This window comes from Pantoea sp. X85, assembly GCF_029623675.1.
GTDB lineage: Bacteria > Pseudomonadota > Gammaproteobacteria > Enterobacterales > Enterobacteriaceae > Pantoea > Pantoea leporis.
This window is the reverse complement of sequence record NZ_CP121108.1, coordinates 922,747-979,473: the sequence shown is the minus strand read 5'-3', so window position 1 is coordinate 979,473 and position 56,727 is coordinate 922,747. Positions and strand designations below refer to the sequence as shown.

The following is a 56,727-nucleotide window of genomic DNA, read 5'->3' as shown; positions in this document are numbered from 1 at the left end:
GCGCACAGCCGCCGGTAAATAACGGCAGTACCGAAGCGCGGCCGCTGCGTCGCGCTTCTCTTTCTGTTATCTGATTCGCCATTCAGGGTCTCAATATGCGTGCATTGCAGAGAAAGTGGCAAAGCCTGCCGCGCGGCGTTGTGGTGCTGATAACCGCGCTGGTTATCTACGTTCCGCTGTCGTTTATCGTGATACAAAGTTTCTTGTCCGCCCCGTTCTTTTCGCCGTCGAAAGCGTGGAGCCTCGAGTCGTTTGAATTTATTTTCACCGATCCCGACTTCTATAAAGCGCTGCGCAGCGGATTTATTCTCGCCTTCGGGCTGGTGATCATCGCCATTCCGCTGGGCGGTATTCTGGCGTTTCTGATGGTGCGCACCGATCTGCCCGGCCGACGCATCATTGAGCCGCTGATCCTCGTGCCAATTTTTGTCTCGCCGATGGTACTCGGCTTTGGTTACGTGGTGGCGGCGGGCCCGGTGGGATTCTTCTCGCTGTGGGCACAATCGCTGTTCGGTTTTGTGCCGTGGAATATCTACGACATGTCGAGCATCGTAGTGATCGCCGGGCTAACGCACGTCCCGCACGCCTATCTGTATATCTCTTCTGCGCTGCGCAGCGTGGGATCGGATGTGGAAGAAGCGGCGCGTATTGCGGGCGCGACACCGCTGCAGGTGATGACGGCGGTAAGCTTGCCGATGGTGCGTCCTTCAATGCTGTATGCCACCGTGCTGCTGTTCTTCCTCGGGCTGGAGGTGTTCGGCCTGATGCTGGTGCTGGGCGATCCCGAAGGCAACATGGTGTTGGCCACCTATCTCTATCAGCTGACTAACAAACTCGGCACGCCTTCTTATCATCTGATGGCTGCCGTGGCGGTGGTGCTGATCTGTATCACCATCCCGCTGGTGATGCTGCAACGCCGCCTGATGCGCACCGCCAATCGCTTTGTCACCGTAAAAGGTAAAGCCTCGCAGGCGCGTGCGCTGCCGCTGGGCAAATGGCGCTGGGTGGCGGGCGCGGTTGTCGCCTTCTGGCTGACGGTGACCATTGGCGTGCCGCTGCTGGGCGTGGTGCTGCGTGCGTTTATCTCAAACTGGGGCGTTGGCGTCTCAATCTGGGATGAGCTGTCGATCAAAACTTTCCAGACCATCTGGGCGCAGCCTAACCTGCTGCGCGCCATCGTCAACTCGATGGCGATTGGGGTAATTGGCGGCGCGCTGGCGGTGGTGTGTTATCTGTTTATCGGTATCGCCATGCACCGCAAACCCGATAACACCACGCGCTTCCTCGACTACAGCGTGCTGGTACCGCGTGCGGTGCCGGGCTTGCTGGCAGGCCTGGCGTTTCTCTGGGTGTTCCTGTTCCTGCCGATGTGGCTGGATAACTCGCTCAAATCGGGCTGGCTGTCTGATTTCGTCTGGTCGCAGTGGCTGCGCGATAACCTGATCGTCTGGCTGCGGTCACTGCGCAGCACCATCTTCAGCGTCTGGCTGGCGTATACCGTGGTGTGGATGGCGTATGGCCTGCGTCTGATCTCGTCCACGCTGCTGCAGGTCGGGCCGGAACTGGAAGAGGCGGCGCGCAGCACCGGCGCCACGCGCGGACAGATCACGCGTCACGTCACCATTCCGTTATCCCGTTACGGCCTGATTGGCTCATGGCTGCTGATGTTCCTGATTTTCGAGCGCGAATATTCCACCGGCGTGTACCTGCTTTCGCCCGGCACGGAAACCATCGGCTCCATGCTGGTTTCCCTGTGGGCGGCGGGCGCGATAGATATCGTCGCCGCACTCTCGTTTATTAACATCCTGCTGGTCGTGGTCGGTTTGGGTATTGCCTTGCGATTTGGAGTCAAATTACATGATTGAATTATCGGTCGAGAACCTGCACTTAACTTACGGCGACAATCCGGTGCTGAAAGGCGTGTCGATGAATTTGCAGCGCGGCGAAGTGGTTTCTCTGCTTGGTCCGTCCGGCAGCGGCAAAACCACGCTGCTGCGTGCGGTCGCCGGGCTGGAGAAGCCAACGCAAGGCACGATTGTGATTGGCAACAACACGGTTTACGCCGGCACGCCGCGCAGTGAGATCCCAGCGGAAGAACGTAATCTGGGGTTGGTGTTCCAGTCCTACGCCTTGTGGCCGCACAAAACCGTGTTCGAGAACGTGGCGTATCCGTTAAAGCTGCGCAAAGTGGCGGCAGCGGAGATCACCCAACGCGTGCAGGATGTGTTGGTGCAGTTGGGGTTAGGCCACCTTGGTAAACGCCATCCGCACCAGCTTTCTGGCGGTCAGCAGCAGCGCGTGGCAATTGGTCGTGCGCTGGTCTACAACCCGCCGGTGATCCTGCTGGATGAGCCGTTGTCGAATCTGGATGCCAAGCTGCGCGAAGAGGCGCGCGTGTTCCTGCGTGAGCTGATCATCAAACTGGGCTTGTCGGCGCTGATGGTGACACACGACCAGAATGAGGCGATGGCGATTTCCGACCGTATTTTGCTGCTCAATAACGGCAAAATCGAACAGCAAGGCACGCCGCAGGAGATGTACGGCTCGCCAAAAACCCTGTTCACCGCCGAGTTTATGGGCAGCAACAACCGGCTGCACGGCAAAATCACCGAGCTGCGCGACGGCAAAGCGCGCATCGAGGGCAAAGGCTGGGCGTTGTGGGGATTGGCGGGCGCAGGCGTGCAAAACGGCCAGGAAGCCACGGCGGTGATCCGCGTCGAGCGGGTGAAACTGGTCGAGGGGCCGGGCGAAAATCAGCTGGAACTGCCGCTGCTCACCAGCATGTATCTGGGCGATCGCTGGGAATATTTGTTCCGCACCCAGGGCGATGATTTTGTCATTCGCGCTTATGGCAGCGAGGTGCGCGATCCGCAGCACTGCCATCTGGCTTTGCCGGAAAACCATGTGTGGATCTTCCCGAAATCCTGATGTTAAGGGGGGCGGCCAGCCGCCTCCTTTCTTCACTGATAATCCTCATTAAAAATATTTTTTTTAAAACAGAATACACAGCGACACATCACCTCCTGCGATTAAATACGCCGCTCAATAATTAAATTCTTTCTGCACTTATCTTATTCAAGACATGTCTTACCCGGCTTTTTACCGCATCTTTCATATTCTCTCTGCCATCAAGTTATATCCATCCCTTAATCATCCCGCGCGCGAATCATTGTGTTATTGCGGCGTGAGATACTTTCACAGGCAGAGAGTCAAAATGAATAAAAACTATCGGGTTATCTGGAATCACAGCCAGGGTAATTATGTTGTCACCTCCGAACTGGCACGCGGTAAAGTAAAATCATCCCGCTCCAGCACAGCACGTCGCCTCACCGCAGGCTGCGTGGCGAAGGCCTTTATGGCGCTTGCCAGCGTCGGGATTATCCAGCCCGCGCTGGCCGCCCCCGCCTACGGTGAATATGCTTCTGGCGCGGGCAATATTATTAATATTCAGGATAAGGACGTGGCTACCAGCGATGACAGCGCACACGCCTTATTTGTTGAAAAAGGCGCCACCGCGCACAGCAATAATATGAACTTCACGACCAGCGGTAAAAAAGCGTTCGGGGTTAATGTTGATGGTGCGGGATCGAATATTGATATAACCGGCGGTACGATTACCACTACAGGTGCACAGGGATATGGTTTAGTGGCTGGCAATGGCGGCAAGTTAATGGCTAGCGATATTACCTTGAATACTTCCAGCGTGGGCATTTACGCCGATAAATCCAAAATTCTGGCCAAGAACCTGAGCGTACAGGCCAACGCCTATGGCGTTTACGGTTTGGGTAAAGGTACTGAGCTTGTCATTGCCGACAGCAACGTAAACGTGAACGGTAATAGTGCCTACGTGCTGCTGGCTGAAAATGGCGCTAAAGTCACCAGTACCAACAGCCATTACACCACGTCAGGCAGTAACGTTGATGGCGGATGGGTGAACAATGACTCAGAACTCAATATTTTTGGCGGCAGCATTACAAATACCGGTAAAGGTAGCAAAGGCATTCTTGCTAAAAGCGGCGGCATTGTGAATGTTGATGGGGTGACCGTGGTATCTACTGCCCAGGGAATCAATAGCTATAGCGCAAACACGGTAGCCAATGTGGCTAACAGTCATGTCACCGTTACAGATAATGGTGCATATGGATTACTGGCTGAAAATGGCGGAAAAACCACAAGTCATAACAGCCATTACGTCGCGACGGGTGATAATGCCTTCGGTGCGTGGGTAAATATCGGTTCGGAACTGAATATTTTTGGTGGGAGCATCACTACGACGGGAAAAAACAGCACCGGCATGCTTGCTAAAAAAGGTGGCGTCCTGAATGCTGAAAATATACAGATTGATGCAAGAGGACGTGGCGTCGTGGCACAAAGTGAGGGTACCCGCGCAAATATAAATAATAGCAAAATTTCTTCTGGGGCTTATTTTGGCGGCGCAGTTACTGCCAGTAATAAAGGGTTAGCCACCGTTCGAGATAGTAAATTAATTGCCGTGGATAGAAAGTCTGCTGGTATTTACGCCGATTTTTCAGGACAAGTCGATGCAGAAAATGTAGATATTGAGATCATCGGTGCCGGGTTTGGTGCAGCCTCAAGTTTTAATGGAAGGGCAAACATAATTAACTCAAGAATAAAAAGCCAAAGAGGTGGCACTGCTTTCCATGCTGAAAGTGGCTCCGTATTAACAGCTGACAATGTTTTTGCTGAAATAGATAATATTAGCAATCCTGAAAAGTTCGCTAATGCGATTAATGTTAAAACTGAATCCACACTTTATAATGGCCCGACCGTTAACATTAATAATTCATTTTTACACATTAAAGGAAATAACGCCGCAGGAATTTTGACTGACAGTACTGAAGGCCAGGCCAACCTTAATAACACCGTCTTGACAGTGGATAACGGGCCAGCAATCATCGCTTATAATAATGCCCTTTCAACAGTGAATCTTGATAACAGCCTGTTGTCCGGCACAACACTGCTCGAAACCGGGTTAGACCCGTACGGCGAAGATGCAGGAGCGGATGTGCGCGGTATTACGGTTAACGCCAGCAATCATTCTCAACTGCAGGGTGATGCCAACATTGATCGCAGCAAAACGCAGGCCAGCAGCGTCAGTCTGGATTCCGGTTCGCGCTGGCAGGGTGCCGCGCATGATTTACAGGATCTGAGCTTAGCGGGCAGCAGCCAGTGGAATATGACCGGCAGCTCCACCGTCGACAACCTGACGGCCAAAGACAGCACCATCACCTTCGATCACGGGGCAGGCGATTTCCACACCTTAACCGTTAAGGGTGACTACAATGCTGACAACGCCAAACTGGTGATGAACCTTGCGCTGGCGGGTGACGATACGGCTAGCGATAAACTGCATATTGCCGGCAACGCCAGCGGCACCACCAAAGTTCAGGTGCACAATGCGGGCGGTAAAGGTGCTGCCACGCTGGAGGGCATTGAGTTGATTCGCGTTGATGGCACGCAAAACGGTGAGTTCCTGCAGGATGGTCGCATTGTCGGCGGCGCGTGGGATTATGCGCTGGTGCAGGATAAAAACGGCAAGTGGCGCCTGGTTAGCGATCCGATTCCCGTTGATCCAACGCCTGTCGATCCCATTAAAGACGAGGGCGGCGATACGGGCACCGTCATTATACCGGAGGTGCCGCAACCGAAACGTACCCCGCGCGCCCGTCCGGAAGTCGGCAGCTATATTGCCAACCTTGCGGCGGCCAGCAAGCTGTTTACCCTGAGCGCAGCCGACCGTCCGGGCGTGAAAGAATACCGTGATGCGCTGACCGGCAAAGTGGAAAAAACCACGCTGTGGCTGCGCAACGAAGGCGCGCACGGGCGCTTCAGTGACAGCACCGCGCAGCTGAAAAGCACCACCAACAGCTACATGACGCAGCTGGGTGGCGACATCGCACAATGGAGTTTGAATGGCAGCGACCGTTTCAGCCTCGGCGTGATGGCGGGTTACGGCAACGCCAAAAGCAATACGCTGTCGAAAACCACCGGCTACAGCGCCAAAGGCCAGGTTAACGGCTACAGCGGCGGTATCTATGCCGGCTGGCAGCAGGACAGCCAGACGCGCAGCGGCGCCTTTGTCGACAGCTGGCTGGCCTACAACACCTTCAGTAACAGCGTGAAAGGTGAAGGTCTCGGTCAGGAAAGCTACAAGTCGAAGGGGATGACCGCGTCACTGGAAGGCGGCTACAGCTTCGCCTTCGGCGAGCAGCAGCAGTATCGCCTGCAGCCGAAAGCGCAGGCGGTGTGGATGGGCGTAAAAACCGGCGATTATACCGAGCAGAACGGCACCCGCGTCAGCGCCACCGGCAAAAATAACGTGCAAACCCGCACCGGCGTTCGGGCAACCATGCACACCGCCACCGCGCAGCCTTACGCTGAAGTGAACTGGCTGCATAATACGCAGCGCTTCGGCAGTAAACTGGATGGCGTGAAGATTGAGCAGGCGGGTGCGCGCAATATCGGCGAAGTGAAACTGGGTCTGGAAGTGAATCCGAGTCAACACGTCGGCATCTGGGGCGGCATCGCGCAACAGGTTGGCGGTAAAGGCTTCAGCGATTCCAGCGCCGCGCTGGGTATTAAGGTACATTTCTGATCAATGCGCCGGGCGCCATTCAGGCTGAGTTTCGCGCCGGATTGCAGGTTAAGCTGACGGATCACCACGCGCGCATTGTTGAGATTCAACTGAGAACCGCAATCTGCAATGTTCAGCGTATCCACCGTCCAGCCGCCGTCGGAGAGATCGCCCGGATTACGCGTGTGCTCAATGCAGACGTTGCGAATAACCCTGGCGATCGCTGGGAACATTTGTTCCGCAGCATTGCCATCTGGCGCTGCCGGAAAACCATGTGTGGATTTTCCCGAAATCCTGATGTTAAGGGGGGCGGCCAGCCGCCTCCTTTCTTCACTGATAATCCTCATTAAAAATATTTTTTTTAAAACAGAATACACAGCGACACATCACCTCCTGCTATTAAATACGCCGCTCAATAATTAAATTCTTTCTGCACTTATCTTATTCAAGACATGTCTTAGCCGGTTTTTTACCGCACCTTTCATATTCTCTCTGCCATCAAGTTATATCCATCCCTTAATCATCCCGCGCGCGAATCAACGTTTTATTTCGGCGTGAGATACTTTCACAGGCAGAGAGTCAAAATGAATAAAAACTATCGGGTTATCTGGAATCACAGCCAGGGTAATTATGTTGTCACCTCCGAACTGGCACGCGGTAAAGTAAAATCATCCCGCTCCAGCACAGCACGTCGCCTCACCGCAGGCTGCGTGGCGAAGGCCTTTATGGCGCTTGCCAGCGTCTGGATTATCCAGCCCGCGCTGGCCGCCCCCGCCTACGGTGAATATGCTTCTGGCGCGGGAAATATTATTAATATTCAGGATAAGGACGTGGCTACCAGCGATGACAGCGCACACGCCTTATTTGTTGAAAAAGGCGCCACCGCGCACAGCAATAATGTGAACTTCACGACCGACGGTAAAAAAGCGTACGGCGTTTATGTTAATGGTGCGGGCTCGAATATTGATATAACCGGCGGTAGTGTCAATACAGCGGGAGCATTCAGTCACGGAGTTATTGCTGGTAACGGTGGCCGCATTAAAGCCGCCGATGTGGTCATTAATAGCGCCGGATTTGGCTTATATGCAGATAAGGCCACTATCAACGGTAAAAATTTAACCGTCAACTCTCAGGAATATGGCGCAAATGCTATAGGCTCGGGTGCAGTTATCGACGTTTCAGATAGCCGTTTCACTGTTGCAGGGGCAAATAGTTACGCGGTACTTGCTGAAAATGGCGGTAAAACCACCAGTATTAATAGTCACTATGTCACTACGGGAAAAAATTCCTCCGGCGGCTGGGTTAACGGTAAATCCGTATTAACTATTTTTGGTGGCAGCATTACCAATACAGGCGGCGGCAGCACCGGCATTCTTGCTAAAAACGGTGGCGTGTTGAATGTCGACGGGACGACCGTAGAATCTACAGCCCAGGGCATTAACGGTTATGGTGTGAATACCGTGGCAAATATCGCCAACAGTCATGTCACCGTATCGGCTAATGGCGCATTTGGATTACTGGCTGAAAATGGTGGAAAAACTACAAGTCATAATAGTCATTATGTCGCGACCGGTGATAATGCCTTCGGAGCGTGGGTCAACACCGGTTCGGAACTGAATGTTTTTGGTGGCAGCATCAGCACTACAGGAAAAAACAGTACCGGCATGCTTGCGAAAAACGGTGGCGTTCTGAATGCTGAAAATATACAGATTGATGCAAGAGGAGATGGTGCCTTGGCCAAAGGTGAGGGTTCCCGGGTAAATATCACTGACAGCATAATTTCTTCTGGAGCTTATTATGGCGGCGCAGTTACTGCCTATGATAAGGGGTTTGCCACCGTTCGCAATAGTAAATTAATTGCCGTGGATAATAATTCTGCTGGTATTTATGCCGATTATTCAGGACAAGTTGATGCAGAAAATGTAGATATTGAGATCACAGGTGCCGGGTATGGCGTAGGTTCAAGTTTTAATGGAAGAACAAATATAACAAACTCAAAAATAATAAGCCAAAGCGGTGGCACTGCTTTCAATGTTGAAAGCGGTTCAGTGTTAACCGCTGACAATGTTTTTGCTGAAATGGATAACAATAAAAATCCTGGGGAATTAACTAATGCCATAACTGCCACAAGCGGTGAGCCAGATCTTAAAAGTTTAACTATTAATATTAGCAATTCACTTTTACATATAAAAGGAAATAACGCCGCTGGAATTGTGGCTCGAAAAACCGAAGGTCATATCAACCTTAATAATACAGTTTTAACGGTGGATAACGGGCCAGCAATCATCGCTTATAACCATGCCTTAACAACAGTGAATCTTGATAACAGCCTGTTGTCCGGCACAACACTGCTCGAAACCGGGTTAGACCCGTACGGCGAAGATGCAGGAGCGGACGTGCGCGGTATTACGGTTGACGCCAGCAATCATTCTCAGCTTCAGGGCGATGTCAATATTGATCGCAGCAAAACGCAGGCCAGCAGCGTCAGCCTGGATTCCGGTTCGCGCTGGCAGGGTGCCGCGCATGATTTACAGGATCTGAGCTTAGCGGGCAGCAGCCAGTGGAATATGACCGGCAGCTCCACCGTCGACAACCTGACGGCCAAAGACAGCACTATCACCTTCGATCACGGTGCTGGCGATTTCCACACCTTAACCGTTAAGGGCGACTATCACGCTGACAACGCCAAACTGGTGATGAACCTTGCGCTGGCGGGTGACGATACGGCTAGCGATAAACTGCATATCGCCGGCAACGCCAGCGGCACCACCAAAGTTCAGGTGCACAATGCGGGCGGTAAAGGTGCTGCCACGCTGGAAGGCATTGAGTTGATTCGCGTTGAGGGCACGCAAAACGGTGAGTTCCTGCAGGATGGTCGCATTGTCGGCGGCGCGTGGGATTATGCGCTGGTGCAGGATAAAAACGGTAAGTGGCGCCTGGTTAGCGACCCGATTCCCGTTGATCCAACGCCTGTCGATCCTATTAAAGACGAGGGCGGCGATACGGGCACCGTCATTGCACCGGAGGTGCCGCAACCGAAACGTACCCCGCGTGCCCGTCCGGAAGTCGGCAGCTATATTGCTAACCTTGCGGCGGCCAGCAACCTGTTTACCCTGAGCGCAGCCGATCGTCCGGGCGTGACAGAATACCGTGATGCGCTGACCGGCAAAGTGGAAAAAACCACGCTGTGGCTGCGCAACGAAGGCGCGCACGGGCGCTTCAGTGACAGCACCGCGCAGCTGAAAAGCACCACCAACAGCTACATGACGCAGCTGGGTGGCGACATCGCACAATGGAGTTTGAATGGCAGAGACCGTTTCAGCCTCGGCGTGATGGCGGGTTACGGCAATGCCAAAAGCAATACGCTGTCGAAAACCACCGGCTACAGCGCCAAAGGCCAGGTTAACGGCTACAGCGGCGGTATCTATGCCGGCTGGCAGCAGAATAGCCAGACGCGCAGCGGCGCCTTTGTCGACAGCTGGCTGGCCTACAACACCTTCAGTAACAGCGTGAAAGGCGAAGGTCTCGGTCAGGAAAGCTACAAGTCGAAGGGGATGACCGCGTCACTGGAAGGCGGCTACAGCTTCGCCTTCGGCGAGCAGCAGCAGTATCGCCTGCAGCCGAAAGCGCAGGCGGTGTGGATGGGCGTAAAAACCGGCGATTACACCGAGCAGAACGGCACCCGCGTCAGCGCCACCGGCAACCATAACGTGCAAACCCGCACCGGCGTTCGGGCAACCATGTACACCGCCACCGCGCAGCCTTACGCTGAAGTGAACTGGCTGCATAATACGCAGCGCTTCGGCAGTAAACTGGATGGCGTGAAGATTGAGCAGGCGGGTGCGCGTAACATCGGCGAAGTGAAACTGGGTCTGGAAGTGAATCCGAGTCAGCACGTCGGCATCTGGGGCGGTATCGCGCAACAGGTTGGCGGCAAAGGCTTCAGCGATTCCAGCGCCTCTCTGGGCGTCAAAGTCAGTTTTTGATAGCGCAATCGGCCTCTTTTGATCAGAGCATCGCTGGAAACAGCGGTGCTTTTTTTATGGCCAGTGCGCTTTCCCCACAAACAAAAAAAGGCGAGGCCGAAGCCTCGCCAAACAGGTGCTGGACCTCAATCGTAATAAGGAAGTTTACGATCGACACCGTTAATGTTGACCAGCACAAAGCCCGTAGGCGCGGTTTTGTTGGTCGGCGTACCGGCCGCCGTCGCGACGGTCAGCACCCCTTTCTCGTTCGCGCCAATACCGGCCAAACCGTTATGCAGCCCGAAACGCGCCGCCGGTTTGAAACCGCCCAGTTTGGTGGTATCGGTCACGACCGAGAAGTCCTGCTGGAACAGCGAGCAGGAACCGGTATCGAAACGCGTAGGGCCGGTGCATTTCAGGTTCATCATGGTGTCACCGCTGTTGGCGCGCAGTTTTATCCACACCGCCGCATAGGTGGTGCCGACGCGGCTGTAGCGGATATCCAGCACCGCAGGTTGTCCCATGTGATAGGCATCAGCCCACACCGTTTCCAGACGCTGCAGATTGACCCAGGTTTTGCCGGTCGCCGCCACGTTGACCGGTGAACCGGCAGTGCCCGTTGGCTGAGTGGCATCCGCTTTACCAATAAACTCCATTACCCACTGCTGGTTAGCGTTCGGGAAGAACAGCTGCCCAACGCGATACCAGTTATCGGTATCGGTGTTATTAGTAATTTTGTAGCCGCTGAAGTAGCCCGCGCGCAGCGATCCGGTCATAAAGGTGCCGTAGTTCTCGTCACGACGATAGCCATACTCAAAGGTGGATAACCAACGTCCGGCCACCGCATCCAGGCTGAGTTTTGCGCCGGATTGCAGATTGAGCTGACGAATCACCACGCGCGCATTGTTGAGATTCAACGGCGTACCGCAATCCTCAATGTTCAGCGTATCCACCGTCCAGCCGCCGTCGGAAAGATCGCCCGGATTACGCGTGTGCTCAATCCACACGTTGCGAATAATCCCCTGCGTTACGCGCGGCATGTAAAGCGTGGCGTCGCCATAACCGGTCTGAAAGTTACAGTTACACAGCTCAATCGCCGTGGAGTGATCCCACGCGCCTTTGGGCGAGTTTGACCAGCCGACATCAAACACGCGTCCGTAGGTATACAGGGTGTAAATCTGGTCGAATTTACTGTCGAGGGTATCCAGCACTTTGATCACCGTACCGCCGTTATTCTGCGCGCGGAAACAGTAGATATTGACGGTGGTGCCTTCGATACAGGTGTTTTCGAAGAACGGCTGCACGTTGCTGCACATATCGGCAGTGATGGTGCTTTTGTTGGTGGTGATATCGGCGGATGCCTGGCCGTTCCACGCAATACCGCGGATTGAGGTACGACGCGCCTTCACCTTAAACACCGTGTTGGCGCTTTTGTCGGAAATGATGGTGGTGCGCGGCAGCGAACCCAGCTCGACATCATCCCCCTGCAAGCCGAAGAAGGCGCGCTCGGTACCGCTGATGTCGATGGGGCTAATCAGGAATCGACCGCCAGGAAAACGCACCGGTAATGCGGTGATGTTGCCTGAGTAGCTTTGCGTCCACGCCAGCATACGGTTAAACGCCTCGGTATCGTTGGCGTAACCGTCGCCTTTGGCACCGAAGTGATAAACGTTGATTTCGGTGGGATCGTTAATCACGCGTTTCCAGTAAAAACCGTTACCGATCACCAGCGTACCGCCATCTTCTACCGCCGTGGTGGTGCCGATAAAACCGGTAAAATCACCGCCACCGTGGAAGGTGGAGTCCGCGTTGTAACGACGTAAGAATGCCAAATCGCCGTTTTTGGCCGGTACAGTGGTGCGCAGTTCTGCATAAGAGTTAACTTCGATCATCATAGCCTCCTCGGCTTTTCGGGTAGGGAATGCAAATGCATGAGAGCAACGTTACTGAGCCGGTTGGCCGCAGTGCTGATCCCAAAGATCGTTGTGGTTGTTGATGGCGCGCACGGTGCGAACGTCCATGCGCTCGGCGTCATTGCCGTGGGTGTAAATCGGGGAAAACAGGGTGCAGGCTGAGTCGATGACGACGGGAGATTCAGGGCTGGTGGTACTTCGATTGCTGCAACTTGTCACGAGCAGCAGCGTCATCAAGATTAAGGTTGCTGGCTTCCACACGTTTGGCCTCCTCGCGCAGCAGTTGCTGCTGTTGGTTAACCGCTACCGCTTGCGCCGCGGCTTTATCGGCGCGCTCGACGGCGGCCTGGGATGCTTGCTGCACCTTGCCGATTTTCTTGCCACCGAAGTAGCTGGCAACCAGCGCAGCGATGACGCCCGCCAGCGCGGCAACCCAGTGCCAGCTGGCGCCGAATAATGTCATGAGCAATGTCATACTTTTTCCTCCATCGCATTTTTCTGCTGGTTGAGGCCTTTCTGGCGGATGAATTGGGCAATCACGCCCATCGCCACCATAAAGGCGCCAATCAGCCCCAAATAGTTGTGCGGCAGAATCGCTTTCACGTCGGGCGGCATGCTGTTCCAGGCATCAAGCGCAGCGGTGGGAAATGATTGCACCCACGCGCTGAGCATCGAACCGAGCGACGCCAGCCATACCGACCAGGTTTTGAATAACAGCCGCGCATGTTTCACGAACTCCAGCGTGGTGAAGCGCTGCATCACCAACACCACCACAATCACTGCCAGCACCGCGGTGACAAAAATCAGCAGTTTCAAATTCATAGCAGCCCCCGATAGATGTCGTAGGTGCCGCTGCGCATCACTTCGGCATGGCGCCGTGCGCGACCCGACGTTTGTCTTGCCCACAGGCTGTCGAGCATGGCGTTGGCCGCGCTGTTGAAATCGCCCTGCGTAATGGCGGTGAGCATGCCGCGAAACATCGCCAGCCCATCCACCCCCAGCTGATATCCCATGCTGATCAGCACATCGCTGCGCGCCTCATTGCATTTGGCCAGCGCCTGCTGCACCAGCGCACGCTGATGCATCTGCTGCACCTTGCCCTCGACAATGCACTGCTTCCACACATCGCCGACGGGACGCGGCACCTGGAAGATGTAGTTGCTAAGCGATGCCCCTTTGGGGCCGATGCGAATGCCGCCAGCGACCGTGGGGAAACCCAGCGAGTCGAGGTAAGGCGCTTCGCGATAACCCTCTTCGAAATTCAGGATGGCAATAATCTGGCTCATAGAAATTCCTCTTTGACGGGGCGCAACAGCCTGTAAATGGCTGCGCAAAACGGCAAAAAACATAAATCCTGCTGATCGTTTACGACATTGAGCGCGTTTTCATATAAGCGAAACGCTCAAGAATGGTTAAACAGTGAGCAACAATGGAACGTTCCGTTTAAAACTGGGGAAAGTGATGCAGGGTTAACGCACGGCATACAAATAGACGTGGGGCAGACAGCAGTTATCAAAGCTGGGTTGTGCCTGCTGAACACGAACGGGCGCTAGCACGGCGCTGTCAACGCGCGACAGCGTCTGGCGCTGGCAGATGCGTTCAGCGGTGCGCAAGGTGACGTTTTCGTATTCGATGCCGAGTGCGCTATCGATGCTGCGCTTAAGGCTGAGGGACTGGCGTCGCCGATGGCGGCGCGTGCGTGCATTACCTGAAAATACTGACTTCCCGTACTGGATAATCGCCATAACTCCTCCTGTTAATGAGTCTTTGGCGATGGGGTGGCAGGCACGGCAATTCGGCTGAGGCCGACGCGTTCGTTATTCCTCTGGAAAATACCCGACGTCAACTCGCCCGGCTGCTTTCGCGGCCAGGGTGAAGTAGAGGAGAGTGAAAATCAGAGGGCAACTGACAACGCTGCAAAGTGCGTATCCACCCCATCCCAAAGTTCACTAACTTTGGATGGTATGTATCGCGCTTGTGCAGCGCCTCAATTGTTTAAGAGCGGGCTCATCCGTGAGCAGGTATGTTGTCCATCCATGCTCAAATTATTAACAGGTTCTAATGCATTGGCAAACACCAATGGTTAATTTTTTATTTACCGTCAGTTAAATTAATGATTTCAGCCAAAATATTTTTTTGCCGCAATCTGGCGTTTTGTGATCAGCCCAGGATTTGGTAATCCCGCGCCTGGCTCATGATCACCCGCGCCACCACTTGCAGCGTCCTGGCTTCTTCCAGCGTGAGGTACCAGGTTTCATAGCGCTTGTTATCGGAGATCACCGCGACCTTTTTGTGCTGAAGTTGCAGGCGTTTGAGATAGAGCTGATCGTCAAGCGTGAACAGGTAAATACCATCGCCATCGAAGCGATGCACGCTGATATCGACAAACAGCTGATCGCGCGGCGCAAAAGTGCCGGCCATCGAATCGCTGTTCAGCGCGATGAGGCGAATATTTTCTGCCGGGCGGCCGTTAAACAGCACCCGCGCCTCTTCCAGCCCATATTCAATGGCTTGAATGGTTTCCACCAATTCATCGCGCGAAGAGCCGCTGCGCACACCGTGCTGGCCAATATCCAGACTCTCCACGCGAAACAGATGTTTTGGGTTCACCAGACTGCGCTGCGTCAGCAAGGCGGCCGGTTTTTCCATGCCAAATTGCAGCCACTCCACGCGCACGTCGAGTAACTGGCTGAGCGCCAGTAAATTATTATCATCGGGGATCGATTGCCCGTTAAACCATTTCCACACCCCCGGCGTTGAGATCTTGCATCCCCTCTCTTGCAGAGCAAGCGCAACCTGTTTATTCCGTCCATGTCCGACAATTCCCGCACTTTCGCATGCGGCAATCAGCCTGGCAGTGAATGCTTGTCTCGTACTTTCTTTTTTAACCATCAGTTAATAATCTGCCTTCAGTAAAAGACTGAATGTTATTTTCATTTTTGCTACCAGTTCATTTTATATTACCGGCAGTTTACTACCCAACCGCTTTTATCAATGAAGCTGGACAATCATTATCCCCTTCGGTTAGGGCGAAACCAGTGTTCAGTGCCATATCGCTTGTTCTGACAGGGGTTTTCAGGATTGTTCTGTAGCAATAAGACCAGCATCTAAAGGAAAAAATGGGTGAAAAGCCGCGAGCCCGCCATAGATGACAGAAATAAATCAAAAAGCTCTTGGAATAACTGGATCGAAAACGAAAAAAATGGGCACCGTTTTCGGTGCCCATTGTCATGCAGGAGCGAACATTAGCGACGTAGCGTATCGTCGCCCCACCCTATCCATTTGTAGGTGGTCAGCGCTTCAAGTCCCATTGGACCACGCGCATGCAGCTTCTGCGTACTGACCGCCACTTCGGCACCGAGGCCAAACTGGCCGCCGTCAGTGAAGCGTGTGCTGGCATTAACGTATACCGCCGATGAGTCAACCTGGTTGACGAAGCGATTGGCATTGCCAATGCTGCGCGTCAGAATGCCATCAGAGTGCTGCGTGCCGTGCTCACGGATATGCGCGATGGCTTCATCAATATCCGACACCAGCTTGACGTTCAGATCGTTGGACAACCATTCGTCATCATAATTTTCCGCTTGCACCGCCACCACCTCGGCAGCACCGTTTTGCAGCAGCGCCAGCACATTTTCGTCGGCGTGCAGCGCAATCTTCTCTTGCGCCATACGTTGCAGGAATGCCGGAATGAAGGTGTCCGCCTGATCGCGATGGATCAGCAGCGTTTCCAGCGAGTTGCAGGCGCTTGGCCGCTGCTTCTTGGCATTGACGATCACCTCCAGCGCGGCCTCGGTCTCCATGGTTTCATCGAGATAGAGATGGCACACGCCGATGCCGCCGGTAATCACCGGAATGGTGGAGTTTTCACGGCACAGCTTGTGCAAACCTGCTCCGCCGCGTGGGATCAGCATATCGACGTAGCGATCGAGCTTCAGCAGCTGATTCACTAGTTCACGATCCGGGTTTTCAATCGCCTGCACCGCGCCTGCTGGTAAACCGTGCTGGGTCAGCGCATTTTGGATCACGCGCACGGTGGCGGCGTTGGTGCGATAAGTCTCTTTGCCACCGCGCAGAATCGCCGCGTTGCCGGTTTTCAGGCACAGCGATGCCACATCAACAGTGACATTAGGACGCGCTTCATAAATCACGCCAACCACACCCAGCGGCACGCGACGGCGTTCAATGCGCAGGCCGCTATCAAGCTGGCCGCCATCCATCAATTGCCCCACCGGATCGGCCAGGCGACACACCTGACGCACATCATCGGCAATGCCTTTCAGACGCTGCGGGTTGAGCGTCAGTCGATCGAGCAGCGCTTCGCTCATGCCATTTTGGCGTGCATCCGCCAAATCCTGCTCGTTTGCCGCCAGGATGTCCGCGCTTTCCGCTTCCAGACGATCGGCGATGGTGAGCAGCACCTGATTTTTTTGTTCGGTGGAGAGTTCTGCCAGTTTGTACGACGCAGCGCGCGCCGCTTTACCCATCTCTTCTAACATTATCTGCTCCTTAACTGACGATCATATCGTCGCGGTGCACCGCTACCGGGCCATATTCGTAACCGAGGATCTCGCCGATTTCCTGGCTGTGATGACCGGCAATCATGCGCATGGCATCGCTGTTATAGCGCGTGACGCCGTGGGCGATATCGCGCCCTTGCAGGTTGCGAATGCGGATCACTTCACCGCGCGAGAAGTTGCCCTGCACGTCACGGATGCCTTTTGGCAGCAGCGAACTGCCGCGCTCCAGCATCGCGGCCAGCGCACCATCATCGATGGTGATTTCGCCCGCCGGCGGTGCGCCGAAGATCCAGCGCTTGCGGTTTTCCAGTGGCGACTGCTGCGCGTGGAAACGCGTACCGACCGGTTTGCCATACAGCACATCGCTGATCACATCCGGACGACTGCCGGCGGCGATGATCACATCGATCCCCGCGCGACAAGCGACGTCCGCCGCCTGCAGCTTGGTCGCCATGCCGCCGGTTCCCAGGCCCGATACGCTGCCGCCCGCGAGGGTGCGTAATGCATCATCGATCTGGTGCACGTCGCTGATCAGCTCTGCTTCCGGATTGGTACGCGGATCGGCGGTGAACAACCCTTGCTGATCGGTCAGCAGCAGCAGTTTATCCGCGCCGCCCAGCATCGCCGCCAGCGCCGACAGATTGTCGTTGTCGCCCACTTTAATTTCAGCGGTGGCCACCGCATCGTTCTCGTTAATCACCGGCACGATGTGGTTGTCGAGCAGCGCGCGCAGCATGTCACGCGCATAAAGGAAACGTTCACGGTCTTCCATATCAGCGCGCGTCAGCAGCATCTGCCCGATGTGAATGCCGTAGATTGAAAACAGTTGTTCCCAAAGCTGGATCAAACGGCTCTGCCCCACCGCAGCCAACAGCTGCTTTGAGGCGATGGTAGGCGGCAGTTCGGGGTAACCAAGGTGTTCGCGTCCGGCGGCAATGGCGCCAGAGGTAACGATAACAATGCGATGGCCCGCGGCGTGCAACTGCGCACACTGACGAACCAACTCCACCATGTGCGCCCGATTCAACCGGCGTGAACCGCCGGTGAGGACGCTAGTACCCAACTTGACCACAAGGGTCTGACTGCCACTCATGTTTTTCCTGCCATGTAAGAAAAAAATCTGCGAAGGGACGTTTTATCAGGAGTGAGCAAGGAAGCCAACAACAGCAAGGGGAAAAGCACAAAAATCCCCTGACAATGCGGTAGACCAAAAGTTCGCGATTAACAAGAAAGCCGAAAAACTGTCATAAAACGTTCATCACCAACCGGTAAAAAGTCGGTGTTTTACAAAACCTTTCACGGGTACAACAAATTTTACTCATTGGGATTGATAGCAAAATGAAGAAGAGCACACTGGCATTAGTTGTATCAGCGCTGGCACTGGCTTCCACCGCAAACGCCGCAGAAGTGTATAACAAAGACGGTAATAAACTGGACTTCTACGGCCGTGTTAAAGCTGAACACTACTTCAGCGATAACGCGTCAAGCGACGGTGACAAATCTTACGTGCGTATCGGTTTCAAAGGCCAGACGCAGATTAATGACCTGATGACCGGTTACGGTCAGTGGGAATATCAGTACAACGCGAATAATTCTGAAGGTTCTGATGCCAACGCAGGCAACAAAACCCGTCTGGGCTTTGCTGGTCTGAAATTCGGCCAATACGGTTCATTCGACTACGGTCGTAACTATGGCGTGTTGTATGACGTCGAGGCCTGGACTGACGTATTCCCAGAGTTCGGCGGTGACGGTACCGCGCGTACCGATAACTTCATGACTGCGCGTGCAACTGGCGTAGCCACTTACCGCAACAGCAACTTCTTTGGCCTGGTTGATGGCCTGCGCTTCGCGCTGCAATATCAGGGCAAAAACGACGCCACCAGCGCCAACGCCCGTGGCAGCATCACCGATACGTCACGTCAGAACGGCGACGGTTACGGTGCGTCACTGGGTTACACCATTGCTGACACCGGTATCAGCCTGATGTCGGCCATCACCTCTTCAGACCGTACTAACCAGCAGCAGCTGCAGGCGCTGGGTAGCGGTGATAAAGCGGAATCATGGGGCGCCGGTATCAAGTATGATGCGAACAGCATCTACCTGGCTTCTATCTACACCGAAACCCGCAACATGACGCCAATCGGCACCCGCGGTTTTGCTAACAAAGCGCAGAACTTTGAAGTGGTAGCGCAGTATCAGTTCGACTTCGGCCTGCGTCCGTCCCTCGGCTATATCCAGACCAAAGGCAAAGACATCGAAGGGATCGGTGACGAGGATCTGGTTAAATACATCGACGTGGGCATGACTTACTACTTCAATAAAAACATGTCGACCTTTGTGGATTACAAAATCAACCAGCTGGATGACAACAACAAGCTGAACCTGAACAACGATGATGTTGTGGCCGTTGGCTTAACTTACCAATTCTGATTGAGCTGTACCCTCGTTGTGTCTATAAAAAAAGAGCCGGCTCATCACCGGCTCTTTCCTTTTTAAACCCTTAAAAGTCTATCAGGCGCTCAGTTTCACTGGCTCTTCTTTAAAGCCTTCCGCCGGGCGCAGATCGAGTTTCTGTTCCAGCAGCATCGCTTTCAGACGCTCATGGAAATTACGCAGCGTGCTTTCCACTTTGGCATTGTTCTCTTTGCCTTTGATGGTCGCAGCGCCCCAATCACCCGCTTTATCAAACAGGCCAAAATGATATTCGTATGTGAAGTGATCTTCATAGGCTTCCAGCGTCATCCACCACCCCCAAAACTCACGCAGCTCAGGTGCAGGCTTGACGTTGACACACGCTGCCAGGCAATCGAAGAAGAAGCGTGTCTCTTCACATTTGCCTTCACGGATATACGGCCCCAATTCGGTGAAGCGCTTAAGCAGGCGACTACGGGGGTGACCACTCGGTAATGTCATCTCTTTTCCCTTAACCCTTTAAATTGCACTTCCAGCTTTCCATTAACATAAAAATGGAAAATCCCGGATATAAGTAGTAGCAGAGTTCAGAGATTTCGCCAGTTAGCCTTTCAACTGTTTTTCCAGCCAGTCACAAATTTGATTGAGCGCTTTGTCAAAACTGGCAAAAACCGGCTTGGCGGGAATCGCCAGCGTCTTGCCCTGCGACGAGGAGTTGGCGATCAACTGCGCGTCTGTTTCCGGACCGAAAATATCATCCGGCCAGTAAGCCGCCAGCATCGGCGTTGGCGTGCGGCGGCCAAGTAAGCCTTGCACCTTCAACGAGTAGCGGTTGAGTTCAGTACGCAGATTGCTGTCGGAAGTTGAGGACATACCGAGACGGCTTGCCAGCATATCCATGTACATATCCGGTAGCTGTTGCTGCTGTTGCGCATCCACAAACACGCTGTGCACCATGGCTCCCAGCGTCGCTACCGCGCGTACTCGCGGCACTTCCAGATAGGCCAGACGCGTCGCCACGTTGGCACCGAAGCGGTAGCCCAGCAGCGCCACGCGTGTGTGATCGATCCACGGCACGTTGCTCAGTTCACGCAGCACCTGCTGATGCACCTGGCTGGTGTCCTGATTAAGCAGCCATTTGCTGCTGAAGCCTACCGATGGCATATCCAGCGTCAGCATGGCGATGCCGCGCGGCGCGAGATAGTCGTGGAACAGGCGATAGTGATCGCTCTGCAGCGAATCAAGGCCGCCGCACAGCAGCACGGTGGGATACGGCGCTTCAGCCTGCGCCGGCATATGCAGGAACCCCGTCACCGGACTGCCGCCGCTCATCGGGAAAGTCAGGGATTTTAGTTCGCCCGGCAGACGCTGCGTGGCCTCTTCGTAGGCGCGATTGGCCAGCACCTGCGCCTGATCGGCCAACTCATCGCCTTTGATGTAAGGATAAGCCGCGAGGCTGAACAGATTGGCGGCATGCAGCCAATGCTGACCGGCATCGTCATGGTTTTCGCTCTCTAACGCGCGCTGCTGCCAGATCGCCGCCTGCTTCGACCACTCGTAATTCCAGTTGCCGCCGCGATAACCAATCACGGTATCGAGCAAGGCTTCATTGGTGCGTTCGAACTCGCTCACCGCGATACGCGCCAGCACTTCGCTGATCTCCTGCGGCGACAGACCGCGCCACGTCCACAGCAGCTTGTTCAGCATGCGATACCAGCCGCGCTGCGTATCCCCTTCGAGGGCGTTATGCACCTGCACGGCGGCGTGATGCTGGCGGTGCACTAATGAGGAGGTTTCCGGGTGTTTAAAACGCGGTTTGAACAGTTCTTCGCTCAGGTTTTTATCAGACATCTCAGCTATTCTCCTGCCAACAACGTGGCGATGGCTAAGAGTGTACTGCACCCGCCATACGCGCGCGAGGCGCAGAAAGCACAACGCCCGGCATAACCGGGCGTTGTTTGCGATGCATCAATTAGCTTTTGACGATTGGCGGGATGTAGACCACGCCCATGTCCCAGGGCTGCTCGATCCAGGTGTTCTGCGGGATATCGACAATGTAATCGTCCACCAGCGCACGGCCAGCTGGCTTAGCGAAGATGGTGCAGAATCGCGCTTTAGGATACATGTCGCGGATCGCCTGCGCGGTGCCGCCGGTATCCACCAGGTCATCAATCACGATGAAGCCTTCACCGTCGCCTTCGGCACGCTTCAGCACTTTCATTTCGCGCTGATGATCGTGATCGTAGCTGGAGATGCACACGGTATCGACGTAGCGAATACCGAGTTCACGCGCCAGCAGCGATGCCGGAACCAGACCACCACGGCTCACCGCGATGATACCTTTCCACTGTTCCACAGGAAGCAGGCGCTGGGCCAGTTTACGGGCATGGATTTGCAACATGTCCCAGGTTACGACGTATTTTTCGCTCATATAAAGGAATCCCGGCCAAGAAACTTGGCTTAAAAAATATGCAAGGGGGAAAAGGTTGCGCGAGATTATAAGGATCTGACGCCTTAAAAACCAGCATCTGTCTTACTGGTTGCAGGTTTTTAGCGCGGCTGATTACGCACCCGGCGAGAAACAGTGATATTCTCAGGCCCATCACGTCAGATCTTCTGACGACGATTTTTACTGGAAACCCGCGTGCGTGCGGTATGTCCGCCACGCTGACACAGGAGATGCATGGTGTCTGAATTGTCGCAACTTTCACCCCAACCGCTGTGGGATATTTTTGCCAAAATCTGTTCCATTCCGCACCCTTCTTACCACGAAGAAGCACTGGCCGAACACGTTGTCGGCTGGGCAAAAGAGCAAGGTTTGTGGGTTGAGCGCGATCAGGTTGGCAACATCCTGATTCGTAAACCCGCTACCGCCGGTATGGAAAAACGCACGCCGGTGGCGCTGCAGGCGCACCTCGATATGGTGCCGCAGAAGAACAATGACACGGTGCACGACTTCACTAAAGATCCGATTCAGCCGTATGTTGATGGCGAATGGGTGAAAGCGCGCGGCACCACGCTGGGCGCGGATAACGGCATTGGTATGGCGTCTGCGCTGGCGGTGCTGGCTGACAACAGCCTGATTCACGGTCCGCTGGAAGTGCTGCTGACCATGACCGAAGAGTCCGGTATGGACGGCGCCTTTGGTTTACAGCCGAACTGGCTGCAGGCCGACATTCTGATCAACACCGACTCGGAAGAGGAAGGTGAGATCTACATGGGTTGCGCCGGTGGTATCGACTTCATCACCACCCTGCCGCTGACGCGTGAAGCGATTCCTGCGGGCTATGAAACCCTGAAGCTCACGCTGAAAGGCCTGAAAGGCGGTCACTCCGGTGCCGACATTCATCATGGTCTCGGCAACGCCAACAAACTGCTGGCACGCTTCCTGGCGCTGCACGCGCGTGAACTCGATGTCCGTCTGATTGAATTCACCGGCGGTACACTGCGTAACGCTATCCCGCGTGAAGCTTTTGCTACGCTGGCGATCGACAGCCATAAGGTTGATGCACTGAAATCTGCTGCGGCACATTTCCAGGCGACGCTGCTGAACGAGTTGGGCATTAAAGAGAAGAATATCGCCGTGGTCACCGAAGCGCTGGCGCATCAAGGCCAGGCGCTGAACGCTGACAGCCGCGATCGTTTCCTTAATCTGCTGAACGCTACACCAAACGGCGTGATCCGTAACTCTGACGTGGCGAAAGGCGTGGTGGAAACCTCGCTGAACGTCGGCGTGGTGACGATGGATCAGGACAATGCCGAAATCATCTGCCTGATTCGTTCACTGATCGATACCGGTAAAGATTGGGTGGTTGAAGTGCTGACCTCGCTGGCCGATCTGGCCGGGGCGAAAAGCGCACCTAAAGGCGGCTATCCGGGCTGGCAGCCTGATGCCGATTCACCGGTGATGGCGCTGACGCGTAAAACTTATGAAGCGCTGTTTGGCAAAACGCCGAACATTCAGGTGATTCACGCCGGTCTGGAGTGTGGTCTGTTCAAGAAGCCGTATCCAAACATGGATATGGTATCGATTGGCCCAACCATCACCGGCCCGCATTCGCCGGATGAGCAGGTTCACATCGAAAGCGTGGGTCTGTACTGGAAACTGCTGACCGCGCTGCTCAGCGTGGTGCCAGAAAAAGCGTAAGATTGCGCTTTCGCGATGAACCCGACTTCGGTCGGGTTTTTTTATGCCTGCGAAGGATTGCGCAATAAATTGCGCCGCTACAAAAGTGACGTGTGAAAGGTGTGGAAATAAAACGCTGTAAATACCGTAGCGGCGCAATTTATTGCACAAATCTACAAACAGCACATCCCGCTGAATAAATACGATTACACCTCTCGGTTAACCCAAATCTTTCCATCAAACCAGATTTAGCCGCCATAACGTCCAGATGTCTGGATGGCTAATAAGATTTCGTGCTAGCTTATGCCCTTTCGTTCGTTGCCGAGAGTGATGGTTCAGGAAAAAATGCCCCCAACTCAACTAATTAAAGGCCCGGTTCAATGAGTGCGATCAACCGCCTGGAGATGCGTAATATCTCCATTGCCTTTGGCGGTTTCGCCGCGCTCGCGCAGGTGGATTTTCTGACTGAAGGCGGCTCGGTGCATGCGTTGACGGGCGCTAACGGCGCCGGAAAATCTACGCTGATGGCGGTGCTGGCTGGCGCACACGATCATTACAGCGGTGAGATTCTGCTGGATGATGCGCCGGTCACTATTCGCTCACCGCGCGATGCCAAAAAGCTCGGCATTCATCTGGTGCAGCAGGAAGTGGATGTGGCGCTGGTGCCACAGCTCAGCGTGGCCGAAAACATACTGCTCGATCGTTTAGCCGAACCGGGCCACGCCTACAACTGGCGCGAGATTCGCCGCCAGGCGCGTACGTTACTGGCGCAGCTGGAAGTGAACATCGACGTCAACCGTTTGGTGGAGCGCTGCTCGCTGGCAGAGAAGCAGCAAATCCTGCTGGCGCGCGCCCTGTCCCATCACTGCCGCTTTCTGATCCTGGATGAACCCACCGCCCCGCTCGATCAGCATGAGAGCGAGCGCCTGTTTACCGTGGTGCGTCGCTTGCAGTCCAGCGGCATTGGCGTGGTATTTATCTCGCACCGCATTCACGAACTGAAAGCAATTTGCGACCGCTTAACGGTGCTGCGCGATGGTCGTCTGATCGAAAGCAGCCCGATGGCGGCGCTAAGCGGTGAGCAAATCGTGGAGAAAATGCTGGGACATCGGCTCGATGATGTTTTTCCGCCGCGTCGCGCCCGTGCGACTCAGCCGCTGCTGCTGTCGGTGGAAGGCTTACACGACGATCGGTTACTGCAGGATATTTCGCTGCGTCTGCATAAAGGGGAAATTCTGGGCATTGCTGGTCTGGCGGGTGCCGGTAAAACCGAGCTGTGCAAAGCGCTGTTTGGTGCCAGCAAAAGCCGTGTGACACAGGGCGAACTGCACGGCAAACCGTGGCGTCCGCGTTCACCGCATGATTCAGTAGAAAACCGCATGGCGCTGGTGCCGGAAGAGCGTCGCAAAGAGGGCATTTTCATCGATGAACCGGTGAGCATGAACCTGAGCATCAGCGCCGATAACAGCTTCTCGCGCTGGAGCCTGTTTGGTCATCGCCAGGCGTGGCGTTGGGCTGAAGAGGTGATTCAACGCCTGAATGTGCGCACCACCGGACCGGGGCAAATCCTGCGTCGTTTGTCGGGCGGCAACCAGCAGAAAGTGGCAATTGGCAAGTGGCTGCGCAACAACGCCGATGTGCTGATTTTTGATGAGCCGACCAAAGGCGTCGATATCAAAGCCAAAACCGATCTGTTCACGTTGATCGATGGCTTAGCGCGTGAGGGCAAAGGCATCATTTATGCCTCGGGCGAGTTTTCTGAATTGGTCGGTCTGTGCGACCGCATTTGTGTGCTCTGGGATGGGCGCATTGTGGCAGAGATGGAGGGCAACACCGCCACAGAAGAGGCACTTTTGCTTTATTCCACCGGAGGAACACCTGCGTGAGCAGCAAAGAACTATCCCTAAACTCGCAGCCTTCTCTGCGCCATCAGCTGTTTGATTTCCTTTATAAGTGGGGCATGTTGCTGACCGTGGTGATTTTGATTGCCGCATTTGGTCTCGCTTCGGACAGCTTCCTCGAACCGACCAACATCATTAACATTCTGCGCTCGATTGCCATCGTCACGGTGATTGCGATTGGCGTGTCGATTTCGCTGACCATTGGCGGCTTTGACCTGTCGGTGGGATCCACCGCCTCGCTGGCCAATGCGCTGGTGATTTCGCTGTTCGTCTGGCACGGATTTGGCACCACCGAAGCCATCATTATTACGCTGCTGCTGTGCACGCTGGTTGGCTTGTTCAACAGCTTCCTGATTGTGGTGCTACGTATTCCCGACATGCTCGCCACCCTCGCCACGCTGTTTGTGATTCAGGGCGTGGCGATGACCTACAGCTTTGGTGGTTCCATTACCGAGAATATGGTGCTGCCGAGCGGCGACATGGCCGAAGGGACCATTCCTGCGGCCTTTAGTCTGCTCGGCCAGGTGCCGACCATCGTGATTATCATGCTGGTGGTCACCATTGTGGCGCAGCTCGCGCTGTCGCTGACCAAGCATGGCCGTCGTATGTACGCGCTGGGCGGCAATCCTGAAGCGGCGCGTCTCTCCGGTATTCGTACCACGCGCTATCGCGTGCTGGCGTATGTGCTGGCTTCGCTGCTGGCCGGTTTGGGCGGCATTTTGCTGGCATCACGCATCGGCTCTTCGCAGGTGAATGCCGGCGGCGGTTATCTGATGGATGCCGTTGCCGCAGCGTGGATCGGCTTCTCGCTGGCCGGTTCGGGCAAACCAAATGCGCTGGGTACCTTGGTGGGCGCCATCATTCTTGGTGTGTTGCAGAACGGGCTGGTGATGTTATCGGTGCCCTATTACGCGATGGACATTATTAAAGGTCTGGTACTGGCGCTGGCGCTGGCGATGACTTACATCCAGCGCCGTTAAGGCGCGTTTAATCAGAAAGAGACCATAATGAAAAAAATTACCCTTTCGCTGCTGGCGGTTAGCCTGCTCAACGCCAGCGCCGCCTTCGCCGATGCCGCAGTGCCTGCGGTTATCGCTAACCATGAAGGCCCGGTACGCATCGCCATCATCCGCAACCTGGGTTCGGACGATAACACCACGCAGTTTGTCGCCGGTGCGATTCAGCAAGGCCGCCAGCTTGGCTTTAAGGTCAGCACTTTCCTCAGCAATGGCGACGATGCGCGCTTCCAGGATTTCGTTAACCAGGCGATTAGCCAGAAATATGACGGCATTATCCTGTCGCACGGTAAAGATCCCTACTCCACGGCGCTGGTGCAGCGTATTGCCGCAGCGGGCATCAAGCTGTCGGTGTTTGATACGCCGGTTAATACGCCGGTAGAGGGCGTCACCGTGACGGCGCAGAATGATGCTTCGCTGGCGCAGGAATCACTCGGCAGCTTAATCAAAGACTTCAACGGTAAAGCGAATATCGTCAAGCTGTGGGTGGCCGGTTTCCCGGCGATGGATCGTCGTCAGGTGGTGTATGAGAAGCTGCTGAAAGAGAATCCGGACATTCATCAGCTGGAGTCGATTGGTGCGGTTTCATCTGATGTACAGGGCGATACCGCCAACAAGATTGGCGCGATTCTGGCGAAATACCCGAAAGGCAAGATCGATGCGATCTGGGGTTCGTGGGATGCCTTCAGCCAGGGCGCGTATAAAGCCCTGCAGGAGAATGGTCGTACCGAGATCAAACTGTATAGCATCGACGTATCCAATCAGGATCTGCAGTTGATGCACGAGAAAAACAGCCCATGGATACAAACCGTGGCGGTGGATCCGAAAACCATTGGCGCAGTGAATATGCGTTTGGTGGCGAACAAGATTGCAGGCGAAACCACACCGGCGACTTACGAGTTTAAAGCGTCATCGATTTCTCAGCAGCAGTTGAATAGCCAGCAAGGCGCGGTCAACGTGGCGTCGCTGAATAAGATCATTCCAGGCTGGGGCGAAAATAACGATTTCATCGCGCCATGGTTTGCAACGCTGGAAGCGAAGTACGGTAAGAAGTAGTTTTCCCTCACCCTAACCCTCTCCCACATGTGGGAGAAAGAACCGATTAGCGCGGTTTGTTTTACTCCTTCTCCCTCTGGCGGGAGAAGGCCGGGATGAGGGGCAGCGCGCACAATCTCACAACCCCAACACCAACTGCCGCTCCAGCTGCGGATCCACCATCGTGACATGCAATCCCACCAGCCGCACGCCGCGCCCTGCTCTGCGTTCATCCCACGCCTGACGCGCCACCGCGATCATGTCGTCTTTATTCAGCACCGGCCAAACGTGCTCCTGCGTGGTTTGCTGGAAATCATTGAACTTCAGTTTCACGCCTTGTCGGGCGATCTGCCTATCCGGCTTGATGGCGGTTAAGCGGCGATCCAACTCCGCATAGAGAAAATCAATAATCTCCAGACACTGCTCCCAGCTGTGAATATCTTCCATCAGGGTACGTTCAACGCCGAGCGATTTGCGTTCGCGCTCAACCACCACATTGCGCTCATCCACGCCGTTGCTGCGTTCCCACAAGATGCGGCCAAACTTGCCAAAGCGTTTAAGCAGCAGCGCCAAATCGGCGCGCTGCACATCCGCGCAGGTGCGCAAGCCCATCTCTTCCAGCTTTTTAGTCGCCACTTTACCCACGCCAGGAATTTTACTGAGCGGCAGCGTCAGTAGAAAATCGGACATCGCGTCCGGCGTAATCACATATTGCCCGTTGGGTTTGTTGAGATCGGAAGCAATCTTGGCGAGAAACTTGATCGGCGCGATGCCGGCGGAAGCGGTCAACCCGGTTTCACGCAGGATATCGGCGCGAATCGCCTGCGCCATTAATGTCGCCGAGCCATGGCAGTGCAGGCTGTCGGTCACATCCAGATAGGCTTCATCCAGCGACAGCGGTTCAATCAGCGAGGTGTAACGTGAGAAGATGTCGCGGATCTGGCGGGAGGCTTCTTTATAGGCATCAAAGCGGCCAGGCAGCAGCCGCAGATGCGGGCAGAGTTTCAGCGCCATGCCGGTCGGCATCGCGCTGCGCACGCCATATTTACGTGCCGGATAGTTCGCGGTGCTGATCACGCCACGTTGCACGCGGCTGCCGCCAATGGCGATAGGAATATCACGTAAAGAGGGATCGTCGCGCATCTCAACCGCTGCATAAAAGCAGTCCATATCGACATGAATAATTTTGCGCATACGCCCTCCCAGATACTGGATAAGTATACAGCAGCGAAAAATATCGGCAATATTTGTTGAGAGCGAGATTAAAGTTTACAAATTAGTGGTCGTATTCCTTTTAGGAACGCGCCATTTTCTCGGACACTGGCTTGATTAAAAGCCAGACAATGTTAATGTTGCGCTGCGATAGCGGATATTTCCGATAATGCAATACCCGGACGCACAGCGTCATCGTCTCTCTCCACATCAAGGTATCTACAGAATGGGCAGAATCGCATTAACGCTTGCGATGATTCTTATGCCGCTCCTTAGCTGGGCAATGAACCCCGAGCCTACGCAACCGCTGGCTCCGGTGAGCAAAGAGTTAAAGAAACAACTAATTGGCACCCCCGTTTTTATCCAGATTTTCAAGGAAGAGCGTACGCTGGAACTGTACGGCAAAATCGGGAATGAATATCGTCTGCTGGACAGCTATCGCATCTGTAATTTCTCTGGCGGTTTAGGACCTAAACGTCGTCAGGGCGATTTCAAAAGTCCGGAAGGCTTTTACAACGTTAAGCTGAACCAGTTAAAACCGGATAGCCGTTTTTATCGCGCTATTAATACCGGTTTTCCCAATCAGTACGATCGCGCTAAAGGCTATAACGGTAACTATTTAATGATTCACGGCGATTGCGTGTCCGTGGGCTGCTACGCAATGACGGATGCATCGATGGATGAGATCTTCGCCTACACCAACGCCGCGCTGCGTAATGGTCAGCAGGAGATTCAGGTCAATATCTATCCGTTCCGCATGACAGACAGCAATATGCAGCGCCATAAATACTCGACGTACATTAACTTCTGGCGTGAACTGCAGCCGGGCTATGCGTACTTCGCTAAGTACCGTGTGCCGCCTACCGTGAACGTGACGGCCACCGGCCAATATGCGGTGAACAGCACGCCGGTGATCGCTACACCGGATGCTGCCTCGAAATCATTCCTGGCGCTCACCCAGGCAAAATAATGCCCACTCGCCTGGCACTATCCGGTGCCAGGTTTCATTGCCCGTCAGCGGTTGCGTAGCAATCACCGTTACCACATCTTGCGGCGTCGTCTGCTGCTGAAAATCAATTTCCACATCCTGATCGAGCAACGTCGCTTTGCCAAACGGCGCACGGCGCGTAATCCAGTAGAGATTGGTCGAACAGAACGCCATCAGATAGCGCCCATCCGATAACAGCATGTTGAAGACACCCTTCTCACGCATTTCTGCTGCCAGCTCGGCAATGTAGCGGAACACCGCTGGCCAGTTGCCCGGCGTGCGTGGATAGCGCTCGGTCAGTTTGTGCAGCATCCAGCAAAATGCTTTCTCGCTGTCGGTTTCACCAATCGGACGAAATGGCCCGCTATCCAGCTGACGATAACCTTTGAGCTGACCATTGTGTGCGTAGGTCCAGTTGCGGCCCCACAGCTCACGCGTGAACGGATGGGTATTTTCCAGCGACACTTCACCGCGATTCGCCTGGCGGATATGCGCCACCACCGAATGCGATTTGATCGGGTATTCCTGCACCAAACGGGCTATCGGCGAGTTAAAGCTCGGCTGCGGATCTTTGAAGGTGCGGCACCCTTTTCCTTCGTAGAACGTGATGCCCCAACCATCTTTGTGCGGCCCGGTTCCACCGCCACGCTGCACCAGACCGGTAAAACTGAAACAGATGTCCGTGGGGACATTGGCGCTCATCCCGAGCAATTCGCACATAGCAACCGCCTTAAGTTAGATCCTCTCGCGCGCGGCGAGAGGAACGCATCATGACTTAACCATCTCTTTTTCAATCAACAGCATCAGAATATGGATCACTTTGATGTGGATCTCCTGAATGCGGTCGGCATAGCCAAAGTGCGGCACACGAATTTCGATATCCGCTGAACCTGCCATCTTGCCGCCATCTTTGCCGGTCAGAGTAATCACTTTCATGCCTTTCGCGCGCGCAGCTTCCACGGCTTTGATGATGTTGGCAGAGTTACCGGACGTAGAAAGACCCAGCAGCACATCGCCTTCACGGCCTACCGCTTCGATATAGCGCGAGAACACATAGTCATAACCAAAATCGTTACTGACGCACGACAGATGGCTGACATCAGAAATGGCAATCGCCGGGTAGCCAGGACGGTTTTCACGGTAGCGTCCAGTCAGCTCTTCAGCAAAATGCATCGCATCGCAGTGCGAGCCGCCGTTACCGCAGGAGAGCACCTTGCCGCCTGCTTTAAAGCTATCGGCCAGCAGAACTGCGGCGCGCTGAATGGCGTGAATGTTGGCTTCGTCACTCAGGAACGTGTTGAGCGTATCGGCTGCTTCATTGAGTTCTGAGCGAATAATGTCCTGATACATAGAGATGTCCTTTAGAGGAAAGATTGACCCGGCAAGTTTAACGGAATGGGGCTAAGCCGCAAAGCGCCTGCCATAAGGAAAAGCGCGGCGTCTCGAGCAAGTTTGGCAGTTGTTGCGTATCCTGCAACGAATTTGTGAGATGTGTTGTAATTGCGATGTAAACAGATTGATAAATTTTGCCCCATATTCTAAACCTACATCCATAACAGGTCAGACCTCTTACTACTTATGGAGTGGTTCATTATGTTGGTTGCCTCAATCGTTGCGACGCTAATCCTGCTTAGCGTGTTGTTCTACCACCAAATTTCGCTTCAGCTGAGCAGCGTAATTCTGCTGCTGTGGACCGGCGCGCTGGCGGCCGCTGACCTATGGACGCCATGGATGCTGCTGCCGCTGGCGATTATTCTGCTGCCATTTAACCTGCCGGTGATGCGTCGCAGCCTGTTCTCGAAACCGGCGCTGCACAGCTTCCAGAAAGTGATGCCGCCGATGTCGCGCACCGAAAAAGAGGCGATCGACGCCGGCACCACATGGTGGGAAGGCGACCTGTTCCGCGGCAAACCGGACTGGCAGAAGCTGCACAACTATCCGCAGCCGCGCCTGACCGAAGAGGAGCAGGCCTTTATCGATGGTCCGGTCGAAGAAGCGTGCCGCATGGCGAACGACTTCGAAATCACCCATGAAATGGCCGATCTGCCGCCGGAGTTGTGGGCGTATCTGAAACAGCATCGCTTCTTCGCCATGATCATTAAGAAAGAGTATGGCGGCCTGGAATTCTCCGCCTATGCGCAGGCGCGCGTGCTGCAGAAACTGGCGGGCGTCTCCGGCATTCTGGCGATCACCGTTGGCGTACCGAACTCACTCGGCCCCGGCGAACTGCTGCAACATTACGGTACTGATGAGCAGAAAGATCATTACCTGCCGCGTCTGGCGCGCGGTGATGAGATCCCGTGCTTTGCACTGACCAGCCCGGAAGCGGGTTCGGATGCCGGCGCAATTCCCGATACCGGCGTGGTGTGCATGGGCGAGTGGCAAGGTCAGCAAGTGCTGGGCATGCGTCTTACCTGGAACAAGCGCTATATCACGCTGGCACCGATTGCCACCGTGTTAGGCCTGGCGTTCAAACTCTCCGATCCGGATCATCTGCTGGGCGAGACTACAGAGCTTGGCATCACTTGCGCACTGATCCCAACGCACACGCCTGGCGTAGAGATCGGCCAACGTCACTTCCCGCTCAACGTGCCGTTCCAGAACGGTCCGACGCGCGGTAAAGACATTTTCGTACCCATCGACTACATCATCGGCGGCCCATCCATGGCCGGCCAGGGCTGGCGCATGCTGGTGGAGTGTCTTTCAGTCGGTCGCGGCATCACGCTGCCTTCGAACTCTACCGGCAGCCTGAAAAGCATTGCGCTGGCGACCGGTGCCTATGCGCACATCCGCCGTCAGTTCAAAGTCTCTATCGGCAAGATGGAAGGGATCGAAGAGCCGCTAGCGCGCATTGCTGGTAACGCCTACGTGATGGATGCTGCCGCGACACTGATCACCAGCGGCATTATGCTCGGTGAAAAACCGGCGGTGCTATCGGCGATTGTGAAGTATCACTGCACCCATCGCGGTCAGCGCGCGATTATCGACGCGATGGATATCGCTGGCGGTAAAGGCATTATGCTGGGCGAAAACAACTTCCTGGCGCGGGCTTATCAGGGCGCACCGATCGCCATCACCGTGGAAGGCGCTAACATCCTGACGCGCAGCATGATTATCTTCGGCCAGGGCGCGATCCGCTGCCATCCGTGGGTGCTGGAAGAGATGAACGCCGCAGCGAAAAACGATTTGGTGACCTTTGACCGCGCGCTGTTCAGCCACATTGGCCACGTAGGCAGTAATAAAGTACGCAGCCTGTGGCTGGGCTTAACCGGCGGCCGCACTAGCGCCACACCAACCCGCGACGCCACGCGCCGCTACTATCAACACCTCAACCGTTTGAGCGCCAACCTCGCGCTGCTGTCAGATGTATCGATGGCGGTGCTGGGCGGCAGCCTGAAACGTCGTGAACGTATCTCGGCGCGTCTCGGCGATGTGCTGAGCCAGATGTATCTGGCCTCCGCCACCCTGAAGCGCTATGACGATGAAGGCCGCAACGAAGCCGATTTGCCGCTGGTACATTGGGGCGTGCAGGATGCGCTGCATCAGGCCGAAGTGGCGATGGATGATTTGCTGCGTAACTTCCCGAACCGCATGGTGGCCGGTGCGCTGCGACTGGTGATTTTCGCCGGTGGTCATCACTGCCCGGCACCGTCAGATAAACTGGACCACAAGCTGGCGAAACTGCTGCAGCTGCCTTCTGCGACCCGTACCCGTTTGGGCCGCGGCCAATATCTGGCACCAAGCGCACATAATCCTGCAGGTCAGCTGGAGCAGGCGCTGCAGGATGTGATGGCCGCCGAAGTGATTCACGATCGTTTATGCAAGCAGCAGAAAAAGCATCTGTCATTTACCCGACTGGATGCGCTGGCACAAGAGGGCCTGAAAGCGGGCTGGATTGATGAGAGCGAAGCGCAGGTCTTGATCCGTGCGGAAGCCAGCCGTTTGAAAGCGATTAACGTCGATGATTTCGCGCCGGAAGCGCTGGCGGTGCCAAAGCCGCAGACGAAATCCAACCCGCGGGCCAGTGAAGCCGCTTAAAACACAAAAGCTCCGCATGGAGTAATGCCAGTCAGTTAAGCCTGACTGGCATTTTTTCTTTTGGCTGTCGGGTACTTCCAGGGCCTCTCTTTCTCCACTCTCGGCAATGACCTCTCCCGTCGCCCCGCAGTTTGACTATCTGGTTTTTTGCTGCGCAGCGTCAGCCGGTCATTCTGCAGCCCCTGCTTGATTTCCCGATACCGGAGCTCTCTACTTCGGCGACGGCGCGCACGGCGGCTTCACTGCAGCTGAGTTTGGTGGCGGCGTTCTTAAAATCCTGATCGGTCAGCGTCTGCGACATAACGAATATCCTGTTTGTGTCGCACGTCTTGCGCGAAAGGGGGATTGTTCGTTGAGATTCTCTATCTCTCGTTGTTGTTTTAACAACGCCAATAGCAAAGCGTGATCGTAAAAGCTTTATTGATCACCAACTCTAATTATTTCTGGTCCTGACAATCTGAGGGATGTAACGTAAACATCAGTTACTACATGGATTAAAGGTTAGGGATTAACGATGCCAATTATTGGTAAGATGATTTTGAACGGCGCAGATTTCGTGCCGTTGAATCTGTATGGCGTGGGCGTCTTCATGGCGTTTTCCGGAAAAGGTGCCTACAGAAATATTCCTGCATGTATGGCCGTCCCAAACGTTGGGCCTATCCCACCGGGTAAATACTGGATTGTTGAGCGTGGGAGGGGTGGCCTGCTTTCATGGGCTAAGGCAAAGTCACAGGATTTATATAACCGCGTTTTTAACGGTGCTGAATTTGATCGCGACGAATGGTTTGCTTTATATCGTGACGATCTGAGCATTGATGATGAAACGTGGATTAATGACGTCAAACGCGGATTATTTCGCCTTCATCCCGGCCGCGTATCTGAAGGATGTATAACTCTCCACCTTAATTCAGACTATGCACTAATTCGTAATGCCCTTCTGATAACAGCGCCGATCCCGGTTCCTTGCATGAAAAATTTAATGGCGCGCGGATACATTGAGGTGGTTGCCGGTGGTTATTCAAACACTTGCCCGTAGAGCGGCCAAAGTCGCTTTTTTTCTCGCGCTGATGCTCGTTGTCGCCCGTACTCTGGGCCCGCCAGAGTTATGGTTTAACGAACAATTAGCCTTGAAAATCGGCCAAATGATCTACGGGAATGAAGAGATTGGAGCGGATCGTTTTTACGACATCTATTTCTACATGTCCGTATGCACAGTGATTCCCATCACGGTTGTTATTTACATTTTAACAATGAAGTTAATCAAAAAAATAAGGAGCAAATAAATGCCAATTCCTCCGTATATGTGGCTTAAAGACGATGGTGGCGCGGATATTAGAGGTTCTGTCGATGTTCACGAACGTGAAGGCAGCATTGAAATTATCGGCCTGAGCCACGGTATTAACCTGCCGGTAGACACCGCTAACGGCAAAATAACCGGCACGCGCCAGCATTCATCAATGATGATCGAGAAAGAGGTGGATAGCTCAACGCCTTATCTCTATAAAGCAGCGGCCACCGGCCAGACGCTGAAAAGCGCCGAAATTCGTTTCTACAACATCAGCGATGCGGGCCAAGAGGTGTGCTATTACACCGTGCTGATGGAAAACGTGAAAGTCACCGGCGTTAACTGCGGCGTGGCCAACACAAAACTGTCGGGCAATGACAAGCTGAACCACACGGAAAGCGTCAGCCTGCAGTATGAAAAAATCACCTGGCGTATTGTGGATGGTAATATCCAGTACACGGACGCATGGAACGAACGTCCTTCTGCGTAATCCGTTAGTAATTAACTTTCACTCAGCAAATAAAGCTTTTCCAAAGAACTTCGAAGAATTTTAAGCCTTGCCACAGTCTGAACGTGACAAAATGATCGCAAGCGCTGATGTTTTTAGCATCGACTTAAACGTTCACACCGATAAGATTGTGCGTGGCCGCCTGGATGACATCAACGCAGGAAAATTACTGTCATTGAATCGTCCCTTCAGCTGTTACCGAATGAGCCGGGTGTTGAACACATCGTTATGAAGCTAAAAAATCCAGCTTAAACGTGAAATAAAAAAAGCCCCGGAAACGGGGCTAATGCCAGTCAGTTAAGCCTGACTGGCATTTTTTCTTTTGGCTGTCGGGTACTTCCAGGGCCTCTCTTTCTCCACTCTCGGGAACGACCTCTCCCGTCGCCCCGCAGTTTAACTATCTGTTTTTTTGCTGCGCAGCGTCAGCCGGTTATTCTGCAGCCCTGCTTGATTTCCCGACGCCAGCATTAACCCGCCTGACGAATCCGCGCAATCAGCGCATCCACATCAGCAACATGATCGGCAGCCAGAATCAGCGTGCGTCCCAGCGTGATACAGCTGCGAATACACTCGGTGCGCATGGTCTGATCTTCAATCTGTTTGAAATCCGCAACGTGAGACATTCCCACCGTGCGGCGGATCAACTCGGTACCGCAATAACCCAAGGTATCGCGCCACACTTTGCGCAGGAAAGATTCGGCGTAACCGGGATAGGCCAGCGCCACATCGCGGGTTTTCTCTTTCGCCAATTCCAGGAAGCGGCTGGCAAACTGATTACAGATATCCTGCACGTCATTCAGACGACGTTCACGCCCTTCTGCCGCCTCACGCGGTGCCAGCAAGCCCGGCAGGCAGCAGTAGTTGATCAGCAAGTTGCCTATCGCGCTGCCGACATCAAAACCTATCGGCCCAAAGTAACCAAACTCCGCATCAATCACTTTCAGGCTGCCATCGGCGACAAAGATGGAACCGCTGTGTACATCGCCATGCAGCAAGGCTTCCGCATCGGCGAAGAAACGGTGTTTGAGACCGGCCACGGCGATTTTTAGCGCATCGTCGCTGCGCAGGCTGACCACCAGCGATTCCAGCGCCGCAGGATATTTGTTGCGCTCATGGTCAATAAACGGATCGTTGAAGAATAAGTCTTCGGTGATTTCGCACATTTCCGGATTAATGAAACGCGCCACTTCGGCTTTTTTCTTATGCGGATGCAGGAAGAAATCGGAGGTATGGAACAGCGTCTGCGCCAGATATTCGCCAACCTGACGACCGGCCTGCGGATAATACGCACCCTTCACCAATTCGCTCCGCCAGATACGATGACTGGAGAGATCCTCCATCACCATCACCGCCAATTCGGCATCGTAATGAGTGACGTTGACGGTGTGCTGCGGGCAATGTTTGTAGTGCTCAATCAACGTCTGCGCTTCGAGACGCGCACGATCCAGCGTGAGTGGCCAGGATTCACCGACACAACGTACATAGGGCAGCGCCTGTTTTACCACCACGCGGCTGCGGCCTTGATTATCGAAAATTTTAAACACCAGGTTGAGATTGCCATCCCCGATCTCCTCGGCGCTCACCAGCGCTGACGGATCGTCCACGCCGCCAAATTGTTGAGCATATTCCACAGCATCGGCAGCATTGAACGTACGGTATTGCGACATTGCCTGTTCCTCGATTATCGATAGTAATAAGCCGTTCAGACGTCTATACATCCGCTACGCATGTTGGCACAATAGCCAGCATTAACGCAACAGGGATTTCACACCATGCAAACACTTCGTACCACCAGCCTTGAGGTTCGCGATAATCAACTGTGGATCCTTGACCAGCAGGCGCTGCCACAACAACAGAACTGGCTGCCCGCGCACAGCGTCGCGCAGTTGGTCGAACACATTCATGCCTTGCGCGTGCGCGGTGCGCCGCTGATTGGCCTCTCAGCCAGCTTGCTGCTGGCGCTGCTGGGTGAGCAAGGCGCAGCGCGCGCAGAATTAGTGACGGCGCTTGAGGTGCTGCGCGCGGCGCGCCCAACGGCGGTGAACCTGATGAATAACCTTGATCGCATGAAAACTGCGTTGGCCGAAAGTGATTTCGTCACGGCGCTGAGCCGCGAAGCACTGCGTCTGGTGGCCGAAGATAAGCAACTGTGTGACAACATCGCCCGCGCCGGCAGCACGCTGGTAAAACCGGGCAGCCAGCTGCTGACGCACTGCAATACCGGTGGGCTGGCGACGGCCGGCGTCGGCACGGCGCTCGGCGTTATCGCTTATGCCCACCAGCAAGGTTTGGTGAAAAATGTCTGGGTGGATGAGACGCGGCCGCTGCTGCAAGGTGGCCGTTTAACCGCGTGGGAGCTGGGTGAGCTAAACATTCCTTATCAGCTGATTACCGACTCAATGGCCGCCAGTCTAATGGCGCGCGGCGTGGTCGATGCTATTTGGGTCGGCGCGGATCGTATCGCAGCGAATGGTGATGTCGCTAACAAGATTGGCACCTATAGCCTGGCCGTGCTGGCGCACTATCACGGTATTCCGTTCTACGTCGCCGCACCGCACACCACGCTGGATAGTCAATGTCCAAACGGCGACGCCATCCCTATCGAGCAGCGCGCCGCCAGCGAAGTGACCGGCGTTGCAGGCAGTTTTGGTAGCGTGCAGTGGGCACCGGAAAGTGCGGCAGTCTATAACCCGGCCTTTGATGTGACGCCAGCGGCGTTGATTAGCGGTTGGGTGCTGGATACCGGTGTGGTAACGCCTGCGCAGGTAGAGGAAGGGATATTTTTGCCGTAAATAGGCGCAATTTTCCCCTCACCCCGGCCCTCTCCCGCAAGCGGGCGAGGGGGAAAACCATACTTGCCTGTTTGCACGATCGGTTCCCTCTCCCACTTGTGGGAGAGGGTTAGGATGAGGGCATAAAATCACGCCAAACGCGGATACGCATCAGCAATCTTATCGCCGGTGAAATTCGCGACCCAGCCTTCCTGATTATCGAAAATGCGGATCGCGGTAAAGTGCGGCTCAGAACCCATATCAAACCAGTGCGCCGTGCCAGCGGGCACCGAGATCAGATCATTCTTCTCACACAAAATCTGATACACCTCGCCCTCCAGATGCAGACAGAACAGCCCTGAACCTTCAACAAAGAAGCGTACTTCATCTTCGCTATGCGTATGTTCGTTAAGGAACTTGGTGCGCAGCACCTCTTTCTGCGGATTATCCGCACGCATGCTCAGCACATCCCAGCTCTGATAGCCCTTCTCGGCCACCAGACGATCAATCGCATGTTGATAGGCGTTGATAACCGTCTCTGCATCAGGATCCGCACCCAAATCGCGATCGGCTTCCCAGCGTTCAAAGCGCACGTTTTTCGCGTTAAGACGCTCGCGAATCGCCTCGGCATCGGTGCTGTGCCACACCGGTTGCTGGGCTTCGGTATCGGTAAAAATGGTCAATGCACTCATGTTAAATCGACTCCGGTTTAATCTGGGAAAAATCGTTGACCTGGTAATGACGACTGGCGTTATCCGCCGCGCCACGAATTAACTGCACGGTATGCCAGCCCGCATCCGCTGCCGCATCCAGCTCCTGATGAATATCCGACAGGAACAGCAATGACGCAGGCGCAAGGCCGATTTTTTCGGCGATATTGCGATACGATTGCGCTTCACGTTTCGCGCCGACGCCGGTATCAAAATAGCCGCTGACCAGCGAGGTTAAATCACCTTCATCGCTGTAGCCAAATAACAGTTTTTGCGCGGCGACCGATCCCGAGGAATAAACATACAGGCCAATCCCCTGCTGCTGCCAGCGCGCAAAAGCCGGCAGCACGTCGGGATAGAGGTGGCCGGTGAACTGGCCTTCAACGTAGCCGGCGCGCCAAATCATGCCCTGCAGGGCTTTGAGGCCCGGTGATTTGCGATCCTCATCGATATAATTCGTGAGTGTGGTAATCAGCTCCTCCAGCGTGGCCTGAGGCGCAGCGGACTCTGCACGCACCGCGTTGAGTGCGGCGGCGACGTTTTCATCGGTATGATTTTCCCGCACGTACGCCGCTAAATGCTGACGCGCATAAGGGAACAATACCTGATGCACAAACTGGATATCGCTGGTGGTGCCTTCAATATCGGTAACAATGGCGCGGATCATTTGGCCTCCAGCAGGCGACGTTGCAGTTCACATTCAAACAGAAATTCCAGACCTTCCAGATGGCGACGCGCTTCGTTCACGTCCTTGCCCCAGCAGGTCAAACCGTGGCCGCGCAGCAGAAAACCATATTGCAGCGGCGTAGCGGCGGCAAAAGCTTCAATGCGCTGCGCCAGCGCCGTCATGTCTTGATCGTTATCGAACAAGGGAATGGCGATGGTGTTCAGATGCGTCTGCTGCCCGGCCAGCGTTTTCTGCATCTCATAACCACTGAGCAGCAGCGCATCGCCCTTCTCCACCCGCGACAGCACCGTCGAGTTGACCGTGTGCGTATGCAGCACCGCACCCGCCTGCGGAAACAGGCGATAAATCAAGGTATGCAGACCGGTCTCCGCCGAAGGCGTGCGGCCCGATGGCACGGCGTTGGTAGCGATTTCAACCTGGATAAAATCATCGCGCGTCAAGCTGCCTTTATCTTTGCCGGACGCACTCAGCAGACAATACTCCGCGTCCTGCCGCACCGACATATTACCGCCGGTCGCAGGTGCCCAGCCTTTGCCACCAATCCAGTGGCAGGCGGCCACTAAATGTTCCAGTGGAAGAAAATCCGTCATAGCGATATACCGACTCCGCAGATTAGTTTAGACGTCTAAGCGTCTCGATTGCCAAATGTTAACATCCTGTTTATAGTGGCAGCAACACAGGGTTTCTCCGCAACGACATTCGCGCTTAAGGCCACAAAACAATGACGCAGCACAACCTGATCCCCGAGAGCAAATTACCGGCGCTCGGCACCACCATCTTTACGCAAATGAGTGCGTTAGCGCAGCAGCACAACGCCATCAACCTGTCGCAAGGCTTCCCCGATTTTGACGGTCCGCGCTATTTGCAGGAGCGCCTGGCGCATCACGTGAGTCAGGGCGCCAACCAATATGCACCGATGATCGGCGTACTGCCACTGCGTGAGGCGATTGTTGAGAAAACCGCTGCGCTTTACGGCCACACGCCTGACGTCAACAGCGATATCACCGTGACGACGGGCGCGACCGAAGCGTTGTACGCAGCGATCACCGCGCTGGTGCGTCAAGGTGATGAAGTGATCTGCTTTGACCCAAGCTACGACAGCTACGCGCCTGCGGTGCAACTGGCGGGCGGCGTGTTAAAACGCATCGCCCTGCAGCCGCCGGGTTTCCGCGTTGACTGGCGCGAATTTCGCGGCCTGCTGAGCAGCAAAACCCGCTTAGTGATCCTGAACACGCCGCATAATCCGTCCGCCACCGTGTGGCGCAAAAGCGATTATGCCGAGCTGTGGCAGGCGATTGCGGAGCAGGAAATCTATGTGCTGAGCGACGAAGTGTATGAGCACATCTGTTTCACTGAAGAGGGCCACGCCAGCGTGTTAGCGCATGCTGAACTACGTCAGCGATCCATCGCGGTGTCATCCTTTGGTAAAACCTTCCACATGACCGGCTGGAAAGTGGGTTACTGCATTGCCCCGGCGGCGATCAGCGCTGAAATCCGTAAGGTGCATCAATATCTGACCTTCTCGGTGAATACGCCAGCACAGCTGGCGATTGCCGACATGCTGCGTCAGGCGCCTGAGCACTATCGCGAACTGCCAGAGTTCTACCGCGCGCGCCGCGATCGCTTTATCCAGGCGCTCTCCGCCAGCCGTTTCAAGCTGCTGCCGTGCGAAGGCACTTACTTCCTGCTGGTCGATTACAGCGCCATTTCCGATCTGGATGACGTGAGCTTCTGCCAGCTGCTGACCAAAGAAGTCGGCGTGGCGGCGATTCCGCTGTCGGTGTTCTGCGCCGAACCTTTCCCGCACAAGCTGATTCGCCTGTGCTTTGCCAAACAGGAAGCGACGCTCGACGCCGCTGCGGAGCGCTTATGTCAGCTTTGAAAATTACCGTTCTGCAGGAAACCCTGAGCTGGATGGATGGCGCGGCTAACCTGCGTCATTTCGACGGTGTGCTGAAAGGCATTACAGGCCGCGACATCATTCTGCTGCCGGAAATGTTCACTACCGGTTTTGCTATGGAAGCTGCCGAAAGTTCGCTGCCGCAGGATGACGTCGTGGCGTGGCTGCACGCGCACGCGCAAACCAGCAATGCGTTAGTCGGCGGCAGCGCCGCAATCCAGACGGAAAAAGGCGCGGTGAACCGCTTCTTGCTGGTCGAGCCAGACGGCACGTTGCATCAGTACGACAAACGTCACTTGTTCCGCATGGCCAATGAACATCAGCACTATGTGGCGGGCGAAACACGTGAAGTATTTGAGTGGCGCGGCTGGCGGATTCTGCCGCAAATTTGCTACGACCTGCGCTTCCCGGTTTTTTCGCGTAACCACAACGATTACGATTTGGCGCTGTATGTCGCCAACTGGCCGGCACCGCGTGCGCTGCACTGGCAATCGCTGCTGTTAGCCCGTGCAATTGAAAACCAGGCTTATGTCGCCGGTTGTAACCGCGTCGGCAGCGATGGCAATCAGCATCAATACAGTGGCGACAGTCGAATCATTTCACCGCTGGGTGAGATTCTGGCGAGTGGAGAGCCCTTTGCGCGTGCGCGTCTTGATGCGGAGCTTTCGCTGGAGGAGCTGCAAGCCTACCGCGAACGCTTCCCGGCTTGGCGCGATGCGGATGGGTATACGCTGAAGTAGCCTCTTTGCCGCGTGGACGCTGCGCAGCACATTTTCCCCTCTCTTAAAAACCCGCTAAAATTTTGTTTCCTGCTTGGAAACATGGCATTGTTGCGCTACCATGTTTCCATGTTGGAACATGTCGAGGGAATGATGCACGTTATCTCAAGGAAAGTGTTTACAGAAGCGACACGGAGTTTTCCAAATGATGCAGCAGCATTGGATGCCACTTATCGAACTTTAAATGGCAACGATTTTGCCGATCCAGATGCGCTCAGAGCCTTTTTTCCAAGTCTTGACCGAATGAAATACCGGGCGAAATGGTGGGTGATTAACGTAGGCGGAAATAATCTCAGAGTGATGTTTTTTGCTGATTTTATAGCCCAACGAATCTTCATTAAACACGTTGTAACGCATGCCGAGTATGACAAATGGGTAAAGCATTATCGGGAGAACAAAGAATGATTGCCGAAGCCATCCAGGCCAGCAACAATCTGATTAAAGCCGTCCCGCTGCTGGGCGGAAGTAACGCCAAAGCTGATTATGAGCAGGCGTTAGAACTGGTGGAGTATCTGATTGAACATCAACCTGATCATCCGCTGATTGAAATGCTCACCGATAAAGTGGCGAAATATGAAGATAGTGCGCCGGAATTTGCTGCGTTCAACGCGCGTGTCACTGCATTACCTGGCGGTGTCGCGTTACTGCGGGTGTTGATGGATCAACATAATCTCAATCAGTCATCCTTCGTGAATGAAATTGGTCAGCGTTCTTATGTAAACCGAATTTTGAAAGGAGAACGTTCGTTGACAGACAAACACAAAGCCGCGCTGGCTAAACGTTTTAACCTGCCTTTCGAAGCGTTTCGCGAAGATTAAAAGAGGAAGCCGCAGCAGAGAAATCCGCTGCGGCTTTTTAAGCTTACAGCTCGAAGCGATCCAGATTCATCACTTTGGTCCAGGCGGCAACGAAGTCGGTCACGAACTTCTGCTTCGCATCGCTGCTGGCGTAAACCTCGGCCAGCGCGCGCAAGATAGCGTTCGATCCAAACACTAAGTCGGCACGTGTCGCAGTAAACTTCACTTCGCCGCTCAGACGATCGCGACCTTCAAACAGCTCTTCGCTCTCATCGGTGGCTTTCCACGCGGTACGCATGTCGAGCAGATTAACAAAGAAATCATTGCTCAGCACACCAACGCGATCGGTAAATACGCCGTGCTGGCCGCCGTCGAAGTTGGTGCCCAATACGCGCAGGCCACCGAGCAACACCGTCAATTCTGGCGCGCTCAGCGTCAGCTGTTGGGCTTTATCCAGCAGCAGCGTTTCGGTTGAAGAACCTTTGGCGCTGCGGCGATAGTTACGGAAACCATCGGCCAACGGCTGCAGGAAGTTGAACGACTCAACGTCGGTTTGATCCTGACGCGCATCCACCCGGCCCGGCGTAAACGGCACTTGCGTTGCCACGCCAGCGGCTGAAGCGGCCAGTTCGATACCCACGCTACCTGCCAGCACAATGACATCGGCCAACGATGCTTTGCCTGATTCCTGCTGAATCTTTTGCAGGATTGGCAGCACATCATTGATTACGCTGGCATTCACCGCCCAATCTTTCTGCGGCGCTAACGCCAGACGCGCACCGTTGGCTCCGCCACGTTTGTCACCGCCACGGAAGGTGGAGGCTGAAGCCCAGGCCACTGAAACCAGCTGGCTGACGCTCAGACCTGAAGCCGCAATGCGCGCTTTAATCTCGCTGATATCAGCCGGCGTTGGCTGATGAATCGCCTGCGGTAACGGATCCTGCCACAGCAGATCTTCCTTCGGCACTTCCGGGCCGATGTAACGCGCTTTTGGTCCCATATCGCGGTGCGTCAGTTTGAACCAGGCGCGGGCAAAGGCTTCGTTGAACGCCTGCGGATCGTTGAGGAAGCGGCGCGAAATCTTGCCGAACTCTTCATCGAAACGCAGCGTCAGATCGGTTACCAGCATGGTCGGTTTACGTTTTTTCTCCGGATCAAACGGATCCGGGATAATCGCTTCAGCATCAACCGCTTCGAACTGGATGGCGCCCGCTGGGCTGCGTGTCTGTACCCATTCGTATTTGAACAGGTTCTCGAAGAAGTAGTTGCTCCACTGCGTGGGAGTTTGCGTCCACACCACTTCCAGACCTGAAGTGATGGCATCTTTACCCACGCCGCTGCCATAGCTGCTGGTCCAGCCAAGGCCCTGCGCTTCAATCGGTGACTCTTCAGGATCAACGCCAACATGGCTGGCTTCTGCCGCGCCGTGGGTTTTACCCAAAGTATGACCGCCAGCAATCAGCGCCACGATCTCTTCATCGTTCATGCCCATGTTGCCGAAGGTGGCACGAATCGCCGGCGCCGCTGATTTTGGATCGCCGCTGGCTTCCGGTCCTTCCGGGTTGACGTAGATCAGGCCCATTTCGGTAGCGCCCAGCGGTGCATTGGCCAGCGCTTCTGGATGGCGATGCGCCAGCCATTCGGTTTCGTGGCCCCAATCCACATCCATATCCGGTTCCCACACGTCTTCACGACCGGCACCAAAGCCGAAGGTGCGGAAGCCGGCGTTTTCCAGCGAGACGTTACCCGCCAGAATGTAGAGATCGGCCCAGGAAATTTTTTGACCATATTTCTGTTTTACCGGCCACAACAGGCGACGCGCTTTATCGAGGCTGACGTTGTCCGGCCATGAGTTCAGCGGCGCAAAACGTTGCTGACCGCGACCTGAACCGCCACGACCATCAATGGTGCGATAAGTACCCGCGCTGTGCCACGCCATGCGAATGAACAGCCCAATATAGCTGCCCCAGTCGGCTGGCCACCAGGATTGCGAATCGGTGAGAAGTGCGCGGATATCGGCTTTTAACGCGGAGTAATCCAGTTTGCTGAATTCGTCGCGGTAGTTGAAGGTGTCACTAAGCGGGTTGGAACGGTTGGAATGTTGGTTTAACAGATCGACGCGTAACATATTGGGCCACCAGTCGCGGTTGGATGTCCCGCCACCGGCGCCGCGCGCCAGAACACTCTTCTCTTCAGACGCCCCGTGATGAAAGGGGCACTTGCCTGCGGCTGCTGCATTATCGTTATTGTCGTGCGTGCTCATGTTTATCGGCTCCATTGGCTTCATATTGCTTTCTACTATGCGACTAAGATTAGCCGCACTTTCGCCAGGAATATATTTGGATGAACCGAAGGTTTTGATAGTTACTGGCTTTCAAGCGCAGCGCGTGAAGTGGCGCACATTATCAGCTGCCGCGATAAGTCGACCACGACCACGGCGAGATGAGAAACGGCAGATGATAATGGCTGCCTGTGGCGCCAATCACGAAATCAATCTGCGCACTCACGTAGAGCGCATCGCGCCCTTCGGCAGCAAAGTAGTCGCCAATCTCCGCCGTCAAACGGTAATGACCTGGCGCCAGCGGTTCGGGCGTCAGATCTTTAATGCGTCCGTCGCTGTCGGTGTTGCCTTCCACCAGCGGCAGCCAGCCTTCCGGGCTATTTTGCTCGAGCGAAACCGCCACGCCAATCGCCGGTTTGCCCAGCGCGGTATCGAGAATATGCGTCGTAATGGTGCTCATGTGATGCTCTCCTTTAGCCGCAACAGGGTAATTTCACGCAGCTGCGCCAGCGCTTCACGCTGTTCACTCGCTGCATCATTGTTAAGCCGACGCTGCAATTCCGCCAACATCTCTTCGCCGCTGCGCCCTTTGGCACGAATCAGAAACACCCGGCCAAAGCGCTGCTCATAGGTTTGATTGCCCGCCAGCATCGCCAATTGCAGCGCGCCGTCCGCCTGCTGCATCGCCGACTGCTCACTGCGCGACAGCGTGGCCTCTTTGTCCGCGCCCGCCACGTTGTCGCCAATACGTGGATGGGCACTCAGCGCCTGCTCAAGATCAGCGGCTTGCCACCGCTGCGCCAAACGATCGGCTTCGGCCTGTAAAGCCGCAACGTCGGCAAAAGGTCGCGCCGCCACCAGCGCCTGCTGCCAGGCGGGAATCGCCACGCAGTGCGCAATCGCCGCCTGCGCAGCTTGAGGTGAAAGCTGATTAAAGTTGACCAAATCCATCTTTATTCCTTAGCGCGCGCAATATCGCAAACCGCTTGCAGATAAGCCTGCACGCCCAGCGCCACATCAGCGGTTTGTACCGATTCCGCCGGATGATGGCTGATGCCGCGATGGTTGCGCACAAACAGCATGCCCACCGGCCAGCGCTCGGCGATAGCAATTGCATCATGCCCCGCGCCGCTCGGCAGCGACAGGCTGCGCCCTTGCACGGTTTCTACCGCGTGGCTCAGCGCCTGCTGCAACCGCGCATCACAGGCGGTAGCGGCAATGTGGTAATACTCGTTGGCGCTGAAGGTTAAGCCGCGACGCAGCGCAATCGCCTGCGCCTGGGTGAGCAGCGTAGAGAGTAAACGCTCCAGCGGCTCATCCTGCGGACCGCGCACGTCAAGCGACAGCTGCACTTCACCCGGAATCACGTTGACCGCGCCCGGCAAGCAGCTCAGCGTGCCGACGGTCGCCACCAGCTGCGGATCGTGCTCTTGCGTGGTGTGCTCAATAAACACCATCCATTCAGCGGCAGCGGCCAGCGCATCTTTGCGATGCGTCATCGGCACAGTGCCCGCGTGACCCGCTTCACCGATAAAGCTGCAGTTCAGACGACGCGCGCCGTTGATCGCCGTGACCACGCCAAGCGCCAAATCTTCCTGCTCAAGACACGGACCTTGCTCGATATGCAGTTCCAGATAGGCGGCGATGTCATTGACCTGACGCGCCGCGTCGTGAATCTTCGCCGCATCGAAACCGACATCCTGCATCGCTTCCGCCACGGTGATGCCGTTGCCATCCGGGTGCGTCACCCAGCTTTCCGGCCAGCTGCCGGTAATACCACGGCTGCCGAGCAGCGTAATGCCGAAGCGCGTGCCCTCTTCGTCGCCGAAGCCGACAATCTCAATCGCCAGCGGCAAACGCTGCTGCCGATCGTGCAGCCACTGCACGGTTTCAATGGCGCTTAACACGCCGAGCATACCGTCGTAGCGACCGGCATTGCGCACCGTATCCAGATGTGAACCGAGCAGCAGCGCCTGCGCGCCCGCCTGCGCCGCTTCGTAGCGACCGCAAATGTTGCCTACCGCATCCTGCCACGTCGTCATACCCGCGGCCTGCATCCATTCACCGACGCGCGCGTTGGCACGCTGCTGCTCCGGCGACAGATAAACGCGCGTCAGGCCATCTTCGCTTTCGCTGATCTCAGCCAGCGCATCACAGCGCGCCATGACGCGAGCGGCGGCGATCTGCGCCTCGCTGGCGGTCATCAGGCTTTTATTCATGCGCGGCTCCCGTAAAGATCCCACGCCGCCTGCATCCCCGCGCCTTGCGTGGTGCGGAAGCCAACATGATTCAGCACCGCTTCCAGCGCGCTCAGGGTTTGCATCACGCAATCTTTACGCGCGTTGTAGCCCATGGTGCCGATGCGCCACACTTTGCCATGCAGCGGACCAAACGAAGTGCCGATTTCGATACCGAAATCTTCCAGCACCAGCTTGCGCACCTGATCGCCATTCACGCCCTGCGGAATCACCACGCCGAGCACGTTATTCATTTTGTGTTTTAAATCGCCAAAGGTTTCGAGGCCCATGCCCTGAATGCCTTTCAGCAGCGCATCGCCGTGTAGCTTGTGGCGCGCGATGCCGTTATCTAATCCCTCTTCCATTATCAAACGCGCACATTCACGCGCGCCAAACAGCGCGGTGGTGGCTTCGGTGTGGTGATTGAGACGTTCCGGGCCCCAGTAATCCATGATCATGCCGAGATCAAAATAGTTGGAGTAGATCATCTCGTCGTCACCATCCTGATGATCGGCGGTGCGGATGCCCTCTTCCACGCATTTGCGCTTGCGGATCACCGCTTCCATCTGCGGGCTCAGCGTGATTGGCGACGTACCGGATGGACCGCCAAGGCACTTCTGCATCCCGGCGGAGACCGCATCCAGGCCCCACGCATCGGTTTCCAGCGCGTTACCGCCGAGCGACGCGGTGGCATCGGTGTAGAACAGCACGCCATATTTCTGGCAAATCGCGCCCAGCGCTTCCAGCGGCTGCAGCATGGTGGTGGACGTATCGCCCTGCACCGTCAGCAGCAGGCGCGGCTGCACTTTTTTGATCGCGTCTTCGATCTGATCCGGCGTGAACACTTCGCCCCACGGCACTTCAATGGTGTGCACTTCCGCGCGGCAACGGCGGGCAATTTCACACAGCAGATGACCGAAACGGCCAAACACCGGCACCAGCACTTTGTCGCCCGGACGGATCGCCGACAGCAGGATCGCTTCGATACCGGCGCGTGACGTGCCGTCGATCAGCATCGTCCAGCGGTTTTCAGTGCGGAATACGCCACGGTACAGCGCCATCACCTCGTTCATGTAGTGCGTCATCGCCGGATCGTACTGGCCGATCAGCTGGCTCGACATGGCGCGCAGCACGCGCGGATCGGCATTGATCGGGCCCGGTCCCATCAACAGACGCTGTGGCGGATTAATTTGCGAAAATTGGCTGATATCCATGTTGTATTCCTTAAAGAAAGCTTAGAGGCGCACGGTAGAGATAAACTGCTTCAGCTCCGCGGTTTGCGGATTGGCGAACAGCGTTTTGCTGTCGCCCTGCTCCCAGACGCGCCCCTGATGCATAAAGACCACGCGATCGCCCACGTCGCGGGCGAAGTTCATTTCATGGGTGACAAGAATCAACGTCATGCCTTCGGCGGCCAGCTGCTCCAGCACTTTCAGCACTTCGCCCACCAGCTCGGGATCGAGCGCGGAGGTGATCTCATCACAGAGTAAAACTTTGGGCTGCATCGCCAGCGCACGGGCAATCGCCACGCGCTGCTGCTGACCGCCCGACAAATTGGCCGGATAGTAATTGATGCGCTCACCGAGGCCGACTTTCTCCAGCATCTGCGTTGCCAGCGCACGGCATTCGGCTTCACTTTTCTTCAGCACGCGGCGCGGCGCCAGCATCACGTTTTCCAGCGCCGTCATGTGCGGGAACAGGTTGAAGTTCTGGAACACCATGCCGACCGAACGGCTGATTTCACGCGCCTGCGATTCGCGGTCGGTAATTGTCATACCGCCGAGTTTGATGCTGCCTTCCTGATAACCTTCCAGCCCGTTCATGCAGCGCAGCAGGGTACTTTTACCCGATCCGCTGCGGCCGATAATCGAGATCACTTCGCCGTGATCGACATCGAGATCGACACCTTTCAAGACGTGGTTGTCGCCGTAGTACTTCTGTACCTGATTAATGGTGATGAGCGGCATTGAATTTTTTCTCCAGGTACTGGCTGTAACGCGACAGCGGATAACACATCAGGAAGTAACCGAGCGCTACCAGGCCAAACACCTTGAACGGCTCATACGTCACGTTATTCAAAATGGTGCCGGCTTTGGTCAGCTCGACGAAACCGATAATCGAGGCCAGCGCGGTGCCTTTAATCACCTGCACGGCAAACCCAACCGTAGGCGCGATGGCGATACGAATCGCCTGCGGCGCGACCACGCGAAACAGCGTTTGACCAAAGGTCAGGCCGAGACAGCGCGACGCTTCCCACTGCCCTTTTGGCAGGGCGCGAATACTGCCGTACCAGATATCCACCAGAAACGCGCTGGTGTAGAGCGTTAAAGCCAGCGAGGCGGCGGTCCAGGGCGCGACATCGATGCCGAACAAGCCGACGCCGAAGAAGGCGAGGAACAGCTGCATCAGCAGCGGCGTGCCCTGAAACAGCTCGGTGTAGGCGCGCACCAGGCGCATCGGCCATTTACGCTTCAGCAGGCGCATAAACAGCAGCGGCAAGGTCACCAGCGTGCCGCCAAAAAACGCCACCAGCGAAAGTAAAATTGTCCAGCGCGCTGCCAGCAGCAGGTTGCGCAGGATGTCCCAGTCGGTAAATTGCGTCATCATGCCGGCTGCGCTCCCAACCATTTACGTCCCAGCGCCAGCAGCAGTTGGCGCATGGCAATCGACAACGCCAGATAGATCAGCGTGGTCACGAAATAGACTTCAAAACTCAAAAAGGTGCGCGACTGAATCAGGTTGGCGGCGAAGGTCAACTCTTCGTACGACACCTGCGACACCACCGACGAGCCGAGCATCACAATGATGCATTGGCTGACCAGCGCCGGATAAATACGCTGCAGCGACGGCGGCAACACCACGCGGATAAAGGTTTGCGTGCGGGTCAATCCCAGCACGCGCCCCGCTTCCCACTGACCGCGCGGCGTCACCTGAATGCCGGCGCGAATAATTTCGGTGCTGTACGCGCCAAGGTTAATCAACATCGCCAGCAGCGCGGCTTCGCCCGCCGTCAGTTTCAGACCCAGATTGGGCAACCCAAAGACGATGAAAAACAGCTGGACCACAAACGGCGTATTACGAATCAGCTCGACGTACAGGCCCCAGATGCGGCTCGCCCAGCTCGGTTTGCCGCTGCGCAGCGCCGCGCCGAGAATACCGAGGCTGACACCGCCCACGGTGGCGAGCACGGTGATCTGAATCGTGACCCACAGTCCGGCCAGCAACTCTGGCCAGTGCGGCCAGAGATCGGCGAAGTTAAGTTGCGCCATACTTTATGCGCCGAGGTTCGCTGGCAGCGGCGCTTTCAGCCACTCTTCCGACAGCTTGTTCAGCGTGCCGTCTTTGATTCCCTGCTCAATCAGCGCATTCACTTTCTCTTTCAGCGCTGGCTCATCTTTTTTCAGGCCGATGTAGCACGGTGAATCTTTCAGCATAAACTGGGCAACCGGCGCTTTTTCGGCGTTCTGGCGCGCAATCGCCGCCACTACCAGGTTGCCCGTCGCCACGTACTGCACTTGTCCGGAAAGGTAGGCCGACAGCGTGGTGTTGTTATCTTCATAACGCTTCACCTGCGCCTCTTTCGGGGCGATATCGCTTAACACCATATCTTCCACTGCACCGCGCGTGACGCCGATCGATTTGCCGCTCAGCGCTGCCGCATCTTTCAGCGTTTCGCCTTTCGGACCAAATACGCCGAGGAAGAACGGCGCGTAAGCGCGGGTGAAATCGATCACTTTTTCACGCTCGGCGTTTTTACCCATGCTGGAGATCACCAGATCGACTTTATCGGTCTGCAGATACGGCACGCGGTTGGCACTGGAAACGGGCACCAGCTGCAACTTCAGTTTCATCTGTTTAGCGAGATACTTCGCCATGTCGATATCGTAGCCCTGCGGCTGCAGGTCAGTACCCACGGAACCGAACGGCGGGAAGTCCTGCGGAACCGCTACGCGGATCACGCCGCGCTTCTGGATATCCTGCAGCTGATCGGCCATCGCACTCCCGACCTGCGCCATCAGCAATGCCGCGCCCGCTACCGCTAATAATACTTTTTTCATTATGCACCCCGGTGAGTTTACGTGAAACAAAAGATTCTTGATGAATCATTCTGCAACTAATGTGCCAACCGCAGTGCTGGGAGAAGAAAGGGGAAAAAACGGGGATTTACCGCGTTGAAGGCAGCAAAAACGGGCATCGCGCCCGTTGGAATTAACGATCAAAAACAGTGCAATGCACCACAATGGCGCCCGTTAACGGTGTTCCAGCTCGTCGAGATGCTGATAAAGATCGGCAATTTGATGGATGCGCTGACGGCCCTGCGACAACATTTCGTGCAGTAACGCATTCGCCAGCAGGTTAATCAGGCTCATGGCGGAGGCGTAGCTATCAAAAGCGGAAACGCTGTCGAGCGGCGCACAAAGCTGCCAGCGCGCCAGCGTGATAATGCCCTGCGCCTGCGGCTCACACAGCGCCAGCACCGGAATGTTGCTCTGCTGCAGCTGCTGCATCAGCGGGCGAATGATGCGTGGACGGCGGCGAAACGCCATCACCACCACGATATCGTCGGGCGTGATATCCACCAGCTCTTCGCCCAACGTCTGGCCCGGCTGCGGCAGCACATGCACCTGCGGACGCGCCTGCATCAGTTGCTGACGCAGGTGCAGCGCCACCGGATAGGCGTTACGCATGCCGATGATAAATACCCGTTTTGCCGCGCCCAGCGCGCTGATCACCTCGCCAAACTGCTGCGGATCGATGCTGTTGACCCACTGCGTCAGGTTGGCCATCTCCTGCTTATAGTGGCGTGACAGTAAGGTGTTGCCCTGCACCGCATCGCGGTTGTCGGTGAGCGGCATGCCGCTCTGGCGCAGGATGCGCAGCTCGTCGCGCATGTCCTTATATTTCTCGTAACCGAGACGCTTGAATAAACGGCTGACCGTGGCCTTCGACACACCGCTCAGCCGCGCCAGCTCGGCGCTGTTGTAGCTGATCAGGTCATCAAAGTGGTCAAACACGAAGTCGGCAATGCGCTGCTCCTGCGGCGACAGTTGCGGATAGTGACTACGAAGGCGTTCATCAAGTTGTTTCATCATCGGTCCTGTAACTTTCGTTTCATCACAAGCTAGCATAAATCGATCCAGATTGATGTCCGTTCAAAACTGGAACAGCTCTTGCTTAGATTTATGCAATATTTGCAGATGTTCACGAATTCGCACATTCCGTAGCGGCGCAATTTATTGCGCGATAAATCGCGCCGCTACGGAATGTGCGGTGATTAAACAGAGTGCTGAAAGAGAACAAGAGAAAATCACTATGATACAGAGCAACATGGCGCCGTTAGGCATGGCCGTTACGCCGCACCATCTCGCCAGCGAAAGCGCGTTAGCGGTGCTGCGCGAAGGCGGCAATGCGCTGGAAGCGATGGTGGCCGCCGCTGCCACCATTGCCGTGGTTTACCCGCACATGAACGGTTTGGGCGGCGACGGCTTCTGGCTGGTGGTGCCGCCCAACGGCGATCCCATCGCCATTGACGCCAGCGGCGCAGCCGGTTCGCTGGCACATCTTGATTTCTACCATGGCGAAACGCAGATTCCGCATCGCGGACCGAAAGCCGCCTTAACCGTGGCGGGTACCGTCAGCGGCTGGCAGGAAGCGTTAACGCTGGCGCAGGAACTTGGCGCGACGCCGCTGCCGTTAACCCGCCTGCTGCGCGATGCGATTCGCTATGCCGCCGACGGCATTCCGGTCACCGCCTCGCAAGCCGCCGCCACCGCCGCCAAACAGCACGAGTTGCAGCATCAACCCGGTTTTGCCGCCACCTTTTTACCGGACGGCAGCGTGCCGCTTGCCGGCAGTCGCTTCACCCAGCTGGCGCTGGCGAATACGCTGAGCATGCTGTGCGATCATGGGCTGGAAAGTTTCTATCGCGGTGAACTGGCGCACCATCTGGCGCGCGAAATGACCGCGCTGGGAATGCCAATCACGCTCGAAGATTTGCAAACGCACCAAGCCCGCCGCTGCACGCCGCTGCATCTGGCACACAGTGAAGGCGATATCTGGAACATGACGCCGCCGACGCAGGGTTTGGTGTCGCTGGCGATCCTCGGCATTACCGATCGGCTGAATATGGCTGACGCAGATGAAGCGCAAACCGTGCACCGCATCGTTGAAGCCACTAAAAAAGCCTTTGCGCTGCGCGACAAGCACATCACCGATCCGCGCCACATCGACATTGATGTGCAGCGTCTGCTGGATGAGGAACACCTCAGCACGCTGGCGGCGCAGGTGGACGATCAACAAGCCGCTGCGTGGGGCACCGGGCGCGGGCCGGGCGATACCGTGTGGATGGGCGTGATGGACAGCAGCGGATTAGCCGTTTCGTTTATCCAGAGCGTTTATCACGAATTCGGCAGCGGCGTGGTGCTGCCCGGCACCGGCATCACCTGGCAAAACCGGGGTGCCGCCTTCAGCCTGCAACCCGATCATCTGCTGGCGCTGCAGCCGGGCAAACAGCCGTTCCACACCCTCAATCCCGCTGCTGCGCGTCTCAAAGATGGCCGCACCATGGTGTACGGTTCGATGGGCGGCGACGGCCAACCGCAAACCCAGGCGGCGATTTTCACCCGTCACGTGATTCAGGGACATCCGTTGCAACAGGCGGTGAGCGCGCCGCGCTGGCTGCTGGGTCGTACGTGGGGACAATCATCCGATTCGCTCAAGCTCGAAGCGCGCATCGCGCCGGAAACAGTGCAGCAGCTGCGTGCGCTCGGCCATGAGGTTGAACTGCTACCCGATTTCAGTGAAGTGGTCGGCCATGCGGGCGCGATCGTCAGACACAACAACGGCATGCTGGAAGGCGCGTTCGATCCGCGCAGCAACGGCAGCGCCGCCGGTTTCTAACGGAGATTTTTGATGAGTTCACAACCGGACTGGGCCACCTATATCGCCCAAATGGAGCAGATTCTGGCGCTGGAGCTGGATGATGCGCGCCGCGCCGAGCTGCTGACGCAGTTCAACCGCATCGCCGCCATGGCCGAGCCGCTGATGGCGCTGCCGCTCGACGATCGCCTGGAAGTGGCGGGAGTGTTTCATCCATGAAACTGTCGTCATTATCGATTAATGCCCTGCAGCAGGCGCTGAGTCAGGGCGAGATCAGCGCCCGCGATATCGCGCAAAACACGCTGGCGGCGATTGAACAGCATAAGGCGATCAACGCCTGGACCGAAGTCACCGGCCAGCGCATGCTGCGCGAAGCCGATCAGATCGATCAGCTGCGCCAGCGCGGTGAAGCCTTGCCGCCGTTAGCCGGCATTCCTTACGCGGTGAAAAACCTGTTTGATGTCGCAGGACACAGCACCTTAGCCGGTGCCAGCCTGTTCAGCGCACGCGCGGCGGCGCGCGAGGATGCGTGGGCGGTGAGCAAACTGCGCCAGTCTGGCGCGCTGCTCTCCGGCATGCTGAATATGGATGCCTATGCTTATGGTTTTACCACGGAAAACACCCATTACGGCGCAACGCGCAACCCGCGCGATTTAACCCGCGTGGCGGGCGGATCGTCCGGCGGTTCAGCGGCGGCGGTGGCTGCGGGTTTGGTGCACTTCTCGCTCGGTACCGACACTAACGGCTCGATCCGCGTGCCCGCTTCACTGTGCGGCATCTTTGGCCTGAAGCCGACCTTCGGCCGCCTGTCGCGCAGCGGCAGCCATCCGTTTGTCGCCAGCCTCGATCACATCGGCCCGTTTGCCCGTTCGGTTGAAGATTTGAGCCTGGTGTACGACACCTTGCAAGGTGCCGATGCCAGCGATGCCTTCCAGGCCGCGCAGCCCGTCTCGCCAGCTAGCGCAGGGCTCAGCAAGGGCGCAGAAGGCGTGCGCAGCGCGGTACTCGGCGGGTTCTTCTCAACCTGGTGCAGCGATGAAGCGCGTGCCGCCGTGGCGGTGGCAGCTAAAGCGCTGCAGGCAATCGACGAAGTGACCTTGCCGAATGCGGAGATCGCACGCTCGGCGGCCTTTATCATGACCGCCGCAGAAGGCGGCAATCACTACCTGCCGATGCTGCGCACGCAGCCGGAGCAGTTCGAGCCCAACTCGCGTGAGCGCCTGCTGGCCGGTGCGATGCTGCCTTCGGCGTGGTACGTGCAGGCCCAGCGTTTCCGCCGCCACTTCCAGCAGCAGGTGCTGCCGCTGTTTGAGCAGTTTGACGTGCTGATTGCGCCCGCCACGCCCTGCACCGCCACCACCATCGGCCAGGAAACCATTCATATCAACGGCCAGCATTTGCCGACGCGCGCCAGCATGGGCATGCTAACCCAGCCGATTTCGTTCCTCGGCTTACCGGTCTGTACCGTGCCGCTGCAAACCGCCAGCGGCTTGCCGATAGGCTTGCAGCTGATCGCTGCGCCGTTTAAAGAACATCTGGCACTGCGCGCCGCCTGGGCGCTGCAACAGCAAGGGCTGACGCTGCCACAAACCACCTTAATGGACGCCTGAAAATGACACCTGAACATATCGATCGCCCGGCAATTCTCGCCGAAGTCACCGCCGCCTTTTACCGCTATGAGCAAGCGCTGATCGGCAATGATGTTGAGGTGCTGGATGAGCTTTTCTGGCACGACAAACGTACCGTGCGTTTGGGCGCGGGTGAGAATTTGTATGGCATTGATGAGATCCGCGCTTTTCGCGCGGCGCGTCCGTCGAAAGGGTTGGATCGCGAGTTACGTAATACGGTGATCACCACTTTTGGCGATGACTATGCGGTGTGCAGTACGGAGTTTACGCGTGAAGGCGTAGAGAAGATCGGACGCCAGCAGCAGACGTGGGTGCGATTACCATGCGGCTGGCGGATTGTCGCGGCGCAGGTGAGTTTGATGAGTTGAGTTGGGTGGTTTTTCCCTCACCCTAACCCTCTCCCGCACGCGGGAGAGGGAATGATTGGGTGGAGTGATTTGCTAAACCGGGGACGGATCGGCGCCTTCTCCCGCTGGCGGGAGAAGGTTGGGATGAGGGGCTAAGCGCTCGGTGCCGGATGCGTCACGATCCAGTGATCGGCGA

The 56,727-nt window shown here is 55.8% G+C and carries 56 protein-coding genes and 2 pseudogenes (2 of these 58 cut by a window edge); 25 read left to right on the top strand and 33 right to left on the bottom strand.

Going from position 1 to position 56,727, the window contains the following annotated elements:
* The 4 genes from P6287_RS04440 to P6287_RS04425 all read left to right on the top strand — a co-directional run.
* Positions 1–22, top strand: partial view of an ABC transporter substrate-binding protein gene (locus P6287_RS04440; protein ID WP_277974570.1) — the 3' portion only. Its footprint begins 1,067 nt before the window's first position; the window shows 22 of its 1,089 coding nt (coding positions 1,068–1,089); its start codon lies beyond the left edge, outside the window; the stop codon is at positions 20–22.
* Between the two features lie 73 nt (positions 23–95).
* Positions 96–1,865, top strand: coding sequence for an iron ABC transporter permease (locus tag P6287_RS04435; RefSeq protein ID WP_101762505.1), 1,770 nt, complete (start codon positions 96–98; stop codon positions 1,863–1,865).
* Complete coding sequence (locus P6287_RS04430; RefSeq protein WP_217547452.1) at positions 1,858–2,928, top strand: ABC transporter ATP-binding protein; 1,071 nt, start codon at positions 1,858–1,860, stop codon at positions 2,926–2,928. The genes P6287_RS04435 and P6287_RS04430 overlap by 8 nt, the downstream gene beginning before the upstream one ends.
* A gap of 286 nt (positions 2,929–3,214) precedes the next feature.
* Positions 3,215–6,616, top strand: a complete 3,402-nt coding sequence (locus tag P6287_RS04425) for an autotransporter outer membrane beta-barrel domain-containing protein (RefSeq protein WP_277974569.1) — start codon at positions 3,215–3,217, stop codon at positions 6,614–6,616.
* Positions 6,617–8,489: 1,873 nt separating this feature from the next.
* Here the strand turns inward: P6287_RS04425 and P6287_RS04420 are convergent.
* Positions 8,490–8,714: a hypothetical protein gene (locus P6287_RS04420; protein ID WP_225614606.1), complete on the bottom strand. Its 225-nt coding sequence runs from the start codon at positions 8,712–8,714 to the stop codon at positions 8,490–8,492.
* A 94-nt stretch (positions 8,715–8,808) separates the two neighbouring features.
* Here P6287_RS04420 and P6287_RS04415 point away from each other — a divergent pair, with 94 nt between their 5' ends.
* Positions 8,809–10,581: an autotransporter outer membrane beta-barrel domain-containing protein gene (locus P6287_RS04415; protein ID WP_277974568.1), complete on the top strand. Its 1,773-nt coding sequence runs from the start codon at positions 8,809–8,811 to the stop codon at positions 10,579–10,581.
* 125 nt (positions 10,582–10,706) lie between these two features.
* Here the strand turns inward: P6287_RS04415 and P6287_RS04410 are convergent, their stop codons facing one another.
* Positions 10,707–12,452, bottom strand: coding sequence for a glycosyl hydrolase family 28-related protein (locus P6287_RS04410; protein ID WP_277974903.1), 1,746 nt, complete (start codon positions 12,450–12,452; stop codon positions 10,707–10,709).
* A 39-nt stretch (positions 12,453–12,491) separates the two neighbouring features.
* On the opposite strand from P6287_RS04410, the gene P6287_RS04405 reads away from it, so the two are divergent.
* Positions 12,492–12,635: a hypothetical protein gene (locus tag P6287_RS04405; RefSeq protein WP_158527638.1), complete on the top strand. Its 144-nt coding sequence runs from the start codon at positions 12,492–12,494 to the stop codon at positions 12,633–12,635.
* 19 nt (positions 12,636–12,654) lie between these two features.
* Here P6287_RS04405 and P6287_RS04400 read toward each other — a convergent pair whose 3' ends face one another.
* The 7 genes from P6287_RS04400 to proB all read right to left on the bottom strand — a co-directional run bounded on the left by P6287_RS04400 (position 12,655) and on the right by proB (position 18,086).
* The gene (locus P6287_RS04400) at positions 12,655–12,948 is read right to left on the bottom strand and encodes a hypothetical protein (RefSeq protein ID WP_101762509.1); all 294 of its coding nucleotides are present in this window, start codon (positions 12,946–12,948) and stop codon (positions 12,655–12,657) included.
* Complete coding sequence (locus P6287_RS04395; protein WP_192236784.1) at positions 12,945–13,289, bottom strand: hypothetical protein; 345 nt, start codon at positions 13,287–13,289, stop codon at positions 12,945–12,947. Before P6287_RS04395 ends, P6287_RS04400 begins: the two co-directional genes overlap by 4 nt.
* A 2-nt stretch (positions 13,290–13,291) precedes the next feature.
* Positions 13,292–13,759, bottom strand: a complete 468-nt coding sequence (locus P6287_RS04390; protein WP_101762511.1) for a glycoside hydrolase family protein — start codon at positions 13,757–13,759, stop codon at positions 13,292–13,294.
* A gap of 183 nt (positions 13,760–13,942) precedes the next feature.
* Entirely contained in the window at positions 13,943–14,218 is a 276-nt protein-coding gene (locus P6287_RS04385) for a hypothetical protein (protein ID WP_110867800.1), read from the bottom strand.
* 415 nt (positions 14,219–14,633) lie between these two features.
* Positions 14,634–15,365: a S24 family peptidase gene (locus tag P6287_RS04380; RefSeq protein WP_101762513.1), complete on the bottom strand. Its 732-nt coding sequence runs from the start codon at positions 15,363–15,365 to the stop codon at positions 14,634–14,636.
* Between the two features lie 353 nt (positions 15,366–15,718).
* A complete protein-coding gene (proA, locus tag P6287_RS04375; RefSeq protein ID WP_101762514.1) occupies positions 15,719–16,972 on the bottom strand; it encodes a glutamate-5-semialdehyde dehydrogenase in 1,254 nt (417 codons plus the stop codon).
* A gap of 10 nt (positions 16,973–16,982) precedes the next feature.
* Entirely contained in the window at positions 16,983–18,086 is a 1,104-nt protein-coding gene (gene proB / locus P6287_RS04370) for a glutamate 5-kinase (protein WP_101762515.1), read from the bottom strand.
* 245 nt (positions 18,087–18,331) lie between these two features.
* On the opposite strand from proB, the gene ompC reads away from it, so the two are divergent.
* On the top strand, positions 18,332–19,423 hold the full coding sequence (gene ompC, locus P6287_RS04365) for a porin OmpC (protein ID WP_101762516.1): 1,092 nt from the start codon (positions 18,332–18,334) through the stop codon (positions 19,421–19,423).
* A gap of 81 nt (positions 19,424–19,504) precedes the next feature.
* Here ompC and crl read toward each other — a convergent pair whose 3' ends face one another.
* The 3 genes from crl to gpt all read right to left on the bottom strand — a co-directional run bounded on the left by crl (position 19,505) and on the right by gpt (position 21,836).
* Positions 19,505–19,906, bottom strand: coding sequence for a sigma factor-binding protein Crl (crl, locus tag P6287_RS04360; RefSeq protein ID WP_008108946.1), 402 nt, complete (start codon positions 19,904–19,906; stop codon positions 19,505–19,507).
* A 102-nt stretch (positions 19,907–20,008) separates the two neighbouring features.
* Positions 20,009–21,256 (bottom strand): esterase FrsA, encoded by a 1,248-nt coding sequence (gene frsA, locus P6287_RS04355; RefSeq protein ID WP_192236751.1) that lies wholly within the window; start codon positions 21,254–21,256, stop codon positions 20,009–20,011.
* A 121-nt stretch (positions 21,257–21,377) separates the two neighbouring features.
* Complete coding sequence (gpt, locus tag P6287_RS04350) at positions 21,378–21,836, bottom strand: xanthine phosphoribosyltransferase (protein WP_007887137.1); 459 nt, start codon at positions 21,834–21,836, stop codon at positions 21,378–21,380.
* A gap of 255 nt (positions 21,837–22,091) precedes the next feature.
* Between gpt and pepD the strand changes: the two genes are divergently transcribed.
* The 4 genes from pepD (at position 22,092) to P6287_RS04330 (ending at position 27,504) form a co-directional block, all read left to right on the top strand.
* Complete coding sequence (gene pepD / locus P6287_RS04345) at positions 22,092–23,552, top strand: beta-Ala-His dipeptidase (protein ID WP_192415435.1); 1,461 nt, start codon at positions 22,092–22,094, stop codon at positions 23,550–23,552.
* 359 nt (positions 23,553–23,911) lie between these two features.
* On the top strand, positions 23,912–25,417 hold the full coding sequence (locus P6287_RS04340) for a sugar ABC transporter ATP-binding protein (RefSeq protein ID WP_277974567.1): 1,506 nt from the start codon (positions 23,912–23,914) through the stop codon (positions 25,415–25,417).
* A complete protein-coding gene (locus P6287_RS04335) occupies positions 25,414–26,412 on the top strand; it encodes an ABC transporter permease (protein ID WP_277974566.1) in 999 nt (332 codons plus the stop codon). The genes P6287_RS04340 and P6287_RS04335 overlap by 4 nt, the downstream gene beginning before the upstream one ends.
* Positions 26,413–26,439: 27 nt before the next feature.
* Complete coding sequence (locus P6287_RS04330; RefSeq protein ID WP_277974565.1) at positions 26,440–27,504, top strand: sugar ABC transporter substrate-binding protein; 1,065 nt, start codon at positions 26,440–26,442, stop codon at positions 27,502–27,504.
* A gap of 117 nt (positions 27,505–27,621) precedes the next feature.
* On the opposite strand, the gene dinB is transcribed toward P6287_RS04330, so the two are convergent.
* The gene (gene dinB / locus P6287_RS04325) at positions 27,622–28,677 is read right to left on the bottom strand and encodes a DNA polymerase IV (RefSeq protein WP_192236754.1); all 1,056 of its coding nucleotides are present in this window, start codon (positions 28,675–28,677) and stop codon (positions 27,622–27,624) included.
* A gap of 244 nt (positions 28,678–28,921) precedes the next feature.
* Here dinB and dpaA point away from each other — a divergent pair, with 244 nt between their 5' ends.
* A complete protein-coding gene (gene dpaA, locus P6287_RS04320) occupies positions 28,922–29,665 on the top strand; it encodes a peptidoglycan meso-diaminopimelic acid protein amidase (protein ID WP_101762523.1) in 744 nt (247 codons plus the stop codon).
* Here the strand turns inward: dpaA and P6287_RS04315 are convergent.
* The gene (locus P6287_RS04315; protein ID WP_277974564.1) at positions 29,636–30,403 is read right to left on the bottom strand and encodes a class II glutamine amidotransferase; all 768 of its coding nucleotides are present in this window, start codon (positions 30,401–30,403) and stop codon (positions 29,636–29,638) included. The genes dpaA and P6287_RS04315 overlap by 30 nt on opposite strands.
* Before the next feature lie 48 nt (positions 30,404–30,451).
* Positions 30,452–31,033 carry a D-sedoheptulose 7-phosphate isomerase gene (gene lpcA, locus P6287_RS04310; RefSeq protein ID WP_064740353.1) on the bottom strand — a complete coding sequence of 194 codons (582 nt, stop codon included), beginning with the start codon at positions 31,031–31,033 and terminating at the stop codon, positions 30,452–30,454.
* A 243-nt stretch (positions 31,034–31,276) separates the two neighbouring features.
* Here lpcA and fadE point away from each other — a divergent pair, with 243 nt between their 5' ends.
* A complete protein-coding gene (gene fadE, locus P6287_RS04305) occupies positions 31,277–33,721 on the top strand; it encodes an acyl-CoA dehydrogenase FadE (protein WP_101762524.1) in 2,445 nt (814 codons plus the stop codon).
* Between the two features lie 35 nt (positions 33,722–33,756).
* Here fadE and P6287_RS04300 read toward each other — a convergent pair.
* Positions 33,757–33,930, bottom strand: a pseudogene (locus P6287_RS04300) (hypothetical protein); the annotation flags it as partial.
* Positions 33,882–34,022, bottom strand: coding sequence for a hypothetical protein (locus P6287_RS04295; RefSeq protein ID WP_192415402.1), 141 nt, complete (start codon positions 34,020–34,022; stop codon positions 33,882–33,884). The gene P6287_RS04295 and the pseudogene P6287_RS04300, both read right to left, overlap by 49 nt.
* A 213-nt stretch (positions 34,023–34,235) precedes the next feature.
* Here P6287_RS04295 and P6287_RS04290 point away from each other — a divergent pair, with 213 nt between their 5' ends.
* From P6287_RS04290 to tssD, 3 genes are read left to right on the top strand one after another with little or no spacing between them, the layout of a single operon-like run.
* Positions 34,236–34,757: a DUF2778 domain-containing protein gene (locus tag P6287_RS04290; protein WP_192415404.1), complete on the top strand. Its 522-nt coding sequence runs from the start codon at positions 34,236–34,238 to the stop codon at positions 34,755–34,757.
* Positions 34,732–35,004 (top strand): hypothetical protein, encoded by a 273-nt coding sequence (locus P6287_RS04285; RefSeq protein WP_277974563.1) that lies wholly within the window; start codon positions 34,732–34,734, stop codon positions 35,002–35,004. Before P6287_RS04290 ends, P6287_RS04285 begins: the two co-directional genes overlap by 26 nt.
* A complete protein-coding gene (gene tssD / locus P6287_RS04280) occupies positions 35,005–35,496 on the top strand; it encodes a type VI secretion system tube protein TssD (RefSeq protein WP_101762526.1) in 492 nt (163 codons plus the stop codon).
* Positions 35,497–35,811: 315 nt separating this feature from the next.
* On the opposite strand, the pseudogene P6287_RS04275 reads toward tssD, so the two are convergent.
* Together P6287_RS04275 and mtnK are read right to left on the bottom strand one after the other, a co-directional pair.
* Positions 35,812–35,898 (bottom strand): annotated as a pseudogene (locus P6287_RS04275) (hypothetical protein); the annotation flags it as partial.
* A gap of 83 nt (positions 35,899–35,981) precedes the next feature.
* A complete protein-coding gene (gene mtnK / locus P6287_RS04270; RefSeq protein ID WP_192415406.1) occupies positions 35,982–37,181 on the bottom strand; it encodes an S-methyl-5-thioribose kinase in 1,200 nt (399 codons plus the stop codon).
* 105 nt (positions 37,182–37,286) lie between these two features.
* On the opposite strand from mtnK, the gene mtnA reads away from it, so the two are divergent.
* Positions 37,287–38,306, top strand: coding sequence for an S-methyl-5-thioribose-1-phosphate isomerase (mtnA, locus tag P6287_RS04265; RefSeq protein WP_277974562.1), 1,020 nt, complete (start codon positions 37,287–37,289; stop codon positions 38,304–38,306).
* 128 nt (positions 38,307–38,434) lie between these two features.
* Here the strand turns inward: mtnA and P6287_RS04260 are convergent, their stop codons facing one another.
* From P6287_RS04260 to P6287_RS04250, 3 genes are read right to left on the bottom strand one after another with little or no spacing between them, the layout of a single operon-like run.
* The gene (locus P6287_RS04260; RefSeq protein ID WP_101762530.1) at positions 38,435–38,977 is read right to left on the bottom strand and encodes an acireductone dioxygenase; all 543 of its coding nucleotides are present in this window, start codon (positions 38,975–38,977) and stop codon (positions 38,435–38,437) included.
* Position 38,978: 1 nt separating this feature from the next.
* Positions 38,979–39,662 carry an acireductone synthase gene (gene mtnC / locus P6287_RS04255; RefSeq protein WP_277974561.1) on the bottom strand — a complete coding sequence of 228 codons (684 nt, stop codon included), beginning with the start codon at positions 39,660–39,662 and terminating at the stop codon, positions 38,979–38,981.
* On the bottom strand, positions 39,659–40,273 hold the full coding sequence (locus tag P6287_RS04250) for a methylthioribulose 1-phosphate dehydratase (RefSeq protein ID WP_101762532.1): 615 nt from the start codon (positions 40,271–40,273) through the stop codon (positions 39,659–39,661). The genes mtnC and P6287_RS04250 overlap by 4 nt, the downstream gene beginning before the upstream one ends.
* Before the next feature lie 131 nt (positions 40,274–40,404).
* On the opposite strand from P6287_RS04250, the gene P6287_RS04245 reads away from it, so the two are divergent.
* From P6287_RS04245 to P6287_RS04230, 4 genes are all read left to right on the top strand, one after another.
* On the top strand, positions 40,405–41,565 hold the full coding sequence (locus P6287_RS04245; RefSeq protein ID WP_101762533.1) for a pyridoxal phosphate-dependent aminotransferase: 1,161 nt from the start codon (positions 40,405–40,407) through the stop codon (positions 41,563–41,565).
* The gene (locus P6287_RS04240; RefSeq protein ID WP_271460150.1) at positions 41,553–42,323 is read left to right on the top strand and encodes an amidohydrolase; all 771 of its coding nucleotides are present in this window, start codon (positions 41,553–41,555) and stop codon (positions 42,321–42,323) included. The genes P6287_RS04245 and P6287_RS04240 overlap by 13 nt, the downstream gene beginning before the upstream one ends.
* A gap of 132 nt (positions 42,324–42,455) precedes the next feature.
* Positions 42,456–42,767 carry a type II toxin-antitoxin system HigB family toxin gene (locus tag P6287_RS04235; protein ID WP_101762563.1) on the top strand — a complete coding sequence of 104 codons (312 nt, stop codon included), beginning with the start codon at positions 42,456–42,458 and terminating at the stop codon, positions 42,765–42,767.
* A complete protein-coding gene (locus P6287_RS04230; protein WP_137386846.1) occupies positions 42,764–43,180 on the top strand; it encodes a transcriptional regulator in 417 nt (138 codons plus the stop codon). Before P6287_RS04235 ends, P6287_RS04230 begins: the two co-directional genes overlap by 4 nt.
* A gap of 43 nt (positions 43,181–43,223) precedes the next feature.
* Here the strand turns inward: P6287_RS04230 and katG are convergent, their stop codons facing one another.
* The 10 genes from katG to hpxU all read right to left on the bottom strand — a co-directional run bounded on the left by katG (position 43,224) and on the right by hpxU (position 52,767).
* Positions 43,224–45,422, bottom strand: coding sequence for a catalase/peroxidase HPI (gene katG, locus P6287_RS04225; protein ID WP_110867814.1), 2,199 nt, complete (start codon positions 45,420–45,422; stop codon positions 43,224–43,226).
* Positions 45,423–45,564: 142 nt separating this feature from the next.
* On the bottom strand, positions 45,565–45,900 hold the full coding sequence (gene uraH, locus P6287_RS04220) for a hydroxyisourate hydrolase (protein ID WP_101762537.1): 336 nt from the start codon (positions 45,898–45,900) through the stop codon (positions 45,565–45,567).
* A complete protein-coding gene (gene uraD / locus P6287_RS04215; protein ID WP_192415414.1) occupies positions 45,897–46,391 on the bottom strand; it encodes a 2-oxo-4-hydroxy-4-carboxy-5-ureidoimidazoline decarboxylase in 495 nt (164 codons plus the stop codon). Before uraD ends, uraH begins: the two co-directional genes overlap by 4 nt.
* 2 nt (positions 46,392–46,393) lie before the next feature.
* Positions 46,394–47,659: an allantoate amidohydrolase gene (hpxK, locus tag P6287_RS04210; protein WP_277974560.1), complete on the bottom strand. Its 1,266-nt coding sequence runs from the start codon at positions 47,657–47,659 to the stop codon at positions 46,394–46,396.
* Positions 47,656–48,891, bottom strand: coding sequence for an alanine--glyoxylate aminotransferase family protein (locus tag P6287_RS04205; protein ID WP_222233039.1), 1,236 nt, complete (start codon positions 48,889–48,891; stop codon positions 47,656–47,658). Before P6287_RS04205 ends, hpxK begins: the two co-directional genes overlap by 4 nt.
* A 21-nt stretch (positions 48,892–48,912) precedes the next feature.
* On the bottom strand, positions 48,913–49,644 hold the full coding sequence (locus tag P6287_RS04200) for an amino acid ABC transporter ATP-binding protein (RefSeq protein WP_101762541.1): 732 nt from the start codon (positions 49,642–49,644) through the stop codon (positions 48,913–48,915).
* Positions 49,625–50,281, bottom strand: coding sequence for an amino acid ABC transporter permease (locus P6287_RS04195; RefSeq protein ID WP_097097590.1), 657 nt, complete (start codon positions 50,279–50,281; stop codon positions 49,625–49,627). The genes P6287_RS04200 and P6287_RS04195 overlap by 20 nt, the downstream gene beginning before the upstream one ends.
* On the bottom strand, positions 50,281–50,946 hold the full coding sequence (locus P6287_RS04190; RefSeq protein ID WP_061717544.1) for an amino acid ABC transporter permease: 666 nt from the start codon (positions 50,944–50,946) through the stop codon (positions 50,281–50,283). The genes P6287_RS04195 and P6287_RS04190 overlap by 1 nt, the downstream gene beginning before the upstream one ends.
* Before the next feature lie 3 nt (positions 50,947–50,949).
* Positions 50,950–51,735, bottom strand: a complete 786-nt coding sequence (locus tag P6287_RS04185; protein ID WP_097094836.1) for a transporter substrate-binding domain-containing protein — start codon at positions 51,733–51,735, stop codon at positions 50,950–50,952.
* Between the two features lie 192 nt (positions 51,736–51,927).
* Positions 51,928–52,767 (bottom strand): MurR/RpiR family transcriptional regulator HpxU, encoded by an 840-nt coding sequence (hpxU, locus tag P6287_RS04180; protein WP_101762543.1) that lies wholly within the window; start codon positions 52,765–52,767, stop codon positions 51,928–51,930.
* 223 nt (positions 52,768–52,990) lie between these two features.
* On the opposite strand from hpxU, the gene P6287_RS04175 reads away from it, so the two are divergent.
* From P6287_RS04175 to hpxZ, 4 genes are read left to right on the top strand one after another with little or no spacing between them, the layout of a single operon-like run.
* Complete coding sequence (locus P6287_RS04175) at positions 52,991–54,577, top strand: gamma-glutamyltransferase family protein (protein WP_277974559.1); 1,587 nt, start codon at positions 52,991–52,993, stop codon at positions 54,575–54,577.
* A 12-nt stretch (positions 54,578–54,589) separates the two neighbouring features.
* Complete coding sequence (hpxX, locus tag P6287_RS04170; protein WP_061723592.1) at positions 54,590–54,775, top strand: oxalurate catabolism protein HpxX; 186 nt, start codon at positions 54,590–54,592, stop codon at positions 54,773–54,775.
* Entirely contained in the window at positions 54,772–56,166 is a 1,395-nt protein-coding gene (locus P6287_RS04165; RefSeq protein ID WP_271460154.1) for an AtzE family amidohydrolase, read from the top strand. The genes hpxX and P6287_RS04165 overlap by 4 nt, the downstream gene beginning before the upstream one ends.
* Positions 56,167–56,168: 2 nt before the next feature.
* Positions 56,169–56,552: an oxalurate catabolism protein HpxZ gene (gene hpxZ, locus P6287_RS04160; protein ID WP_101762546.1), complete on the top strand. Its 384-nt coding sequence runs from the start codon at positions 56,169–56,171 to the stop codon at positions 56,550–56,552.
* A gap of 131 nt (positions 56,553–56,683) precedes the next feature.
* On the opposite strand, the gene puuE is transcribed toward hpxZ, so the two are convergent.
* Positions 56,684–56,727, bottom strand: partial view of an allantoinase PuuE gene (puuE, locus tag P6287_RS04155; RefSeq protein ID WP_271460156.1) — the final stretch only. It continues 916 nt past the right edge of the window; the window shows 44 of its 960 coding nt (coding positions 917–960); its start codon lies off the right edge, out of view; it ends in the stop codon at positions 56,684–56,686.

Bases quoted from the DNA above. Each gene is read 5' to 3' on its own strand.
- P6287_RS04435 (WP_101762505.1), top strand. From the start codon at position 96: ATGCGTGCATTGCAGAGAAAGTGGCAAAGCCTGCCGCGCGGCGTTGTG.
- P6287_RS04430 (WP_217547452.1), top strand. From the start codon at position 1,858: ATGATTGAATTATCGGTCGAGAACCTGCACTTAACTTACGGCGACAAT.
- P6287_RS04425 (WP_277974569.1), top strand. From the start codon at position 3,215: ATGAATAAAAACTATCGGGTTATCTGGAATCACAGCCAGGGTAATTAT.
- P6287_RS04420 (WP_225614606.1), bottom strand. From the start codon at position 8,714: ATGGCATTAGTTAATTCCCCAGGATTTTTATTGTTATCCATTTCAGCA.
- P6287_RS04410 (WP_277974903.1), bottom strand. From the start codon at position 12,452: ATGATCGAAGTTAACTCTTATGCAGAACTGCGCACCACTGTACCGGCC.
- P6287_RS04405 (WP_158527638.1), top strand. From the start codon at position 12,492: ATGAGAGCAACGTTACTGAGCCGGTTGGCCGCAGTGCTGATCCCAAAG.
- P6287_RS04400 (WP_101762509.1), bottom strand. From the start codon at position 12,948: ATGACATTGCTCATGACATTATTCGGCGCCAGCTGGCACTGGGTTGCC.
- P6287_RS04390 (WP_101762511.1), bottom strand. From the start codon at position 13,759: ATGAGCCAGATTATTGCCATCCTGAATTTCGAAGAGGGTTATCGCGAA.
- P6287_RS04385 (WP_110867800.1), bottom strand. From the start codon at position 14,218: ATGGCGATTATCCAGTACGGGAAGTCAGTATTTTCAGGTAATGCACGC.
- P6287_RS04380 (WP_101762513.1), bottom strand. From the start codon at position 15,365: ATGGTTAAAAAAGAAAGTACGAGACAAGCATTCACTGCCAGGCTGATT.
- proA (WP_101762514.1), bottom strand. From the start codon at position 16,972: ATGTTAGAAGAGATGGGTAAAGCGGCGCGCGCTGCGTCGTACAAACTG.
- proB (WP_101762515.1), bottom strand. From the start codon at position 18,086: ATGAGTGGCAGTCAGACCCTTGTGGTCAAGTTGGGTACTAGCGTCCTC.
- ompC (WP_101762516.1), top strand. From the start codon at position 18,332: ATGAAGAAGAGCACACTGGCATTAGTTGTATCAGCGCTGGCACTGGCT.
- crl (WP_008108946.1), bottom strand. From the start codon at position 19,906: ATGACATTACCGAGTGGTCACCCCCGTAGTCGCCTGCTTAAGCGCTTC.
- frsA (WP_192236751.1), bottom strand. From the start codon at position 21,256: ATGTCTGATAAAAACCTGAGCGAAGAACTGTTCAAACCGCGTTTTAAA.
- gpt (WP_007887137.1), bottom strand. From the start codon at position 21,836: ATGAGCGAAAAATACGTCGTAACCTGGGACATGTTGCAAATCCATGCC.
- P6287_RS04340 (WP_277974567.1), top strand. From the start codon at position 23,912: ATGAGTGCGATCAACCGCCTGGAGATGCGTAATATCTCCATTGCCTTT.
- P6287_RS04330 (WP_277974565.1), top strand. From the start codon at position 26,440: ATGAAAAAAATTACCCTTTCGCTGCTGGCGGTTAGCCTGCTCAACGCC.
- dinB (WP_192236754.1), bottom strand. From the start codon at position 28,677: ATGCGCAAAATTATTCATGTCGATATGGACTGCTTTTATGCAGCGGTT.
- dpaA (WP_101762523.1), top strand. From the start codon at position 28,922: ATGGGCAGAATCGCATTAACGCTTGCGATGATTCTTATGCCGCTCCTT.
- P6287_RS04315 (WP_277974564.1), bottom strand. From the start codon at position 30,403: ATGTGCGAATTGCTCGGGATGAGCGCCAATGTCCCCACGGACATCTGT.
- lpcA (WP_064740353.1), bottom strand. From the start codon at position 31,033: ATGTATCAGGACATTATTCGCTCAGAACTCAATGAAGCAGCCGATACG.
- fadE (WP_101762524.1), top strand. From the start codon at position 31,277: ATGTTGGTTGCCTCAATCGTTGCGACGCTAATCCTGCTTAGCGTGTTG.
- P6287_RS04295 (WP_192415402.1), bottom strand. From the start codon at position 34,022: ATGTCGCAGACGCTGACCGATCAGGATTTTAAGAACGCCGCCACCAAA.
- P6287_RS04290 (WP_192415404.1), top strand. From the start codon at position 34,236: ATGCCAATTATTGGTAAGATGATTTTGAACGGCGCAGATTTCGTGCCG.
- tssD (WP_101762526.1), top strand. From the start codon at position 35,005: ATGCCAATTCCTCCGTATATGTGGCTTAAAGACGATGGTGGCGCGGAT.
- mtnK (WP_192415406.1), bottom strand. From the start codon at position 37,181: ATGTCGCAATACCGTACGTTCAATGCTGCCGATGCTGTGGAATATGCT.
- mtnA (WP_277974562.1), top strand. From the start codon at position 37,287: ATGCAAACACTTCGTACCACCAGCCTTGAGGTTCGCGATAATCAACTG.
- P6287_RS04260 (WP_101762530.1), bottom strand. From the start codon at position 38,977: ATGAGTGCATTGACCATTTTTACCGATACCGAAGCCCAGCAACCGGTG.
- mtnC (WP_277974561.1), bottom strand. From the start codon at position 39,662: ATGATCCGCGCCATTGTTACCGATATTGAAGGCACCACCAGCGATATC.
- P6287_RS04250 (WP_101762532.1), bottom strand. From the start codon at position 40,273: ATGACGGATTTTCTTCCACTGGAACATTTAGTGGCCGCCTGCCACTGG.
- P6287_RS04245 (WP_101762533.1), top strand. From the start codon at position 40,405: ATGACGCAGCACAACCTGATCCCCGAGAGCAAATTACCGGCGCTCGGC.
- P6287_RS04240 (WP_271460150.1), top strand. From the start codon at position 41,553: ATGTCAGCTTTGAAAATTACCGTTCTGCAGGAAACCCTGAGCTGGATG.
- P6287_RS04235 (WP_101762563.1), top strand. From the start codon at position 42,456: ATGCACGTTATCTCAAGGAAAGTGTTTACAGAAGCGACACGGAGTTTT.
- P6287_RS04230 (WP_137386846.1), top strand. From the start codon at position 42,764: ATGATTGCCGAAGCCATCCAGGCCAGCAACAATCTGATTAAAGCCGTC.
- katG (WP_110867814.1), bottom strand. From the start codon at position 45,422: ATGAGCACGCACGACAATAACGATAATGCAGCAGCCGCAGGCAAGTGC.
- uraH (WP_101762537.1), bottom strand. From the start codon at position 45,900: ATGAGCACCATTACGACGCATATTCTCGATACCGCGCTGGGCAAACCG.
- uraD (WP_192415414.1), bottom strand. From the start codon at position 46,391: ATGGATTTGGTCAACTTTAATCAGCTTTCACCTCAAGCTGCGCAGGCG.
- hpxK (WP_277974560.1), bottom strand. From the start codon at position 47,659: ATGAATAAAAGCCTGATGACCGCCAGCGAGGCGCAGATCGCCGCCGCT.
- P6287_RS04205 (WP_222233039.1), bottom strand. From the start codon at position 48,891: ATGGATATCAGCCAATTTTCGCAAATTAATCCGCCACAGCGTCTGTTG.
- P6287_RS04200 (WP_101762541.1), bottom strand. From the start codon at position 49,644: ATGCCGCTCATCACCATTAATCAGGTACAGAAGTACTACGGCGACAAC.
- P6287_RS04195 (WP_097097590.1), bottom strand. From the start codon at position 50,281: ATGACGCAATTTACCGACTGGGACATCCTGCGCAACCTGCTGCTGGCA.
- P6287_RS04190 (WP_061717544.1), bottom strand. From the start codon at position 50,946: ATGGCGCAACTTAACTTCGCCGATCTCTGGCCGCACTGGCCAGAGTTG.
- P6287_RS04185 (WP_097094836.1), bottom strand. From the start codon at position 51,735: ATGAAAAAAGTATTATTAGCGGTAGCGGGCGCGGCATTGCTGATGGCG.
- hpxU (WP_101762543.1), bottom strand. From the start codon at position 52,767: ATGAAACAACTTGATGAACGCCTTCGTAGTCACTATCCGCAACTGTCG.
- P6287_RS04175 (WP_277974559.1), top strand. From the start codon at position 52,991: ATGATACAGAGCAACATGGCGCCGTTAGGCATGGCCGTTACGCCGCAC.
- hpxX (WP_061723592.1), top strand. From the start codon at position 54,590: ATGAGTTCACAACCGGACTGGGCCACCTATATCGCCCAAATGGAGCAG.
- P6287_RS04165 (WP_271460154.1), top strand. From the start codon at position 54,772: ATGAAACTGTCGTCATTATCGATTAATGCCCTGCAGCAGGCGCTGAGT.
- hpxZ (WP_101762546.1), top strand. From the start codon at position 56,169: ATGACACCTGAACATATCGATCGCCCGGCAATTCTCGCCGAAGTCACC.